Origin of the sequence: Azohydromonas sediminis, from assembly GCF_003574675.1 — a bacterium.
GTDB lineage: Bacteria > Pseudomonadota > Gammaproteobacteria > Burkholderiales > Burkholderiaceae_C > Calidifontimicrobium > Calidifontimicrobium sediminis.
In genome coordinates, this window is the sequence record NZ_QOAZ01000019.1 from 1 (window position 1) to 54399 (window position 54399).

Below are 54399 nucleotides of genomic sequence, written 5' to 3' on the forward strand. Positions count from 1 at the left end.
CAGTGCGGCTTGAGCGCGGCGGCGACCATCGGGCCGATCGTCAGGTTCGGCACGTAATGGTTGTCCATCACGTCGAAGTGGATCCAGTCGGCGCCGGCGGCGATCACCGCGCGCACCTCGTCGCCGAGGCGCGCGAAGTCGGCCGACAGGATCGACGGGGCAATGCGGTACATCGTCGTCGTCCTGCCGGGCCGCTCAGGCCGCGCCGTAGCGCTCGCCTTCGGGCTTCTCGGCGGCGTAGCCGCGGATCGTGTAGCGCATCTGGCGGCCGTCGACTTCCTGCCGCTCGAGCATGAAGCCGGGCTCGTTCTTCGGCCGGTTGACGATGAAGCTCATCGCGATCGACTCGACGCCGCGCGTGCTGTCGAACGCCATCAGGCGGATGTAGTGGTTCGGGAACGTCTTGCGGCAGTTGTTCAGTTCCATCATCACGCCGGCGGCGTCCTTCAGGTCGAACATCGGCATCCCGTACATCTCCCAGTAGGTGTTGCGCGGGTGCGGGTCGTCGGTGTACTCGACGCTCCAGGCGTAGCCTTTCTTCAGGCCGTACTCGATCTGCAGCGCGATCTCGGCGTCGGTCAGGTCGGGCAGGAAGCTGAACTGGCCCTGGGTCAGGCGGCCGGTGGGGTTGGTCATCATGGTGCGGTCTCCTTGGGGGCTCAGGCCACGGCCGGCGTGACGGCGTAGTCGCTGGTGTCGGTCGAGGCGTAGTTGAAGGTCACGTCCTTCCACGTGTCGAGCGCCTGCTTCAGCGGCGTGCAGAACTGCGCCGCTTTCTGCAGGATCTCGGGGCCTTCGTTGCGGATGTCGCGGCCCTCGTTGCGCGCCTTGACCATCGCCTCGAGCGCGACGCGGTTGGCCACGGCACCGGCCTGGATGCCCGCCGGGTGGCCGATCGTGCCGCCGCCGAACTGCAGCACGACGTCGTCACCGAAGAGATCCAGCAGCAGGTGCATCTGGCCGGCGTGGATGCCGCCGGAAGCCACCGGCATGACCTTCTTCAGGTCGCACCAGTCCTGGTCGAAAAACAGCCCGCGCGGCAGGTCCTGCTTCGTGTAGCTGTCGCGGCAGACGTTGTAGTAGCCCTGCACCGTCAGCGGGTCGCCCTCGAGCTTGCCGACCGCGGTGCCGGTGTGCAGGTGGTCGACGCCGGCCAGCCGCAGCCACTTGGCGATCACGCGGAAGCTCACGCCGTGGTTCTTCTGCCGCGTGTACGTGCCGTGGCCGGCGCGGTGCATGTGCAGGATCATGTCGTTGCGGCGGCACCACTCGCTCAGGCTCTGGATGCACGGCCAGCCGACGATCAGGTCGATCATGATCACGACACTGCCCAGGCTCTTCGCGAACTCGGCGCGCTCGTAGATCGCCTCCATCGTGCCGGCGGTGACGTTCAGGTACGAGCCCTTGACCTCGCCGGTGGCGGCACTCGCCTTGTTGACACCGTCCATCACGTAGAGGAAGCGGTCGCGCCAGTGCATGAAGGGCTGCGAGTTGATGTTCTCGTCGTCCTTCATGAAGTCCAGGCCGCCCTTGAGGCCCTCGTAGATCACGCGGCCGTAGTTGCGGCCGCTCAGACCCAGCTTGGGCTTGGTCGTCGCGCCGAGCAGCGGGCGGCCGAACTTGTCGAGGCGCTCGCGCTCGACGACGAGGCCGGTCGGCGGCCCCTTGAACGTCTTGACGTAGGCGACCGGGATGCGGATGTCTTCGAGACGCGCGGCCTTCAGCGGCTTGAAGCTGAACACGTTGCCGATCAGGCTCGCCGTCATGTTGGCGATCGAGCCCTCCTCGAACAGGATGATGTCGTACGCGACCCAGGCGAAGTACTCGCCCGGGCGGCCGGGCACCGGCTCGACCTTGTAGCACTTGGCGCGGTAGTTCTCGCACGCGGTCAGGCGGTCGGTCCACACCACCGTCCACGTCGCCGTGCTCGACTCGCCGGCGACGGCGGCGCCGGCCTCGACGGGGTCGACGCCGTCCTGCGGCGTGATGCGGAACAGGCAGATGGTGTCGGTGTCCTTCGGCACGTAGTCGGGCTGCCAGTAGCCCATCTGGCGGTACTTGAGGACGCCCGCGCTGTAGCGCTTCTTGGCGTCGGTGATCTGGGTCGGTTCGTTCATCTGGCCCACGGCGGTCTCCTGGTGGCTCGCCATCGCCCGTCGATGGCATGCGAGGCACTGTAGGCAGCGCGTGGCCTAAAGAGAACTCAGATTGAATAAGGCGAGGAATAAGCGGATACTGAGTGCATGAGTCGACGCTCATGAAGACCCCCGACAACCGCATCCGCAACGTCACGCTGCGCCAGCTGCAGATCTTCTCGGTCGCCGCGCGGCACCTGAACTTCGCGCGCGCGTCGGAGGAGCTGCACCTGACGCAGCCGGCGGTGTGGATGCAGGTCAAGCAGCTCGAGGACCTCGTCGGCCTGCCGCTGTTCGAGAAGATCGGCCGCAAGCTGTACCTGACCGCTGCCGGCGACGAGATGCGGCACACGGCCGCGACCGTACTGGCCGAGATCCGCCGCGCCGAGGAGCGCATCGCGCTGCTCGCCGGCGGGCGTGGCGGCACGATCGCGCTGGCGGTCGTGAGCACCGGCAAGTACTTCGTGCCGCGGCTGCTGGCGCTGTTTCGCGAGCAGCAACCCGAGGTGCAGGTCAACCTGACGGTGGCCAACCGCGACCAGCTCGTGCAGATGCTCGCGCGCAACGAGGTCGACCTGTGCGTGATGGGGCGCCCGCCGGCCGAGCTCGAGACGGTCGCGCAGCCGATCGCGCCGCACCCGCACGTCGTCATCGCGTCGCCCGCGCACCCGCTGGCGCGCGAGCGTGGCGTGACCGCGCAGCAGCTCGCGCGCGAGACGCTGCTGCTGCGCGAGCCGGGCTCGGGCTCGCGCGCCGTGATGGAGGGCTACTTCGCCGCCCACCGCATCGAGCCGCGGCACACCGTGATGCTCGGCAGCAGCGAGACGATCAAGCAGGCCGTGATGGCCAACATGGGCATCGCGTTCATCAGCCTGCACACGCTCGACCTCGAGCTGCGCACCGGCGAGCTCGTGCTGCTCGACGTGCCCGGCACGCCGCTGATGCGCGAGTGGCACGTCGTGCGACTGGCGAGCAAGCAGCTCGCGCCGTCGGCGCAGGCGCTGTGGGACTTCGTCGCGACGCGCGCGGCGTCGTGGCTCGACGCCACGTTCGGCCGTCACACCGCGGCGCTGGCACCACCATGAACAACGGGGCCCGCAGGCCCCGTTGCGTTCGCCGTCGTCGGGCGCTTCAGGTCAGCACGTCGGCCCAGATGTTCTTGGCCCAGGCCTGCGCGTAGACGCCCTCGAGCTCGTTGCGCGCGTCGGAGACACCGCCCGAGCCGCCGATCGTGCGGAACGTCTTCTCGGTGGTCACGTACTCGTGCACGCTGGCGACGTGGATCACGTGCGTCTCGTCGACGAAGCTCATGCACACGTTGGTGATCATCGGGTGCGGGTTGACCTCCCAGCCGTTGATCTGCGCGACGATCGCCGCGGCGCACACCTTGGCGTGCGAGTTGGCCATGTGCCCCGACTTCGGCATGCCCGGCGCGACCTGGATCGCGTCACCGATGACGTGGATGTCCTTCGCCGCGGTCGACTCGAAGGTCAGGAAGTGCGTGTGGCACCAGCGGTTGTTGGCGTTGGCCAGCCCGGTGTCGACGGCGATCTTGCCGGCGCGCATCACCGGCAGCACGTTGAGCACGTCGGCCTTGACGTCTTCCTGAACCTCGAACTTGACGGTGCGCGTGCGGCCGTCGACGGCCACCGCCTTGTGCAGCGGGCGGTACTCGACCATGCTGCCGTAGATGTCTTTCCACGCCGCCTTGAACAGCGGGCCCTTCGACGTGACGTCGTTGTTCGCGTCGAGGATCAGCACCTTGGACTTCGGCTTGGCGCGCTTGAAGTACGCGGCGACGACGCTGGCGCGCTCGTACGGGCCCGGCGGGCAGCGGTACGGTGCCTCGGGGATCACGATCGCGTAGACACCGCCGTCGCGCATCGACTCGAGCTGCTGGCGCAGCGCGACCGTCTCCGGGCCGGCCTTCCACGAGTGCAGCACCTGGCCCGCGGCGTTGGCCGCCTGCAGGCCCTCGATGCGCTCCCACATGAAGTCGATGCCCGGCGCGATGACGAGCTTGTCGTACTTCAGCGTCTGCCCGCCCGCGAGGCGCACCTCCTTCTTGGCCGGATCGACCGCGGTGGCGGTGTCGCGCACGATCTTGACGCCGTGGTTCTTCACCAGCCCGTCGTACGGGTTCGTGATGTCGGCCATCGTGCGCGTGCCGCCGATCACGAGGTTGCTGATCGGGCACGAGACGAACATCGGGTTCGGCTCGACGAGCGTGACGTCGATCGTGTAGTCCGAGAACTTGCGGATGTACTTCGACGCCGTCGCGCCGCCGTAGCCGCCGCCGACGACGACGACGCGGCCCTTGGCCGCGCTGCCGGTCGTCGCGCAGCCGCCGAGCGTGGCCACCGCGCCGAGCGCGGCCAGCGAGCCGAGGCCCTGGACGATCTGTCTGCGTTTCATCGTGCCTCCGTCACTTGACCTTGGAGAAGTACTCGGCGATCGCCTCGAGCTGCTCGGGGGAGTAGCCCTTGGTGATCTGGTGCATGATCGTCGCCGGCCGCTGGCCGCTGCGGAACGCCATCAGCTGCGTCAGCAGGTAGTTCTGGTCGCGTCCGGCCAGGCGGATCATCGCCTCGCCTTCGACCGCGCGGCCGTCGGGGCCGTGGCACTGGGCGCAGGTGGCGGCGAGCGCGCGGGTGCGCAGCCGCTGCTCCTCGGGCGTCGCGGCCGTGGCCGCCTGTGCCAGCAGCCCCAGCGCGATGGCGACGGCCACGCCAGCGGCGGGCAGCGTCGAGGGGGGTCGGGTCATTGCTTCTCCTCAGTGGCCGCCCGTGCCGTGCCGGGCGTACCGTTGACTTGCCATCGGGTCACCCGGTGCGCATGCCCCGGGTCATCTACAACACTACTTGAGCAAGCGCGCATATACAACCAGACTTACCCGTACGTCGCGCCGGGTTATCCGATCACGCCACGCGGATGTCAGTCGCGAGTCAGCACGCGCCCAGCACGTCGTGGGCCGATGATGCCCGTGGCCAGCGCGGTGCCGAGCAGGATCACGGCCCCACCGACGGCCATCGCCAGCGTGACGGTCTCGTCGAGCACGAGCCAGCCCCAGAACACGGCGAACAGCGGGATCAGGTACGTCACCGTCATCGCCTGCGCGGCGCCGACCTGCGCGATCAGGCGGAAGTACAGGATGTAGGCCAGCCCGGTGCACAGCACGCCCAGTGCGACGGCGGCACCCCAGGCCACGAGCGACGCTGTCGCGGCGGGCCACGCCCACGGCAGCGGCAGTGCGAGCAGCGCCGCCGCAGTGATCTGGCTGCCGGCGGCCACCGTCAGCGGTGCGACGCCGGCCAGCCGCCGCCGCGTGTAGTTGGCGCCGAAGCCATACATCGCGGTGGCCGCGAGGCAGGCCAGGATCGCCGCGCCGCTGCTGACGCCGCCGCCCGCGGCGGTGAAGCTCGCCTTGCCCGCACCGAGCCCGAGCACGCCGGCGAAGCCGATCGCCAGCCCGAGGGCGCGCAGCGCGCCCGGCCGCTCGCCGAGCCAGGCCCAGGCCACCAGCGCACCCCACAGCGGCGTCGTCGCGTTGAAGATCGACGACAGGCCGGCCGTGATCGCCAGCGCCGCGTAGCCGAAGGCGATGAACGGCAGCGCCGAGCTGACCAGGCCGACCACCGTGAGCGCGATCCAGTGGCGGCGCAGCTCGCCGAGCAGGCCGTGCCACGCCAGCAGCGACGCAAGCACCAGCGCGCCGATGGCCACGCGCACGGCCGTCAGCGCGACGGGGCCGAATTCGCCGGCGGCCAGCCGCATGAACAGGAACGACGCGCCCCACAGCGCGCTGAGCAGCAGCAGTTCGGCGCTCTGGCGCGGCGTCATGCGGCCTCGGCCGCCGCTTCGAGCGCGAGCAGCGCGCGCTTGCGCGCGAGTCCGCCGGCGTAGCCGGTCAGCGCGCCGTCGCGGCCGACGACGCGGTGGCAGGGCACGACGATGGCCAGCGGGTTGCGCCCGACCGCCGCCGCGACGGCGCGCACCGCGCTCGGGCGGCCGAGCGCCGCGGCCAGCGTGCCGTAGGTCGTCGTGCGACCCGGCGCGATGCCGCGCAGCGCGTGCCACACGCGCTGCTGGAACGGCGTGCCGTGCGCGTCGATCGGCGTGCGAAAGCGCGTGCGGCCGTCGCGCCAGTACGCGTCGAGTTCGGCCAGCGCCTGCGCGATGAACGGCTGCGTCGCGTCTTTCGGCGCGGCCAGCGGCCCGGGGTGGTGCGCCTGGCCGTCGAACCACAGCCCGGCCAGCCCCCGGGCCGTCGCAGCGAGCACGATCGGGCCCAGCGGCGTGTCGGCGTGGGCCTGGGCCACGAGGGTGGGCCGCCGGGGTGTGGTCATCGTGCGTGCTCCAGTGGCTGCCACAGGCGCACCGCGGCGTAGGCCCGCCACGGGCGCCATGGCCGGGCGAGCGCGTCGGCGTGCGCGGCGTCGCGCGTGCCCAGCGCCTTCATCAGCGCGGCGTCGCCGGCCGGCCACGCATCGGGCCAGCCGAGCACGCGCATCGCGATCGTCTGCACGGTCCATTCGTCGATGCCGGGCAGGGCGCGCAGCGCGGCCAGCGTGGGTGCCAGCGGCGCCGCGCGATCGAGGCCGAGGCCGCCGTCGGCTACGGCCGCGGCCAACGCCTGCAGCGCGCGCACGCGCGTGTCGACGAGGCCGAGCCGCGCGAGCGCGCCGGCATCCGCGGCGGCCAAGGTGTCGGGGGTCGGGAACAGGTGCGTCAGCCCGCTGAACGGGGTCGCTACCGGCACGCCGAAGCGGGCGACGAGGCGCCGCGCGAGCGTGCGCGCGGCCGCGACACCCACCTGCTGGCCGATCACACAGCGCACCGCGCCCTCGAAGCCGTCGAACGCGCCGGGCACGCGCACGCCTTGGCCGCGCGGCAGCGCCGATGCGGCCAGCACCGCATCGATCGCGGCCGGGTCGGCGTCGAGGTCGAAGCCCTGCCGCACGCGCGCGATCACGTCGCCGAGCACGGGCGCGAGCGTCGGCGCGATGCGCAGCTGCAGCTCGCAGTGCTCGGGCACGAAGTGCGCCGCGAGCCAGCCGGCGTGCCGCCGGTTGCCGCGGCTCACGGCGAGCGTGCGCCGCCACTCGAGCCCGTCGGCCTGCTCGAGCCCCGGCACCGCGCGGCGCGCGAGGAACGCCAGCATCCCATCGACGTCGTACGGCGGGCGCCACGCCAGGCGCACGACGGGCCCGTGCGAGGCCGTCGCGGCCGTGCCGTCGCGCCGCAGCCGCGACGGCGGCATGCGGTAGCGCTGCGCGAACGCGGCGTTGAAGCGGCGCAGGCTCGCAAAGCCGCTGGCCAGCGCGACCTGCGCGACGGGCTCGGCGGTGTCGGTCAGCAGCCGCTTGGCCAGCAGCAGGCGCTGCGTCGTCAGGTAGTCGTGCGGCGCGACGCCGTGCGCGGCGTGGAAGATGCGGCGCAGGTGGCGGTCGCTCACGCCCAGCCGTGCGGCGAGCTGCGCGAGCGAGACCTCGGCGCCGGCGGCCACCGCGTGCTCGAGCGCACGGGCGGCTGCCATCGCGAGCGCGTGCGACGAGTCCATCGCCGACAGGCCGGGCGCGATCTCGGGCCGGCACTTCAGGCACGGGCGGAACGCCGCGGCCTCGGCCTGCGCGGCGCTGGCGAAGAAGCGGCAGTGGGGCCGCCGGGGCGTGCGCACACGGCACACCGGCCGGCAGTAGATGCCGGTCGTCGTGACGCCGACGAACAGCCGCCCGTCGAAGCGCGCGTCGCGCGTCTTCAGCGCGAGGTAGGCGGCGTCGGCGTCGAGGACCATGCGGGCATCATAGGGGCGCATTACGCGGCGGCTCGCCGCTTTCGGACCTGTCGCTGCGCGGGCGGGGGTGGCAGTGCTTCCTACAATGCCGCGCATCGGTCCCCCGCGGGGCGGGGCAGGAGGGGTTTGCGTGCAGGTCAGTGCTTCGGCCTTCAAGGCCTACGACATCCGCGGCATCGTCGGCCAGACGATCGACGAGACGTTTGCCGAGCACCTCGGCCGTGCGTTCGGCACCGAGGCCGTCGCGGCGGGCGAGAAAGCCGTCGCGGTCGGGCGCGACGGCCGCCTGTCGGGGCCGGGGCTGGTGGCCGCGCTCGCGCGCGGCCTGGCGTCGACCGGCCTCGACGTCGTCGACCTCGGCGCGGTGACGACGCCGATGCTGTACTACGTCGCGGCCACGCGCGGCCGCTACGGCTGCCACTCGGGCATCCAGGTCACCGGCAGCCACAACCCAAAGGACTACAACGGCTTCAAGATGGTGCTCGTCGGCCGCGCGATCTACGGCGACGAGATCCAGGGGCTGCGCCGGCGCATCGAGGCCGAGGATTACGTGCGCGGGCGCGGGCGCATCGGCACGATGGACGTCGGCGCCGAGTACCGCCACCGCATCGCGAGCGACTGCCGGCTCGCGAGGCCGATGAAGATCGTCGTCGACTCGGGCAACGGCATCTGCGGCGCCTCGGCGCCGGCGATCCTGCGCGCGCTCGGCTGCGAGGTGATCGACCTGTACAGCAAGGTCGACGGCGACTTCCCGAACCACCACCCCGACCCGAGCAAGCCCGAGAACCTCGCCGACCTGATCAAGGTCGTGCACGCGACCGACGCCGAGCTCGGCCTGGCCTTCGACGGTGACGGCGACCGCCTCGGCGTCGTGACGAAGGACGGGCACAACATCTTCCCCGACCGGCAGCTGATGCTGTTCGCGCGCGACATCCTGCAGCGCCACCCGGGCGCGCCGATCATCTTCGACGTCAAGTGCAGCCAGCGGCTGCCGGTGGCGATCCGCGAGGCCGGCGGCGTGCCGCTGATGTGGAAGACGGGCCACTCGCTGATCAAGGCCAAGCTCAAGGAGACCGGCGCGCCGATCGCCGGTGAGATGAGCGGGCACATCTTCTTCAAGGAGCGCTGGTACGGCTTCGACGACGCCACCTACACCGCCGCGCGCCTGCTCGAGATCCTCAGCCGCCACGACGACCCGAGCGCGGTGCTCGACGCGCTGCCGACGAGCCACAGCACGCCTGAGCTCAACGTGGCCTGCGCCGAGGGCGAGCCGCACGCACTCGTCGCACGGCTGCAGGCCGAGGCGAAGTTCCCCGGCGCCGAGATCACGACGATCGACGGCCTGCGCGCCGACTACCCCGACGGCTTCGGCCTGATCCGCGCGTCGAACACGACACCGGTGCTCGTGATGCGCTTCGAGGGGCACACGCCCGAGGCGCTGCACCGCATCGAGGCCGACTTCATGGCCGCGCTGCGCGCCGTCAAGCTCGACGCGAAGATCTCGGCGGCGGCGCACTGAGGGGCCACGGCGGTCGAGACGCGATGCCGATGGTCCGCCGCGACGATGCCTGAGGCGCTGGCGCGCGCGCTGTATTCGCTCGCGCTGAGGCTGCTGACACCCGTCTACCTGCTGCGGCTGGTTTGGCGCGGCCGGCGCGAGCCCCGCTACCGCGAGCGCATCGGCGAGCGACTCGGCGTCTACCGCGACGCGGTAACGCCGGCCCCGACGCTGTGGCTGCACGCCGTGTCGCTGGGCGAGACGCGCGCGGCGGCGCCGCTGCTGGCGGCGTGGCGGCGGCAATGGCCCGGCGTGCGGGTGCTGCTGACCTGCAGCACCGCGACGGGCTGGGACGCGGGTGTCGAACTGCTCGCGCCGGGCGACCTGCACGCCTGGCTGCCGTACGACACGCCGGGGGCGGTGCGGCGCTTTCTGCGGCATCACCGGCCGCGGCTTGGCGTGCTGATGGAAACCGAGGTCTGGCCCAACCTGCTGCACGCGGCCGAGGCGGCCGGCGTGCCGGTCGTGCTCGCCAACGCAAGGCTGTCGGCGCGCAGCCTCGCGCGCGGGCAGCGCTTCGCTTCGCTGCTGCGGCCGGCCGTCGCGCGGCTGGCTGCTGCCTTGGCGCAGACCGACGACGACGCGCAGCGCCTGCGCGCAGCCGGCGCGCGCAAGGTGCACGTGTGCGGGAACCTCAAGTTCGACGTCACGCCCGCGCAAGACCTGGTGGCGCGCGGCCGCGCGTGGCGCGCCGGCCTCGCGCGGCCGGTGGTGCTCGCAGCGAGCACGCGCGAGGGCGAGGAGGCCGCGCTGCTGGCCGCATGGCAGCGCGTGCCGGCACCACGTCCGCTGCTGCTGATCGTGCCGCGGCATCCGCAGCGCTTCGACGAGGTCGCGCAGCTCGTGCAGCGCCGCGGGCTGACGCTGCGGCGACGCTCGCCATGGGGCCGGCAGCCGCCGCCCGAGGCGGCCGCGGCCGACGTGTGGCTCGGCGACACGGTCGGCGAGATGGCGCTGTACTACGGCTGCGCCGACGTCGCGCTGCTCGGCGGCAGCTTCGCCCCCCTGGGTGGGCAGAACCTGATCGAGGCGGCTGCGTGCGGCTGTCCGGTCGTGATGGGGCCGCACACGTTCAACTTCGCCGAGGCGGCGCAACGCAGCGTCGACGCTGGCGCCGCCATGCGCGCCGACGACATCGACGACGGCGTCCGCCGCGCCGCCGCGCTGGCCGTCGACGCCGCTCGCCCCGCGTGGGCCGAGCGGGCGCTGGCCTTCGCCGCGCAACACCGGGGGGCGGCAGCGTGCACCGTGCGGCACCTGGGCGCGTGGTGGCGGTGAGCTACAGTGCCGCGCCGATGAACGCGCCCATGAACGCCCCGACGCGCGAGGGTCGCGCGGTGACTGCCACGCAGGCCGTCGGCGACGCTGGGGCCTCCCTATGACCGCACGGGCGTCTTGGCGCCATGCGTGGGACGCGGTGCAGCTCGCGTTCTGGCGCGCCGCCGCCAGCGGCTGGGTGCCGGCGCGCTGGTTCAACGCCGGCCTGCCGCCGCCCGAAGCCCGCCAGGCGCGCACCGGGGTGCTCGACATCGAGATCGTCAGCCACTGCTGGCGCTACGCGCACCTGCTCGCATTCCAGCTCAACTCGCTGGTGCGTCACCCACCACGGCGAGCGCGCGTGACGATGACGGTGTTCCACGCGCCCGACGATGACGCCACGGTGGCGCTGCTGGCGCACTTCGGTGCGATCACGGTGCCCCACGTGCGCTGGAACTGGCAGCCGCGGCCGAAGGAGCGCCTGTTCCGCCGCGCGATCGGGCGCCACGAAGCCGCGGTGGCCACGCGTGCCGACTGGGTGTGGTTCACCGACTGTGACGTCGTCTTCGGCCCCGGCTGCCTCGACGCGCTGGCCGATGCGCTGCAGGGCCGCCGCGACGCGCTCGTCTACCCGCGTGTCGAGGCCTGCAGCGAACTGCTGGTCGACGACGACCCGCGGCTGCACCCGGCCGACGCCGCGGCGGCCGACATCGGCGCGATGCAGTTCGTGCCGCTCGCCGTCACGCGGGCCACCGGTCCACTGCAGATCACGCACGGCGACGTCGCGCGCGCGCTGGGCTACTGTGGCCCGATCGGCTTCTACCACCGTCCCGCCGAGCGCTGGCAGAAGGCGCACGAAGACCGCGCACACCGCTGGCTGCTGCAGACGCAGGGGGTGCCGATCGACGTGCCGCAGGTCCACCGCATCCGTCACGCGAGCAAGGGCCGCTACGCCGACGGTAGCGTCATGGCCCGCCTGCGCCGCTGGTGGCGGCAGCGGCTGACCGCAGCCCGCGACGCGCGCGAACGCGCTCGCTGAACGCGCGCCGTCTCAGGTGGTGCGCCGGGGGCGCAGGTGCGCCCAGGTGCGCTTGAGCCAGGCCACCAGCGGGTGTCGTTTGACACCGCGGGTGCGCCCGATGTCGCCCCAGTCCTCGGCCTTCAGACCATAGGCGGCGAAGCGCGCGACGAGCTCCTGCGCCGAGCCGCGGTCGATGTCGAACTCGACCAGCTGGCCGGGCCGTTCCGCCATGAAGGCGCGCACGTCGGCCAGGTGCCGGTCCCAGTCCTGGCGCCACTGCTCGGCAACGGCGTCGAGGCTGGTTAAACCTTTCTGCCGCATCACGCGCTGCGCGAACTCGCCGTGGCCGTGCCGAAGCCGCGAGCGGATCCAGTCCTCGCGGTCGCGCACGTTGAGCAGCAGGATCGTGTCCGGGTAGTCGCGCAGCATCTCGCGGAAGTGGAAGATCGGCTCGAAGCTATCGGTCTCGGTGTGGTAGTTGATGTCGGCGTAGAAAGTGTAGTCCTCGATGCCGGCGAAGATCTTGCGCCCGGCGCGCAGGTTGTCGCGCATCAGCCGCGCGGCATTGCGGCGCTGCCCGAACGGGCCGCGCACCTTGTGCTTGAGCACCCGGTGGCCGGCGCGCTCGAACAACTGCTCGAAGCTGCGAGAGCCGCACTTGTGGAAGCCGATCTGCACGACGCGCGGCAGCCGGGCGGGAGAGGCGGGAGGCGGATTCATCGCAATGTCAGGGGGTTGGCGTCTGAAGGATCCGGCCCACCAGTGCGCCGATGCCTGCGACTTCCGTGACCGGGATGCGCAGTTTGTCGTACAGCGCCCTGCGGTTGGCGGCCATGCCGGTGCCGGGCTGCATCGCGATCACCGGCAGGTCGGGGCGGATCCAGCGGCTCGTGAGCACGGTCGACGAGATGTCGCCGATGACGATGCAGCCGTCGGGCAGCATCGTCAGCAGGAATTCCATCCCGATGCCGGCGTCGACCTTCGACGAGCCCGGGAACAGTTGCTCCAGCGCGTCGAGACGGGTCGATTTGGGGTGCGCCTTGATGCCGATCTGTGCCGCGTCGAAGTGCATACGCAGCTGCTCCCACAGCCGCTGGTAGGTCAGCGGGTCGTCGTCGATGTAGTTGCGCTCCTTCGGCAGCGTGACGACCACGCGCAGGCCAGACAGCACGCGGCGCAGCTGGGCAGCGTCGTGCGTCAGTCCCTCGACGACGGCCTGGAAGCGCTCGCTGCGCAGCGGGCTGACGTCGACTTCGATCAGCTCCTTGCCACGAAGCAGCGGGTGGACCTCCGAGGGGAACGCGACGTACGCGGCCGTGGTCCACGCCGAACTGCCCTGTGTGACGGCGTGCTTGTGCCAGAAGCCGTGCTCGAGCTTGCGCAGCAGTGGCTTGATGTAGCGGTTGTGGAACCGGTGCATCGTGCGCTGTCCCATGTAGGTCGAGGCACCGTCGTCGATGTAGATGCCCTGTACGCGGGCGCCGGCCTTGGTCGCCACGTGCATCGCGTACTGGAAGTCGAACCGGCGGTCGTTGCCGGTGAACACGCGCATCTCGGTGGGTCGAGCGAACAGCGCCTCGAGCTGCCGGTAGACGACACGCTGTCGTGCCCAGCGGCCTCGCGCATTCTCGTCGCCGAGGATCACGATGCGCGAGAACACGTCGGGGCAGCGTTCGAGTGCGCGCGCATAAAGCGCCGACGTCTTCGGGTCCTTGTACGTGAAGACGGCGGTACGCTCGTGGCCGGGATGCTTCAGCGCGATGCTGGCCGCCAGGCACAAGTGCAGCGGCGACGAGATGAGAAAGTAGTCTTGCATCGGTGCATCGTGGGTTCGAGGGGCGTCGGCACGGCGCCTGCCGGGGATCGCCGCCGCCGGCCGGTCCGCTGCCGCGGCGCCTGACGGATGGTGGAGAGCTAAACTTCAGCGATCAAGTCCATAGCGTACGCCGAAGTTGGCACTGCCGTTGCGAGCGTGTCCGCGGCGTGATCTGGCCTGTGCCGCACGGCGTCGACAGGAGAGCGTGTTGATTCGGCTGTTCATCGGTTTTGACCAGCGGGAGGCCGTGGCCTTCCACACCTTTTGCCAGAGTGTGCTGGAGCAGACCAGCCAGCCGGTGAGCTTCACGCCGCTGGTGCTCAAGTCGCTGCCCGGCTACACCGAGACGCACACCGACGGCAGCAATGCATTCATCTACTCGCGATTCCTGACGCCGTACCTGTGCGGCTTCGAGGGCTGGGCCATCTTCGCCGACGGCGACATGATCTGCCGCGCCGACATCGCCGAACTGTGGGCGCTGCGCGACGAGTCGAAGGCCGTGATGGTCGTCCAGCACGACTACCAGACCAAGGCGACGATGAAGTACCTGGGCAACAAGAACCAGAACTACCCGCGCAAGAACTGGTCGAGCCTCGTGCTGTGGAACTGTGCGCACCCGAAGCACCGCATCCTGACGCCCGAGTTCCTGATGGGTCAGGCGGGCGCGTTCCTGCACCGCTTCACGTGGCTCGACGACAGCGAGATCGGCAGCCTGCCCAAGGAGTGGAACTGGCTGACGACGGAATACGAGGACAACTACGACGCCAAACTGCTGCACTACACGCTGGGTACGCCGTGCTTCAAGGATTACCACGATGCCGACATGGCCGATGTGTGGCACGCATGCCACGAGCGGGCTGAGCAGGGCATGGGCGTTTGACGCCTGACTCTACCGGCCGAAGTTGCCGCGTCGCGGCCATCGCTGCGTGTTCAGCGGTCCACCGCGATGGGTCGCAATAGAGTGCGATATGTCGTTCTTCTTTTTTGATCCTCCTGGTTGCGTCTTCATCCGCATCCGCAAGGCGGGCTCGACCTCCGTTATCCGCGGGCTGTTCGGCGATAAGAGTAATGCCCGACGGGAATCGTCGGACGGCACCTGGTACCCGGAATTCGATGGACGGTTCGTGTTCGCTTTTGTGCGCAATCCGTTCTCAAGGATGATCTCGTGCCTGCAGATGTTTCGTGGATACAAGACACGCACTTTGGAGGAGCAGCGGTTCAAGGAGTCGCTCACGCTCGACAGGCTGATGGACGTGATCGAGGATGAGAAACTGCCCATCGGCGGCGATGGCTACATGGCCAAGCTGCGGTTGCATGCTGTGCCGATGACGCATCCCTTCTACTGCATCGATCGCGCGGAGTACATCGGCAGGTTCGAGCGCTTCGAGCAGGACTACCGCGAAGTGGCGCGCCTCCTCGGGATTCGCGTCTGGTCGGTACCGCATGAGCGCAAATCCGCGCCCATGGACTACAGGCCGTGGTTCTCGGCGGCTCAGCGGCGGCGTGCCGAACGGCTGCTCGCTGCGGATCTCGACAGGTTCGGCTACCGGTTCGAGTGACAGTGACTGGACCGCGTTAGGGCCATCCCGCGGCCGGTTGCCGAACGATCGTTGGCCCGGCTGTTCGATCGGGCAACATCTGAGCTGAAAGCGGCGATGGACTACCGGCGCGAGATCGACGGCCTGCGCGCTGTCGCCGTGCTTCCCGTCATCCTCTTCCACGCCGGCATCGGCCCGTTCGCCGGCGGCTTCGTCGGCGTCGACGTCTTCTTCGTCATCAGCGGCTACCTGATCACGTCGATCATCGTCGCCGAGAGGCAGGCCGGGCGCTTCTCGCTGGTCGACTTCTACGAGCGCCGTGCACGGCGCATACTGCCGGCGCTGTTCGTCGTGATGGCGGCTTGCCTGCCGTTGGCGTGGCTGTGGCTGCTGCCGAACGACCTGCGCGACTTCGCACGAAGCGTCGTTGCGGTGTCGACCTTCTGGTCGAACATCCTGTTCCATCGCGAGGCCGGCTACTTCGATACGGCCGCCGAGCTAAAGCCGCTGCTGCACACGTGGAGCCTGGCCGTCGAGGAACAGTATTACCTGCTGTTTCCCTTGCTGCTGCTTGCCGTCTGGCGACAGGGGATGCGCCGAGTCGCCATCACGATCGGGATCCTGGCGCTGGCGAGTCTTGCGCTCGCGCAATGGGCGCTCGACCGCTACCCCGCCGCGGCGTTCTTTCTTCTGCCATCGCGGCTGTGGGAACTCGCGCTCGGCGCGCTCGTGGCGCTGTACCTGATCAGCGGCCCGCAGCGTGAGCCATCGGGCGGCTTGCGCAACGCGGCGTCAGCCGCGGGGCTGGCGATGATTGCCGCTGCAGTGTTCGTCTACGACGGCGACACGCCGTTCCCGGGCGCGGCGGCGCTGCTTCCAACGATCGGGACGGCGCTGGTGATCGTCTTCGCGACGCCGGCGACGCTGGCCGGGCGCCTGCTGGCTCATCGCGCGCTCGTCGGCATCGGCCTGTTGAGCTACAGCGCCTACCTCTGGCATCACCCGCTGTTCGCGTTCGCCCGCCACCGGCTGGCGGGCGAGGTGCCAATCTGGCTGGCGGGGACACTGGCCGCGGCATCGCTGGTGCTGGCCTATGTCACCTGGCGCTTCGTAGAGCAGCCGATGCGCCGGCGCGACCGTGTGCGTCGACCGGCAGTGTTTGCCCTGGCGGGGCTCGTGTCGCTGTCGTTCGTGGTGCTCGGGCTGGTCGGCATTCGCACCGACGGCTTCGAGTCCTACTACGTGCAGCACCGGCTGTCCGATGGCGAGCGCGAGCTGTACGTGCTGCTCCGCGAGCACACGGCCTCAGCGACCGAGCTGAAGCGCTTCGATGACGGCGCTTGCCGCTTCTCGTCCGAGGTCGTCGACGAGCACTTCGAGTCCCGCTTCGAGCGCTGCGCTGCGACGCACGGACGCGCGGTCGTGGTCCTCGGCGACTCCCACGGCATCAACGTCTACAACATCGTGGCCAAGGCGGGTGTCAGCGACTTCATCGTCGGTGTGGTTCAAGGCGGATGTCGACCCCACCGGCATCGTCCGCGCTGCCAGTACGAGGGCTTCGATCGCTTCGTCGACCGCTGGAGCTCGGCGATCGCCTCGGTGATCTTTCACCAGAGCGGCTCCTACTTTCTGCGCGACCGCGAGGGCCGGGTCGACAGCCCTGCCGCCTTCGCTCCGGATGCGGCGTTCGTCGTTGACGAGCCGAACGTCGCGAAGGTGATGGAGTACCTTGAGCGGCTCGGAGCTCAGGTGCCCACCGTCTGGCTCGGCCCGTTCGTCGAGGCGCGCGTCGACTTCCGCGACTTCCGCCTGCTCAAGGGCGGTCTGCTGATCAACGAGCGCAGCCTCGATCATTTCGGCCGCCTCGACCGGTGGCTGATCGCACGTGTCGACGAGCTGCCGCGCTCGTTTGCCTATGTCTCGCTGGTCGACATCATTGGCGCGCAGCGCGAGTTCCTGCGCGTGGGTTCGTGCATCACTTACCGCGATCGTGACCACTTCAGCGCCTGCGGCGAAGACCTCGTCGCCCGGCAGGTGAAGGTGGCGTACGACGCCGGCGCGTTCGTTGTCCCTCACTGAGATCGGTGGCGCCGCAGCGGACGGCGATGGATCAGGGCTGAAGCAGCCGGCTCACCGCCTGCAAGTCGGCGGCGCTCAGCGTCCCTGCCGCCTGCCGCAGCCGCAGCGTGCCGAGCAGCACGCTGTAGCGCGCGGCGGCCAAGTCGCGCTGGGTCGCGAAGAGCTGGCTCTGCGCGTTGAGCACGTCGAGGTTGACGCGCACGCCGACGCGGTAGCCGGTCTGCGTGGCTTCGAGCGCGAGCTTGCTCGACGCCTCGGCGGCTTCGAGCGCGCCCACCGCCGCCTCGCCCGACTTCAGCCCGGTGAAGGCCTGGCGCGTGGCCTGCGCGACGCCGCGGCGTGCGGCCTCGAGGTCGTTGCGCGCCTTGTCCTGCAGCGACAGCGTCTCGCGGATGCGGTTGTCGACGGCACCGCCGGTGTACAGCGGCCAGTTCAGCTGCACGCCGATCTGGCCGTTGTTGAAGCTGCCGCTGTAGGGGCCGAGCGACGTGCCCAGCCCCGAGGTGCCGCTGTTGTACGAGGTCTGCCACGAAGCGACGACGTCGACGGTGGGCAGCCGCCCGGCGCGGGCCTTGTCGATTTCGAGCGTTGCGACGTCGAACGCGAGCTGCGCGCGCCTGACCTGCGGGTGAGCGCTTTCGGCCAGGCCCACCCAGTCGTCGATGCCGGCGGGCACGGTGGGCGGCAGCGTCGCCGGCAGCGCCAGCGGCCGCGGCTGCACGCCGGTGCGTCCGACGAGCTGGTCGAGCGCGATGCGCTTGACGAGCAGGTCGTTCTCGGCCGAGATCTCCTGCGCGCGCGCGAGGTCGAAGCGCGCCTGCGCCTCGCGCGTGTCGGTGATCGTCGCGGTGCCGACCTCGAAGTTGCGCCGCGCCGCCGCCAGTTGCTCGGCGATCGCCGCCTTCGACGCCTTCGCGGTGGCCACTGTCTCGATGGCCACCAGCACGTCGAAGTAGGCCTGCGACAGGCGCACGATCAGGTCCTGCTCGGCCAGCGTCAGCTCGGCCTGCGCGACGGCGAGCGCGCGCTCGGCCTGCGCGATGCTCGCGTCGTTGGCGCGGTTGAATAGCGGATAGCGGCCGCTGAGTGCGGCCGAGGTCACGTTGCCGCTGCCGTCGTTGCCCGCCGCCGACGGGATCGCCGAAGGCTGGTCGCGGTAGGTCTGCGCCGTCTGCGCCTGCAGGCCCAGCGTCGGGCGCGCCAGCGCGTCGGCCTGCGCCTTGCGGTACTGCGCGGCGTCGGCCTGCGCGCGCGCCGCGAGGTAGGTCGCGTCGTAGGTGCGCGCGGCCTCGAACAGCTCGGCCAGGGTCTGCGCGTGCAGGGGGGCCGTCAGGCCGAAGCCCAGGCCGGCGGCCAACAGCAGCGCGGTGAGTCGGCGGGGGGTGGGGCGACGGGGCATGAGCGATTCCTCGTGGGTCCGATGCAGGCAGGGGACGGACGCGGGACAGTGGGTCGGTGCGCGCAAGGGCAGCACGAAGAGGGTTCAGAAGCGAAAGCGCGGCGGCTCGTCGAAACCGAGCAGCCGCGGCGCGACGGTGTCGAACACCTCGACGTGGCCGAACTCGCGCTCGCCGGTGCGGGTGTAGACGCTGGCGCGCATCACGGGCTGGTCGCCGACGATGGCGGCCAGGCGGCCGCCGACCTTGAGCTGGTCGAGCAGCGCCTGCGGCACCGCGGCGACCGAGCCCGACAGCACGATGACGTCGAACGGTTCCTGCCCCGGCAAGCCGCGCGCGCCATCGCCGTCGTGCACGGTGACGTTGCGCACGGCGGCACGCCGGAGGTTCTCGCGCGCCATCGCGGCCAGCTCGGGCACGATCTCGACGCTGTGCACCTGCTGCGCCTGGTGCGCCAGCAGCGCGGCCATGTAGCCCGAGCCGGTGCCGATCTCGAGCACCTTCTCGTGCTTGCGCACCTGCAGCTCCTGCAGCAGCCGCGCCTCGACCTTGGGCTCGAGCATGCACTGCCCGTCGCGTCCCTGCTCGCGCAGCGGCACCTGCATGTCGACGAAGGCCAGCGCGCGGTACGCTGGTGGCACGAAGTCCTCGCGGTGCACGACCGCGAGCAGGTCGAGCACGCCCTGATCCAGCACCTCCCACGGGCGGATCTGCTGCTCGATCATGTTGAAGCGGGCCTGTTCGACGTTCATTTCGATACCTTGTGGGGTATAAGTGTAGGGCAACTCCGGATTCTAGGCAGCGCGGGCTGACGCCGACCTGCCGCCGAGGCGGGTCTTGACCCAGGTCGCGAGGTCGTCGAGGTAGCCGTAGACCACCGGCACGACGACCAGCGTCAGCAGGCTCGACGTGATCACGCCGCCGATCACGGCCTGGCCCATCGGTGCGCGCTGCTCGCTGCCCTCGGTGAGCGCGAACGCCAGCGGCACCATGCCGAACACCATCGCCAGCGTCGTCATCAGGATCGGGCGCAGCCGCACGCGCGCGGCGTGCAGCAGCGCGTCGGCGCGCGCCATGCCGGCCTCGCGCGAGCGGATCGCGAAGTCCACCAGCAGGATCGCGTTCTTCGTCACCAGCCCCATCAGCATCACGACGCCGATGATCGAGAAGATGTTTAGCGTCGAGCCCCACAGCCACAGCGCGCCGACGACGCCGATCAGCGTCAGCGGCAGCGACGTCATCAGCGCCAGCGGCTGCACGAAGCTGCGGAACTGCGACGCGAGGATCATGTAGATGAAGACGATCGCCATCGCCAGCGCCTGCACCGCATAGGCGAACGACTCCTGCATGTCGCGCGTCGAGCCGCCGAAGCGGTAGGTGTAGCCCGGCGGCAGCGGCGTGGCGTCGAGCACGCGCTGGATGTCGGCCGAGACCTCGCCGAGCGTGCGCCCGCTGGTGTTGGCCGTCAGTTCGACCTCGCGGTTCAGGTCGCGGCGGTTGATCTGGTTCGCGCCGCTGGCCGGCAGCACGTCGGCCACCTGCGACAGCCGCACGATGCGCGCGCTGCCGTCGCTGTTCGTGCCCGCGACCAGCCCCAGCCGCGCGAGGTCGGCCGCCGACTGGCGCTCCTGCGGGTGCAGCTGCAGCCGCACGTCGTAGCTGTGGTCGTCGGGCGCGCGCCAGGTCGTCACCGCGTCGCCGGCCACGAGCAGGCGCAGCGTCTGCGTGATCACACCGACGCTCAGACCGGCGTCGGAGGCCGCGTCGCGGCGCACCTGCACCGCGACCGTCGGGCGGTCGGCCTTCAGGCTGCTGTCGAGGTCCACCAGCCCCGGCACCGCGGCCAGCCGCTCTCGCAGCTGCACGTTGATGCGGCGCAGCTCGGCGAGGTCCGGCCCCTGCACCGACAGCGAGATCGGCTTGCTGCCGGCCACCGGGTCGAGCAGGCCGACGTGCGTCACGGTGATGCCCGGCACGCGCGCCAGGCGCTCGCGCAGCGGCACCGACATCTGGTCGACGCTGCGGCTGCGCTCGTGGCGGTCGACCAGGCGCACGTACATCGTCGCGTAGATGCGCCCCTGCGCCTGGCCGGTGTTGATCGTCGTCAGCGTGTACTTGACCTCGGGCATCTCGCGCACGATCGCGTCGACCTGGCGTGCGCGCGCCTCCGTGAGCTCGATCGACGAGCCCACCGGCGTGTGGAAGGTGACGAAGGTCTCGGAGTAGTCGGCCTTGGGCACGAACTCGGTGCCCAGGTGCGGCAGCGCGGCCACCGCGCCGACCATCGTCGCGAGCGCGACGGCCAGCGTCTTGACGCGGTGCTTCAGCGACCAGCCCAGCAGCGCGACGTAGCCGTCGCCGAGCCTGTGCTGCGCGCGGTCGAACCAGTGCGTGAGGCGCCCGAGCGTGTGGTCGTACAGGCCCTTGGGTGCGAAGGGCCGGCCCTCGCGGTGGTCCTTCTCACGGTCGATGGCCGGGTCGTGCCACACCGACGACAGCATCGGGTCGAGCGTGAAGCTGACGAACATCGAGATCAGCACCGCGGCGACGATCGTGATGCCGAACTCGTGGAAGAACTTGCCGATGATGCCGCCCATGAAGCCGATCGGCAGGAACACCGCGACGATCGACAGCGTCGTGGCCAGCACCGCCAGCCCGATCTCGTTGGTGCCGTCCAGCGCCGCGTCGTGCGGCGTCTTGCCCATCTGCACGTGGCGCACGATGTTCTCGCGCACGACGATCGCGTCGTCGATCAGCAGGCCCACGCACAGCGACAGCGCCATCAGCGTGACCATGTTGATCGAGAAGCCGAACAGCTGCATGAAGGCGAACGTGCCGACGAGTGCGATCGGCAGCGTCAGCCCGGTGATGACGGTCGAGCGCCACGAGTTCAGGAACAGGAACACGATGCCCACCGTCAGCAGCGCGCCCTCGATCAGCGTGCGCTGCACGTTGGCCACCGAGACGCGGATCGGGCGCGAGTTGTCGCGCACGACGTCCAGCGCGATGCCCGGCGGCAGCTCGGCGCGCAGCGCCGCCACCGCGGCGTTCAGGCCGTCGACGACCTCGATCGTGTTCTCGCCCTGGCTCTTCTGCACGTCGAGCGCCAGCGTGCGCCGGCCGTCGAGCAGCGCCAGGCTCTCGACCTCCTGCGGCCCGTCGACGATGTCGGCCACCTGCGCCAGCCGCACCGGCTGGCCGCCGCGGCGCGCGACGATGATCTGCTCGAAGTCGGCCACGCGCTTGAGCCGCGCGTCGACCTGCACCGCGCGCTCGGCCTCGCGCGTGCGCAACGCCCCGGCGGGCAGCTCCTGCGTCTCGGTGCGCAGCGCGGCCACCACCTGGTCGACACCCACGCCCAGCGCCTCCATCGCCGCCGGGCGCATGTAGACGTGCACCTCGCGCTTGAGGCCGCCGACCAGCGTCACCGCGCCGACGCCGCGCACGTTCTCGAGGCGCTTCTTCAGCTCCTGGTCGGCCCAGGTCGTCAGCGACTGCACGTCGACGCTGCCGTCGGGCGAGGTCAGCGCCACGGTCCACACCGGCCGGCTCGCCGGGTCGAAGCGCGAGACCTTGGGCTCCTCGACCTCGGCGGGCAGCAGCGGGCGCACCTGCGACAGCTTCTCGCGCACGTCGTCGGCGGCGCGGCGGCCGTCGACGTCGAGGTTGAACTGCACGACGACGACCGACGCGCTCTCGTAGCTGCGCGAGAACAGCTGGTTGATGCCGGCGATCGTGTTGACGGCCTCCTCGACGCGGCGCGTGACCTCGTTCTCGACGATCTCGGGCGCCGCGCCGGGGTAGGTGATCTGCACGACGACGGTCGGGAACTCGATGTTCGGGAACTGGTCGACCTTCAGCCGCTGGATGCTGACCAGCCCGAACACGACGAAGGCCAGCATGACCATCGTCGCCAGCACCGGGTTGGCGATCGAGACGCGCGTGAACCACATGGCGGGCTCGCCCGGTCAGGGCTGGCGCGTGGCCGCCACCGGCGCGGCGGCGGGGCGCGTGAGCTTCAGCGGCGTGCCGTCGCGCACGAGGCCGACGGTGCCGGCCAGCAGCAGCGTGCCTTCGGCCGGGCCGTCGACGAGTTCGACCCAGTCGTCGCCGCCCTGGGCCGCACCCTCGCGCGCAGCGACGCGTCCGTGCGCCCCGGGCGTCACCGCGCGGTGCACGGCGCGCGCGGCGTCGGGTGGACCCTCGACGACGACGACATAGGGTCGCGCCTGGTCGATGCGCAGCGCCGACGCGGGCACCGCGGGCACCTCGCGGCGGTCGAGCTCGACGCTGCCGCGCGCGAAGAGGCCCGGGCGCAGGCCGGGCTGCGCCGGCAGCGCGAGATAGGCCAGCACCGCGCGCGAGCCGGCCTGCGCGGCCGGGTTGATGCGCGCGACGCGCGCGGCCACCGGCTCGGCGAGGCCGTCGACGCGCAGCCGCGCCGGCGCGCCGACGCGCAGCGCCGCGGCGTCGGCCGGCGGGATCGCCGCCTCGAGCTCGATGCGCGTCGGGTCGACGATCTCGAGCAGCCGCGCGTCGACCGGCACGCGCTCGCCGGGTTGCACGAGGCGCTGCGAGACGACGCCGTCGATCGGCGCGACCAGCGTCGCATCGGCGCGCGCCTTGCGCGCGATCTCGACGGCGGCCAGCGCCGCGTTCAGGTTGGCCTGCGCGGCGGCGTGGTTGGCCAGCGACGTGTCGAGCGCGGTCGGCGAGATGAAGCCCTGCGTGACGAGCGCGCGGTTGTTGTCGAGCGTGCGGCGGGCGATGTCGAGCTGCGCGCGCGCCGCGTCGGCCGTCTGCTCGGCCTGCCGCACGCGCCAGTCGTACTCGGTGGGGTCGATGCGCACCAGCACCTGGCCCTTGCGCACCGGCTCGCCTTCGCGCACCGTGACGGCGACGACCTCGCCCGCGACGCGCGCCTTGACCAGCGCGGTGTCGACGGCGCGCAGCCCGCCGGCGACGTCGACGCTGCGCGCGAGCTCGACGCGCGCGACGCGCACGACGTCGGGCTCGCCGAGCTCGAGCGCGGGCACCACCGCCGGCGCGGCGGTCACGGTCGCGGCCGCGCGCCGCGCGTCGATGCGCGTCTTGATCCACAGCGCGGCGCCGACGGCGACGGCGCCGACCACGGCGACGACCGCGCCGCGACGAAGCCACGCGTTCATCGCCGGCGCTCCGCGGCCGGCGGCGGCTGCACCAGCAGCCCCTGCAGCATCAGCTCGACGTGGTCGCGGATGAAGCGCGCCGGCTCGATGCCGCGCGGCGCGCAGCCGCAGGCGCTCAACGTGTGCTTGTGCAGGCACAGCATGATCATTGGCAGCACCAGCGAGTGCACCGCGGTGGGCACGTCGACGGCGCGGAACTCGCCGCGCGCGATGCCGCGCTCGAGGATGCGCGCGATCAGCCGCGTGCCCGGCTCGATGACCTCGCGCGCGTAGAACTCGGCGATGTCGGGGAAGTTGCGCACCTCGGTGATCACGAGCTTGAACACGCCCGAGGTCGGGCTGTCGAGCAGCCGCTGCCACCACGGGATCAGCACCTGGCGCATCAGCTCGGCGGTGGGGCCGGCGTAGCGCTCGAGCTGCTCGGCGCCGGCTTCGATCTCGGCCGACAGGCGCTCGCGGATCACCGCCTTGAGCAGTTCTTCCTTGCTCGCGTAGTACAGGTACAGCGTGCCCTTGGAGACGCCGGCGCGCGCGGCGACCTCCTCGGCGCGCGTCAGCGCGAACCCGTTCTCGACGAACAGCGCGAGCGCGGCGTCGAGCAGCTCGGCCGGACGCGCGTCCTTGCGGCGCTGGCGCGCCGGCGCGTGGGCGGCGGGGACGAGGGCTTCGCTGGAAGGCATGGATTTACTGACCGGCTGGTCAGTAATGTACCCGCGCGAGGCGGGCCGGGTCAATGCGCGTGCCGTGTGCCGCGCGCCGGCGCGGGCGCGCCGCTGGTTATCATCGCCCGCTTTGCCGAACTCGGGAGCGCACGTGGACTGGATGCTGCTGGCCAAGGCCGCCGTGATGGGGGTGGTCGAGGGGCTGACCGAGTTCCTGCCGATCTCGTCGACCGGCCACCTGATCCTGACCGCGTCGCTGATCGCCTTCCACGGCGAGTCGGCCAAGACGTTCGACATCGCGATCCAGACCGGCGCGATGCTGTCGGTCGTGTGGGAGTACCGCCGCCGCCTGATGGCGACGGTCACCGGCCTGACCCACGATCCGGTCGCGCAGCGCTTCGCGCTGAACGTGCTGGTCGCTTTCCTGCCCGCGGTGGTGTTCGGGCTCGCGTTCGGCGGCTGGATCAAGCAGCACCTGTTCCACCCGGTGCCGGTGGCGGCGGCGCTGGTCGCAGGCGGTTTCGTGATCCTGTGGGTCGAGGCGCGCCACAAGCGCCTGTACGGCGCGCGCGACCTCGAAGGCGGGCGCCGCGCGCGCGTCGAGACCGTCGACGACATGACGCCGCTGGACGCGCTGAAGGTCGGCCTGCTGCAGTGCCTGGCGCTGATCCCGGGCACCAGCCGCTCGGGCGCGACGATCATCGGCGCGCTGGTGCTCGGCTTCTCGCGCAAGGCGGCCACCGAGTTCAGCTTCTACCTCGGCATCCCGACGCTGATAGGCGCGGGCGCGTACTCGGTGTGGAAGCAGCGCGACCTGCTGCGCTGGCAAGACCTGCCGATGTTCGCGGTGGGCACGGTGGTGTCGTTCGTCGCCGCGCTCGTGTGCATCCGCTGGCTGATCCGCTACGTGTCGACGCACGACTTCGTGCCGTTCGCGTGGTACCGCATCGTGTTCGGCGGCATCGTGCTGCTGACGGCGTGGACCGGCTGGGTAGAGTGGACGGGGTGATCGTGCGGGAGGCGGCGATGAAGCTCGTGATCGGCAACAAGAACTACTCGTCGTGGTCGATGCGGCCGTGGGTGTTGATGCGCCACTTCGGCATCGCGTTCGACGAGGTGCTGCTGCGCTTCGACTTCGCGCCCGGCTCGGCGTTCTACCGCGAGCTCGCGCGCCACACGCCCACCGCGCAGGTGCCGGTGCTCGTCGACGACGACGGCTTCGCGGTGTGGGACACACTGGCCATCGTCGAGACGCTGGCCGAGCGCTTTCCGCAGCACGCGATCTGGCCCGCCGACGCGAAGGCACGCGCCCGCGCGCGCAGCCTGTGTGCCGAGATGCACGCAGGCTTCGGCGCGCTGCGCCAGCACTGCCCGCAGAACCTCGAGGCGTCGCTGCCGGCCGTCGGCGCGCGCGTGATGGCCGAGCAGCCCGCGGTGCGCGCCGACCTCGCGCGCCTCGTCGCGATGTGGACCGACGCCCTCGCCGCCAGTGGCGGGCCCTTCCTGTTCGGCGCGTTCGGCGCCGCCGACGCCTACTACGCGCCGGTGTGCGGGCGCATCCGCACCTACGCGCTGCCGGTGCCGCCGGTGGTCGGCGACTACGTCGAGCGCGTGTTCGCGAGCCCCGGTGTCGCCGCGTGGGGCGCCGACGCGCTGGCCGAACGCGACTTCCTCGACTTCGAGGAGCCGTACCGGACCTCGCGCGAGGGCTGATCCGTCGCTGACGCGACGTCAGTCCGCCCGCCGCCGGAACACCAGGTCCCACACGCCGTGGCCGAGCTTGAGGCCGCGCGCCTCGAACTTGGTCAGCGGGCGCCAGGCGGGGCGCGGCGCGTAGCCGTCGGCGGTGTTGACGAGCCGCGGCTCGGCCGTGAGCACGTCGAGCATCTGCTCGGCGTAGGGCTGCCAGTCGGTTGCGCAGTGCAGGTAGCCGCCGGGTGCCAGCCGCTCGGCGAGCAGCGCGACGAACGGCGGCTGGATCAGCCGCCGCTTGTGGTGGCGCTTCTTCGGCCACGGGTCGGGGAAGAACACGTGCACGCCGGCCAGCATGGCCGGCGCGATCATCGTGCGCAGCACCTCGACGGCGTCGTGCTGCACGATGCGCACGTTGGGCAGGCCCCGTTCGCCGATGCGCTTGAGCAGCGCACCGACGCCGGCCACGTGCACCTCGATGCCGAGGAAGTCGTGGTCGGGCATCGCGGCGGCGATCTGCGCCGTCGCGTCGCCCATGCCGAAGCCGATCTCGACGACCAGCGGCGCGCGGCGGCCGAACACGGCCGCGGTGTCGAGCGGCGCGGCCGTGTACGGCAGCACGAAGCGCGGTCCCAGCTCGGCCAGCGCGCGCTGCTGGCCGCTGCCGATGCGCCCGCCGCGCAGCACGAAGCTGCGCACCGCGCGCGGCGGGGTGGGGCGGGGCGGGGGGGCGTCGTCGGGCGTCGTCATCGGGGCTGGCTGCTACGGTCGCGGGTAGGGAGCGCGCGGGGCGCGCATTGTCGCCGCGCCGCGCCGGCGAAGCCGCGCGTCAGCGCCCGAGCAGCGAGGCCGGCAGTTCGATCTCGGCGGTCGACTCGAACGGCGCGCCGCCGATTCCTGGGCCGTGCATGCGCCCGCGCAGGCGCACGTCGAAGCGACGCCGCTCGCCGCTGGCCAGGCCGATGACCTGGCGCACCACGGCCCAGGCCGACACCGAGGCCGGCACCATCAGCACCGTCTCGCCGAAGGCGGGCACCTGACCGCGCTCGGGGCTCACGCCGAACGCGAACGACTGGCCGCCGACGTCGAGGTCGAGCGACACGCCCTGGAACTCGAGCGGCACCTCGTTCGGGTTCTGTACGCGCAGCTTGACCGCAAGGCGCATCTCCAGCCCCTCGCCGGGCAGCGGCTCGACGCCGACCAGGTTCACGCGCAGCGGCTCGCGGCCGAGCACGCCGGCACAGCCGCCGAGGCCCGCCAGCGCGAACGCGGCCACGGCGGCCATGCTGCGACGACACCAGCTGCGCCTGTCCATCGACGGTCTCCGGGGGTGATCCACGCTGCAGTCTAGCGCCCGGCCGCGCTACACTTGCACGGCTTGCGGGTGTAGTTCAATGGCAGAACGGAAGCTTCCCAAGCTTCATACGAGGGTTCGATTCCCTTCACCCGCTCCAGATGTCGAGGGCCGCCGCGTGCGGCCCTCATCGTTGCGGTGCCACCGTGGCGCCGGCCGCGGGGAGCGCGCATGAACACCACACCGTACCAACTGCTGCGCGTCGGCCACACGGCCGACCTGTCGTCGTCGCCGTGGGGGCCGTTCGAGGTGCACGCCTGCGCCGACCTCGACGCCGCCGCGGCCGCGCTGCGCGAGCGCCACGTCGACGCGCTGTGCCTGGCGCCGGCCACCGACGGCGACGCGCAGCGGCTGCTGCACTGGAGCGCGCTGTCGCACGCGACGCTCGGCGCCGCCGTCGTCGTCGCGGTGCCAGTCGTGACGCCGTCGCTGGCGGTGCCGCTGCTCGAGCGCGGCGTGCAGGACGTGCTGGCCCACGCCGAGGCCAGCGCGCTGACGCTGGCGCGCTCGCTGCGCCTGGGCATCGAGCGCAAGGCGATCGAGCGTGCGGCGCGCAAGGCCTACGCGACCGACCTCGCCAGCGGCCTGCCGAACCACGCGCAGCTGCTCGAGCACATGACGCACCTGCTCGCGCTGCGCGAGCGCGAACCGGCGCCGATGGCGCTGCTGGTGCTGCGCATCGAGGGACTCGCGACGGTCGCGGGCAACCTTGGCGTCGAGGCGGCCAACGTGCTGCGGCGCAAGGCCGCGGTGCGGCTGCGCGCGGGCCTGCGCGCGAGCGACGTCGTCGCGGCGCTGGGCAGCGACACGTTTGCGGTGCTGCTGGCGTGGATCGACGAGCACGCGTCGAGCCGGCTGGTGGCCGACAAGCTCGTCACCGCGCTGCAGCAGCCGTTCACGGTGGCCGGCACGACGGCGACGCTGGCCGTCAGCGTCGGCATCGGCGACTACCCCGAGCACGGGCGCGACGCCGACTCGCTGCTGCGCCGCGCGATCGGCCAGGCCACCGCGGCGGCGAGCGTCGGGCGCGCCGGTTTCGCGAACCGCGTCGAGCGCGGTGCCGCGACGGCGGCCAACGACGAGCTGCCGCCGGCCTTTTGAGTGGCGGGCGGCCGCGCGATCAGCGCAGGTCGAACGCGACGAAGCGCCCGTCGTCGTGCACTGCGCGCGGCCCCGCGGCGCGCAGCCGCTGCGCGAAGCGCGGGTACAGCTGCAGCCACCAGTCGCACGCGGCGGCGACGACGACGAACTGCAGCCCCTGCGCGCGCTGGCGCTCGAGCTCGGCCAGCGCCGCGGCGTCGTCGGCCGGCGCGCCGCCGTATTCGCAGTCGAGTTCGACGAAGGGCACGCGCGTGCGCCGCGGCAGCACCTGCAGGCTGCCCCACGCGTCGTCGTCGATCAGCGCGTAGCGGCTGCCGGGCGGCACGACGGCCATCAGCTCGTCGAAGCACTCGGCGGCCCAGTGGTCGCCGAGCCGCCACGCGCTGTCGAACACCTCGTCGAGCGCGACGTGGCGTGCGGGGTCCTCGTCGCCGGTGCGCTCGAGGCAGACGACCTCCCACGCCGACAGGTCGCGCCGGATGCGAAAGCCCGCGGCGTACAGCCGCTCGACCAGCGCGCGCGTGCGCTCGCGGCCGAGCTGGCGCTCGTGCAGCTCGGTGACGATGCGCGTGAACGGCCGCAGGTCCATGATCGGCAGCAGCGCGTGCTCGCCGCCCTCGACGTCCATCACGAGCAGGGTCGGGTGCAGGCGCTCGATCACGGCGTTGAGCGGGCGCACCGGCACCTCGACGACGCGCGTCGCGCCGGCACCGGGCTCGGCCGACGAGGCCCAGAACGCGTCGTGCAGGTAGAACGGGCGCACGCCCTCGCGTTCACCGAGCATGCACATCTGCAGCTGCGGCGCGACGCCGTTGAGGCGGTACGTCGTGCGGATGCGCGGCTCGAGCTCGGGGTTGGCCTCGAAGGTGTGCACGCGGTCGCTGCCGATGCGCTGCGCGCAGAACGTCGACAGCAGCCCGACGCCGGTGCCCAGCTCGAGCACGACGTCGTCGGGCTGCAAGGTGGCCGCCAGCGCGCGCAGCTCGGGCGCCTCGTAGGTGCCGGCGCGCATCGCCTCGCGCACCGCGGGATCGAGGTCGTCGCCGACCTCGAGCTTGACGCCGGCGATCTCGACGATGTCGGGCGCGCTCAACGGTTCAGGTCGCCGAGGCAGAGGTACTTGATCTCGACGTAATCGTCGATGCCGTGGTGCGAGCCCTCGCGTCCGAGGCCCGACTGCTTGACGCCGCCGAACGGCACCTCGGCGGTCGAGATCAGCCCGGTGTTGATGCCGACCATGCCGTACTCGAGCGCTTCGGCGACGCGGAAGATGCGCCCGATGTCGCGGCTGTAGAAGTAGCTCGCCAGCCCGAACTCGGTCGCGTTCGCGAGCGCGATCGCCTCGGCCTCGGTCTCGAAGCGGAACACCGGCGCGACCGGGCCGAAGGTCTCCTCCTTCGCGCACAGCATTTCGCTGGTGACGTCGGCGAGCACGGTGGGGGTGTAGAAGCGCTCGCCGATGCGCGTGCCGCCGACGACGACCTTCGCGCCCTTCGCGACGGCGTCGGCCACGTGCGCCTCGACCTTCGCGATCGCCTGGTCGTCGATCAGCGGGCCCTGCGTGACGCCGGCCTCGAAGCCGCTGCCGACCTTGATCGACTTCGATCGCTCGGCGAGCTTGGCGACGAAGGCGTCGTAGACGCCGGCTTGCACGTACAGCCGGTTCGCGCACACGCAGGTCTGGCCGGCGTTGCGGTACTTGCTGATCATCGCACCTTCGACGGCGCTGTCGAGGTCGGCGTCGTCGAACACGATGAACGGCGCGTTGCCGCCGAGCTCGAGGCTGATCTTCTTGATCGTCGGCGCGCACTGCGCAGCGAGGATGCGGCCGACCTCGGTCGAGCCGGTGAAGCTCAGGTGGCGCACCACGTCGCTCGCGCACAGCACCTTGCCGATGGCAATCGAGTTCGCGCTGTCGGCGCTCAGCACGTTGAGCACGCCGGCCGGCATGCCGGCGCGCTGCGCGAGTTCGGCCGCCGCGAGCGCCGACAGCGGCGTCTGCTCGGCCGGCTTGATGACGACGGGGCAGCCGGCGGCCAGTGCCGGTGCCACCTTGCGCGTGATCATCGCGATCGGGAAGTTCCACGGCGTGATCGCCGCGCACACGCCGATCGGCTGCTTGATGACGAGGTAGCGCTTGCTGGGGTCGGTGGTCGGGATCGTCTCGCCGTAGACGCGCTTGGCCTCCTCGGCGAACCACTCGACGAAGCTCGCACCGTAGACGACCTCGCCCTTGGCCTCGGCCAGCGGCTTGCCCTGCTCGGCGGTCATGATGCGTGCGAGGTCGTCGGCGTACTGGTGCAGCAGGCGGAACCACTGCATCAGGATCGCCGCGCGCTCCTTGGCCGTCTTCGCGCGCCACGCCGGCCAGGCGCGGTGGGCGGCGGCGATCGCCGCGTCGGCGTCGGCCGGCCTACAGTTGGCGACGTCGGCGAGCTTCAGCCCGGTGGCCGGGTCGGTGACGGCAAAGCGCCCGCCGCCGCCGACCCACGCGCCGTCGATCAGCGCGTCGGTCCTCAGCAGGGTGGCGTCGGCGAGCGTCGACAGCGGGGAAGTCTTCATGTCCATCGGGGTCTCCTGGATTCCGTTCAGCGCAGATCGGTCAGCGCAACTCGTACTCGAAGGTGCTGACCACGCGCAGCCGCTTCGTGCGCGAGCTGCCGTCGTCGAAGCCCTGGCCGTCGCTGCCGCTGATCGTGATCACGCCCTGGTTGGCGTTCTTCAGCTTGCCGAGCTGCGCACCGGCCTCGGCGGCGAACTTGAGCGCCTGCTCGCGCGCGTTGCGCGTGGCCTCGGCGAGCAGCGGCGCCTTGACGTCGTTGAAGCCGCGCAGCTGGTAGCGCGGGCCGGGGCCGCCGGGGCCGTCGTCGTTGCCGGTCAGTTGCACGCCGGCCTGGATCAGCGGGTCGACGGCGAGCGCCGCGGCTTCGACGGCGGCCACGCGCGCGGTCTTGACGACGACGCGGCCGACGCCGTTGAAGCGCAGCGGCTGGTTGCCCTGCGCGTACTCGCGCGCGAACAGGTCCTGCACCTGCAGCGGGCGCACCTCGATCTCGGCGTCGGCGAAGCCCTGCGCGCGCAGGAACTCGACGACGCGGTCGCGGTCGTCGGCGAGCGCCTTCTGCACCGCGCCGAACTCGTTGCCGCCGCGGCGGAACGTCAGCGTCCATGTCGCGAAGTCGCTCTCGACGTCTTTCTCGGCCAGCCCCTTGACGGTGACCGAGCGGTCGGCCATGCGGAAGCGCTCGAGCCCGGTGCCGACGAGGAAGCCGGCGAGCACCAGCCCCGCCGCCAGCAGCAGCGCGGCGACCATGCGGGCGAGCGGCGCGTCGTTCATCGGGTGGGACACAGGTCGTCGAGACGGAACCCGATTACACCGCAGCCACCTGACTCGCCGATGGCAGGCTAGAATTTGGTTGATTCAACCAACAGCGTGACATGCAATCGGCTGGAAAACGAGCGATGGAAACGGTGGGGCTGTTCGAGGCCAAGACGCACCTGTCGGAACTGATCGCGCGCGCCGAGCGCGGCGAGGAGGTCGTGATCACGCGTCACAACAAGCCTGTGGCCAAGCTGGTGCCGGTCGGCAGTACGGAGCCCGACGCGGCCGCGCGGCGCGCTGCGGTCGACGCGCTGCTGCGCTCGGCGCGCGGCCGTCGGCTCGGCCTCGACTGGAAGGCGCTGCGCGACGAGGGCCGCCGGTGAGCATGCTGGCGGGTGGGTTCGTGCTCGACAGTTCGGTTGCGCTCGGCGCCTTCTTCGAGGACGAGCAGGACGCGTACTCGATTGCCGTGTGGCAGTCGCTCGACGAGGCACAAGCCTTCGTGCCGGCACTGTGGCACCTCGAGATGGGCAACATTCTGTCGCGCGCGCTGCGTGCAGGGCGGATCACGCCCGATGCGATCGACGACAGCTGGGACCGCATCCGCGTCGTCGGTCTGCGGGTGCTGCCGCTTGTCGCCGACGCGCGCCACTGGGCGCAGCGCGCGGCCGACTGGGGCCTTTGCGCCTACGATGCCTGCTACCTCGACGCGGCGCTGCAGCAGCGCCTGCCGCTGGCGACCAAGGACCGCCAGCTCGCCGACACCGCGCGCCGCATCGGCGTGCCGATCTACCTCGCTCACCTTCAATTCGAACCTTCGATCCGCTGACCGACGATGAAAGCCGCCGAGATCCGCTCCATGTTCCTCAAGTTCTTCGAGTCCAAGGGCCACACCATCGTGCCGTCGAGCCCGGTGGTGCCCGGCGACGACCCGACGCTGCTGTTCACCAACGCCGGGATGAACCAGTTCAAGGACGTGTTCCTCGGCTTCGACAAGCGGCCGTACACGCGCGCCGCCACCGCGCAGAAGTGCATCCGTGCCGGCGGCAAGCACAACGACCTCGAAAACGTCGGCTACACCGCGCGTCACCACACGTTCTTCGAGATGCTCGGCAACTTCAGCTTCGGCGACTACTTCAAGCGCGACGCGCTCGTCTACGCGTGGGAGCTGCTGACCGAGCACTTCAAGCTGCCGGCCGACCGCCTGTGGGCGACCGTCTACGCCGAGGACGACGAGGCCTACGACATCTGGGTCAAGGTCATCGGCCTGCCCGCCGAACGCGTCGTGCGCATCGGCGACAACAAGGGCGGCCGCTACCAGAGCGACAACTTCTGGATGATGGGCGACACCGGCCCGTGCGGCCCGTGCTCCGAGATCTTCTACGACCACGGTCCCGAGGTCACCGGCGGTCCGCCGGGTTCGCCCGACGCCGACGGTGACCGCTACATCGAGATCTGGAACAACGTCTTCATGCAGTTCAACCGCACCGAAGACGGCCAGATGCACCGGCTGCCCAAGCCGAGCGTGGACACCGGCATGGGCCTCGAGCGGCTGGCCGCGGTGCTGCAGCACGTGCACAGCAACTACGAGATCGACCTGTTCGCGAACCTGCTCGCGGCCACACGCGAGGCCGTGCAGGCTGCCGGCGGCCCGAAGGTGCCCGACCTGCAGACGCCGAGCCTGAAGGTCATCGCCGACCACATCCGCGCGTGCAGCTTCACGGTCGCCGACGGCGTGATCCCCGGCAACGAGGGCCGCGGCTACGTGCTGCGCCGCATTGCGCGGCGCGCGATCCGCCACGGCTACAAGCTCGGCGCGCGCAAGCCCTTTTTCCACACGCTGGTGGCGCCGCTGGCCGCCGAGATGGGCGACGCCTACCCCGAGCTGCGGCGCGACCTCGTGCGCATCACCGACGTGCTCAAGCAGGAGGAGGAGCGCTTCTTCCAGACGATCGCCAACGGGATGGAGATCCTCGAAGGCGCGCTGTCCGACATGGCGACGCAGGGCACGAGGCAGCTCGATGGCGAGCTCGCATTCAAGCTGCACGACACCTACGGCTTCCCGCTCGACCTCACGGCCGACGTGTGCCGCGAGCGCGGCGTGACGGTCGACGAGGCGGGCTTCCATGCCGCGATGAACCGCCAGCGCGAGCAGGCGAGGGCAGCGGCCAAGTTCAAGATGGCGCAGGGGCTCGAATACACCGGCGACGCGACCGCGTTCCACGGCTACGAGCACCTGGTGTGCGAGCACAGCAAGGTCGTCGCGCTGTACGTCGACGGCACGCCGGTCGTGAAGGCGCGCGCCGGCGACGACGTCGTCGTCGTGCTCGACCACACGCCGTTCTACGCCGAAAGCGGCGGCCAGGTCGGCGACCGCGGCGAGCTGCGCAACGCGCGCTCGCGCGTCGTCGTCGACGACACCGTCAAGGTGCAGGCCAGCGTGCACGGTCACCAGGGCCGCGTCGTCGAGGGCGAGGTCGAGCTCGGCGACGTGTTCGTCGCGCGCGTGGACGCCGAGCGGCGCGCGCGCACGATGCGCCACCACAGCGTCACGCACCTGATGCACAAGGCGCTGCGCGAGGTGCTCGGCGGCCACGTGCAGCAGAAGGGCTCGCTCGTCAACGACGAGCACACGCGCTTCGACTTCAGCCATCCGGCGCCGATGACGCCGCAGCAGATCGCGCAGGTCGAGGCGCTGGTCAACGCCGAGATCCTCGCCAACGCGGCGACGCAGGCGCGCGTCGTGCCGCTGGACGAGGCGCAGAAGATGGGCGCGGTGATGCTGTTCGGCGAGAAGTACGGCGAGACGGTGCGCGTGCTCGACATCGGCTCGAGCCGCGAGCTGTGTGGTGGCACGCACGTCGCGCGCACCGGCGACATCGGCCTGTTCAAGATCGTGATGGAAACCGGCGTCGCCGCCGGCGTGCGCCGCGTCGAGGCCGTCGCGGGCGACCGCGCGCTCGCGTACCTGCAGCGGCTCGAAGCAACGCTCGACGGCGTGGCCGCCGCGCTGAAGGTCGCGCCGGCCGAGGCGCCGCAGCGCGTCGCGGCCGTGCTCGAGCACGTGCGTGCGCTCGAGAAGGAGGTCGCGGCGCTCAAGGGCCGGCTTGCCAGCGCGCAGGGCGACGAACTCGTTGCGCAGGCCGTCGACGTCAAGGGCGTCAAGGTGCTCGCCGCGACGCTCGAAGGCGCCGATGCGAAGACGCTGCGCGAGACGCTCGACAAGCTCAAGGACAAGCTCAAGACCGCGGCGATCGTGCTGGCGACGGTGGACGGCGGCAAGGTGCAGCTCGCCGCCGGCGTGACGGCCGACAGCACGGGCAAGGTCAAGGCCGGCGAGCTCGTCAACTTCGTCGCGCAGCAAGTCGGCGGCAAGGGCGGCGGCAAGCCCGACCTGGCGATGGCCGGCGGGACCGATGCCGCGGCGCTGCCGCGCGCGCTCGCGTCGGTCGCGGGCTGGGTCGGCGAGCGCGTGTAGGGCGGCCGGCCACGCCGTCACGCGGCCGACGCGGCGCGGTCATCGCGCCGTCATCGGCCGTGCCGAGCATCGCCGCCATCTCCGACGGGCGGCGGCAATGACGACGAAGGCGACGGTCGATCTGGTGTACTTCAACGCCGGCGGCGGCCACCGCGCCGCGGCGCAGGCGCTCGAGGCCGTGATCCGTACGCAGCGCCGGCCGTGGACGGTGCGGCTGGTCAACCTGACGCAGGTGCTCGACCCGCAGGGGCTGTTTCGCAAGCTCACCGGCTTCGACCCCGAGGACCTGTACAACAAGCGCCTGCAGCGTGGCTGGACGCTCGGCCTCGCGCACGAGCTCAAGCTGCTGCAGGCCGGCATCCGCCTCGCCCACCCGACGCTGGTGCGCACGCTGCAGCAGCACTGGCTGCGCACCGAGCCCGACCTCGTCGTCTCGCTGGTGCCCAACTTCAACCGCGCGCTGTACGACAGCGTCGCCAGCGCCTTGCCCGGCGTGCCGTTCGTGACCGTGATGACCGACCTCGCCGACCACCCGCCGCGGTTCTGGATCGAGGCCGGGCAGCGCCAGCACCTGGTGTGCGGCACGCCGCAGGCACTGGCGCAGGCGCGCGCGGCCGGCTACGCGCCGCCGCAGCTGCACCTGACGTCGGGGATGATCCTGCGCCCCGACTTCTACGCGCCGCCCGCGGTCGACCGCGACGCCGAGCGCCGCCGCCTGGGCCTGGACGGCCACGGGCCGGTGGGCGTCGTGCTGTTCGGTGGCCACGGCTCGCGCGCGATGCTCGGCATCGCGCGGCGGCTCGCCGACCGGCCGCTGATCCTGATGTGCGGCCACAACCGCGAGCTCGCGCAGCGGCTGCGCGAGATGCCAGCCGCGGCACCGCGCGTCGTCGTCGAGTTCACACCCGACGTCGCGCACTGGATGCGGCTGGGCGACTACTTCGTCGGCAAGCCGGGGCCGGGCAGCGTCAGCGAGGCGGTGCACTGCGGGCTGCCCGTCGTCGTCACGCTCAACCGCTGGACGATGCCGCAGGAGCGCTACAACGCGCAGTGGGTGCGCGAGCAGGGCGTCGGCGTCGTGCACCGCAGCTTCGCGACGGTGCGCGAGGCGGTCGACGAAGTCGTCGCGCGTCTGCCCGCGCTGCAGGCGGCGGTGCGCCGCATCGACAACCGCGCCGTGTTCGAGGTGCCCGAGATCCTGCACGACGTGATGGCCGGCGCGCAGGTGCTGCGCCGCGCGTGCGCCGCCGCGCCGTCGACGGCGGTCAGCGAGACGCTCAGCGCGGCGTGACGGCGCGCCGGCGGCGCGGGCGCGCGCGGTAGAAGACCCGCTTGGCCAGCTCGGTGCTCGCCGCATAGCCGGCGACGATCGCCAGCGCCGCGACGAGCAGCGTCGGCGGCAGCGCCTGCAGCCCGAACAGCGCCGCCACCGGCCCGGCGTACGGCAGCAGCACAGCGGCCAGCCCGACGGCCACCGTCGTCGTCCACAGCAGCCGGCTCGGCGCGCTGCGCCACGCCGCGGCGCGCGTGCGCAGCACCAGCACGACGACCAGCTCGGTCAGCACCGAGACGACGAACCAGGCGGTCTGGAACTCGCGCTCGCCGGCGTCGAACACCTTCAGCAGCAGCGCGAACGTGATCAGGTCGAACACGCTGCTGACCAGCCCGAACACGATCATGAAGCGGCGCGTGTCGTCGATGCTCCAGCGCGTCGGGCGCGCGAGCTGGTCGGCGTCGACGCGGTCGGTCGAGATCGCGATCGACGGCAGGTCCGACAGGAAGTTGTTGAGCAGAATCTGCTTGGCCAGCAGCGGCAGGAACGGCAGCAGCGGCGTGGCCAGCGCCATGCTGACCATGTTGCCGAAGTTGGCGCTCGTCGTGATGCCGATGTACTTCAGCGTGTTGGCCATCGTGCGGCGGCCGGCCTGCACGCCGCGCGCGAGCACGCCGAGGTCGCTGTGCAGCAGCACGACGTCGGCGCTCTCGCGCGCGACGTCGACGGCGCCCTCGACCGAGATGCCGACGTCGGCCGCGTGCAGCGGCGGCGCGTCGTTGATGCCGTCGCCGAGGTAGCCCACCGCGTGGCCGGTGCGCTGCAGCGCGCGCACGATGCGCTCCTTCTGCTGCGGGTCGAGCTCGACGAACAGCACGGTGCGCGGCGCCATGTGCCACAGCGCCTCGTCGCGCATCGCCGCGACCTGTTCGCCGGTCAGCAGCGCCTGCGCGTCGAGGCCGACCGCGCGCGCGACGTGCGCGGCGACGTGGCGGTTGTCGCCGGTCAGCACCTTCACGTCGACGTGCAGCGCCGTCAGCGCGCGCAGCGTCGCCGCCGCGTCGGGCTTGGGCGGGTCGACGAAGGCGAGGAAGCCGGCGAACGCGAGCCCGGTCTCGTCGTCGCGGTCGTAGTCGGCCTGCGCCGGCAGCCGCCGCAGTGCCAGCGCCAGCACGCGCAGGCCGCGCTGGCCGAGCCCGGCGGCCTGCGCGTCGAGGCGCTCGCGCGTCGCATCGTCGAGCGGCTGCGCGGTGCCGTCGCGCCAGACGCCGGTGCACTGCGCGAGCACCTGCGCGACCGCGCCCTTCGTGATCAGCAGGTGCGTCGCCGCGTCGGCACCGTCGCGCTCGTCGGCGACGACGATCGTCAGCCGCCGGCGCTCGAAGTCGTACGGGATCTCGTCGACCTTGCGCCAGCCGGCCGTGGTGATCCCGCGCCGTTCGGCCTCGGCCACCAGCGCCGCGTCGAGCGGGTTGTCGATGCCGGTCTCGAACGCGGCGTTCAGGCAGGCCCAGTGCAGCGCGTCGGCGCTGTCGCGGCCGTCGGCGTCGAGCGCGGCGTCGAGCGTCATCCGGCCGACGGTCAGCGTGCCGGTCTTGTCGGTGCACAGCACGTCGATGCTGCCCAGGTTCTCGATCGCCTCGAGGCGGCGCACGATGACGCCTTCGCGCGCCATCTGCCGCGCGCCGGCCGACAGCGTGACGCTCAGGATCGCCGGCAGCAGCTCGGGCGACAGCCCCACCGCGAGCGCGACGGCGAACAGCAGCGAGTCGATCGCCGGGCGGCCGAGCGTGTAGTTGACGGTGAGCACGAACAGCACCATCACGACCATCACGCGCACCAGCAGCCGCCCGAAGCGCTGGATGCCGCGCGCGAACTCGGTCTCGGGCTCGCGCGCGCGCACGCGCTCGGCGATCGCGCCGTACGCGGTGTCGGCGCCGGTGCGCTCGACGAGCACGCGCGCGGTGCCGCTGCGCACCGAGGTGCCGAGGAACACGGCGTTGCCGCGCTGCGCCAGCGCGGCGTCGGCCGGCACGTCGTCGGCCGGTCGCTTCTCGACCGGGAACGACTCGCCGGTCAGGCTCGCCTCGGCGACGAGGAAGTCGGTGGCGGCGAGCACACGCCCGTCGGCCGGGATCAGGTGGCCGGCGGCGAGCTCGATGACGTCGCCCGGCACCAGCTCGCGCGCCGGCACCGTGGCGAGCTGGCCGTCGCGCCACACGCGGGTGGTCAGTGCCAGCCGCGCGCGCAGCGCGGCCACCGCGTTCGACGCGCGGTACTCCTGCGCGAAGCCGAGCGCCGTGCTGCCGAACACGACGGCGAGGATGATCGCCGCGTCGAGCCAGTCGCCGAGGGCCATCGACACCACGGCGCCGAACACGAGGATCAGCACCAGCGGGCTCTGGAACTGGCGCAGCGCGAGGCGCCACGGGCCGGCGGCGTCGGCCTCGGCGACCGCGTTCGGGCCGTGCGCCGCGAGGCGCTGCGCGGCGTCGGCGGCGTCCAGGCCCTCGGGACGCGAGCGCAGCGCCTGCAGGCGCGCGGCGGTCGGGCCGGCCCAGAAGGCAGTCTCGGCCGGCTGTCCCGCCGTGGCCGCTGCGGCGGGCGCGGCGACGGGCGGCGGGCGGGGGCTCGACACGGGAACGCGCAGCGTCGCGTCGGGTCAGCGCGGCGCGGCCGGACGCCGCTGCAGCTGTTCGCGCAGCTGCTCGCAGGCGTCGGGCTGCGGCGTCACGGCGGCGGCCCGCCACTCGTCGGCGACGAGGCCCGCGAGCGGCGCGCCGAACATCACGATGCGCACCGGCAGCGCCGGCGGCAGGTGCAGCGGCACGCCGCGGTCGCGCGACGCGTGCTGCGCGCCGGTGAGCAGCAGCACGTCGCGGCCGCCGGCGTCGGCGGCCAGCGCGGCGACGGTGTCTGCCATCGCGCGGTCGCGCGCGATCTGGATGCGCACCATGCCCGGTTCCTGGCTCGCCGGCAGCAGCCCGCAGTGGCCGTCGCGCACCTCGCGCGCGAGCAGCGCGCGCACGCCGTCGGCGACCTGCGCGTCGAGCGTCTCGTCGCGCATCGCGTCGCGCATCGCGCCGCGCGGCAGGTTGCCGCCGTGCACCGGCACGCGCGCGCGCACCGCGTTCATCACGACGGGGGCGTAGGCCTCCCACGGCCAGCCGTTCCACGCGAGCGCCTCGCGCACCTGCGCCTCGCCCGCGTCGGGCGGCAGGCCGCGCGTGTCGCGGCCGCGGTCCGCCATCTCGAGCACGACGGCGGCCAGCGTGCCGGCCGCGGCGCGGTCGCGCACCTCGTCGGCCACCTGGCGCTGCTGGTCGGGCTGGTCGTGCTGCTCGCCGAAGATCAGCACGGCGGCCGGGGCGCCGGCAGCGGCGGTGGTGAGGATCCCCGCGAGCGCGGTGGCGATCGCAAGATGCGTCGGACGCAGCGGTGGACGGCGTGGGGTCGGGCGGTGCATGCAGCCAGCATACCTGCGACACTGTCGACCATGTCGACGCCCCCGCCACCGACCAGTTCCGACGCCGAGATCGACGCGCTCGAGGCCGTGTGCGAGCGGCTCGCGGGCTTCAACCGCGACGTCTCGCTCGAGTGGGTCGATGGCTTCATGACGGCGCTGCTCGCCGGCCCGCGCACCGTGATGCCCAGCGAGTGGCTGCCGGCGATGTTCGGCGACGCGTTCGAGCGCACCTTCGCCGATCCCGACGACGTGCGCCAGGCGATGGCTGCGCTGATGGGCCGCTGGAACGTGATCGCGCGCCAGCTCGACCCCGAGGCGCTGCTCGACGAGCCCGACCGCCTGCGGCTCGCGCCGCTGATGTCCGACCTCGGCGACGAGTCGCGCGCGCGCCTGCTCGCCGAAGGCGCGTTGAGCGAGGCCGACATCGCGCGGCTGCCGCCCACCGGCGCCATCTGGGCCGAGGGCTTCCTCGATGCGACACAGGCTTTCGCGCAGGACTGGCCCGAGCCCGACGTGTCGACCGACGACGGCCGCTTCTACGGCGACGCGCTGATGGGCGTCGTCGCGCTGACGCTCGGCGAGGCCGAACTCGCGCAGTACCTCGCCGAGCACTACCCCGGCCAGACGCTCGACCGCGACGACCTGATCGACGAGGCCTGCTACGCGGTGCAGGACCTGCGCGTGTACTGGCTGGACCACGCGCCGCGGCCCGAGACGGTGCGCGTCGCGCCGAAGCCAGGCCGCAACGACCCGTGCCCCTGCGGCAGCGGCAAGAAGTACAAGAAGTGCTGTGGCGCCGCGACGCTGCCCTGAGCGCCCGGCCACGGTGTCGCGCCGGCGTCAGCCGTACGACAGCGGCTGCGCCTTGCCCCAGAACACGCGGTACGAGAACACGGTGTAGCCGACGATCGCCGGCACCGTGACGGCGCAGCCGATCAGGATCACGGCGAGCGACTCGGGCGCGCTGGCGGCCTGCCAGATCGTCAGCCGGTCCATCACGACGTACGGGAACAGGCTGTAGGCGAGCCCGACGCCGCCGAGCACGAACACCGCGACGGTGCCGACGAACGGTGCCCAGCACCAGCGGCCGAGCACGCGCGGCGAGTCGAGCACCCAGCGCACGCCGGCCAGCGCGACGAGCGTGGCCAGCGGGATCGGCATCAGCGCGATGAAGGCCGGCAGTGCGAACCACTTCGCGCGTACCGTGTCGCTGACCCATGGCGTCGCGACCGAGATCAGGCCGATGCCGAGCACCAGTGGCGGCCACGCGATCTTGGCCCAGCGCACCGCGCGCTTCTGCAGCGCGCCGTCGGTCTTTATGATCAGCCAGCCGGCACCGAGCAGCACGTAGGCCGCCGGCAGCAGCAGCGCGATGACGGCGGCGAACAGCGTGTATTCCCAGCCCGGTGCGAAGCCCGTGATGTAGCGCCCGAGCATCCAGCCCTGCGACGCTGCGGCGAGTCCCGAGCCGGCGAAGAACGCGAAGTTCCACAGCGGCTTGTGCTCGTCGTGCGCCTTGACGCGGAAGTCGAACGCGACGCCGCGCAGGATCAGGCCGACGAGCATCAGCGCCACCGGCAGGTACAGCGCGGTCAGCACCATGCCGTGTGCCTTCGGGAACGCGATCAGCAGGATACCCACGCCGAGCACGAGCCAGGTCTCGTTGGCGTCCCAGAACGGGCCGATGCTGGCGATCATCGTGTCTTTCTCGACGTCGGTCGCGCGGTGCAGCAGCAGGCCCACGCCGAGGTCGTAGCCGTCGAGCACGACGTAGGCCAGCATCGCCAGTCCCATCAGCGCGAGGAAGACGACCGGCAGCGACTCGGCCCAGCTCATGCGGCGCTCCCGGCGGGCACGGCCTTCGATGCCGGCGGCGCCGGCAGGTCCAGCGGCTTGGCCGCCATGTGCCGGATCACGGCGACGTAGGCGACGACGAGCGCCAGGTAGACCGTGACGTACAGCGCCAGCGTCAGCGCGATCATCGGCGCCGGCACGCGCGAGGCGACCTCGTCGATGCGCAGCAGGCCGTAGACCATGTACGGCTGGCGGCCGATCTCGGTGACGTACCAGCCGGCAACGGTGGCCACCCAGCCCGAGAAGCTCATCAACGCCAGTGCGCCCAGCAGCGGCCGCGGCAGCCGCTCGGCGACCCAGCCGCGGCGGCGGTACCACCACAGCCCGGCCCAGCTCGCCGCGAGCATCAGCAGCCCGGTGCCGACCATGATGCGAAAGCCGAAGAACACCGGCGCCACCGGGGGGTGCGAGCCGACGAATTCGTCGAGCCCGCGGATCTCGCCGTCGAGCTCGTGCGTGAGGATCAGGCTCGCGCCCTTCGGGATGCCGATCTCGAAGCGGTTCTCGCGCGCGGCCTCGTCGGGCCAGGCGAAGAGCAGCAGCGGCGCGCCGCGCTCGGTCTGCCACACGGCTTCCATCGCCGCGACCTTCTGCGGCTGGTGCTCGAACGTGTTCAGGCCGTGCAGGTCGCCGACGAGGATCTGCACCGGGATCAGCACCGCGCCGAGCGTGAGTCCGGCGCGCAGCACCTTCGGCGTCGCGGCGTTGGCCTTGCCCTTGAGCACCTGCCACGCGCTGACGCCGGCGATCAGGAACGCCACCGTCAGCCCCGAGGCGAGCAGCATGTGCGCGAGCCGGTACGGGAACGACGGGTTGAACACCACCTCGAGCCACGAGCGCACGAAGAACTCGCCGTCGCGGATCTCGAAGCCGGCCGGGGTGTGCATCCACGAGTTGAGGCTCAGGATCCAGAACGCGCTCAGCGTGGTGCCGAGGGCGACGAGGAACGTGGCCAGCAGGTGCACGCGCTCGCTGACGCGGCCGTGGCCGAACAGCATCACGCCGAGGAACGTCGCCTCGAGGAAGAACGCGGTCAGCACCTCGTAGCCGAGCAGCGGGCCGGCGATGTTGCCCACGCGCTCCATGAAGCCCGGCCAGTTGGTGCCGAACTGGAAGCTCATCACGATGCCGCTGACGACGCCGAGCGCGAAGCTCAGCGCAAACACCTTGGTCCAGAAGCGGTAGGCGCCGAGCCACGCGTCGTCGCGCGTCGCGATCCAGCGCCAGCGGAAGAACAGCAGCGTCCAGCCGAGCGCGATCGTGATCGTCGGGAACAGGATGTGGAACGTGATGTTGGCGGCGAACTGCATGCGCGCCAGGATCAGGGCGTCCATCGTCATCGTCCTCTCAGGGTTTGAGCGCGACCGCGCCCTTGACCTTGCCGCTGAACTCGAGCAGGCGCTGCACCTTGGCGCCCATCGCCATCAGCTGCTCGAGCGTGCGGCGGTCGAGCCGCTGCACGTCGTCGAACCAGGTCATCATCAGCTCGATCAGCTCGTGCATGCCGCGCATGCGCTCCTGCGCGATGCGGTCGGCCTCGTCGGTGGGCTCCTCGAGCAGCGCGTTGCGCAGCATCGACAACGTCGGCTCGATCTCGCGCCGGCGGCGCTCCTCGGCGAGCGTGCGGAAGACCTCCCACGCGTCGTGCGGGGCCTCGAAGTATTCGCGGCGGTCGCCGGGCAAGTGGCGCAGCGTCACGAGCCGCCACGCCTGCAGTTCCTTGAGCCCCATGCTGACGTTGCTGCGGCTGAACTCCAGCTTCGTCGCGATGTCGTCGGCGTTCAGCGGCGTCGGCGACACGAAGATCAGCGCGTAGATCTGGCCCACGGTGCGGTTGATGCCCCAGCGACTGCCCATCTCGCCGAAGTGGGCGACGAAGCTGCGCACGAGTGGGGTCAGGTGGGTCACGGCGTGCTCCGGGGCAGGTGTCGAGCGACGACTCGGCGATTGTTGCGAGTTTCAGAAAATTCTGAAAATTGTGGTCTTTGCAGCGTCGTGGTCGGCGGGCCGCCGGCGGCACGGCCGCGCCGGGCCGGCCGCCGTGGCGGCCTGGGGTACATTGCGCGCCACCATGAGCGACTCGCCGGGCGCCACCCCTGCCGACGCCGCCGGCGACCTCGCCGGCCGCCACTTCGTCCTCGGCCTGACCGGCGGCGTGGCCTGCTACAAGGCCGCCGAGCTCACGCGCGAGCTCGTGAAGGCCGGCGCGACGGTGCAGGTCGTGATGACCGAGGCCGCCGAGCAGTTCATCACCGCGGTGACGATGCAGGCGCTGAGCAACCGCGCCGTCTACACGAGCCCCTGGGACGCGCGCGCGCCGAACAACATGGCGCACATCAACCTGACGCGCGAGGCCGACGCGGTGCTCGTCGCACCGGCCAGCGCCGACTTCATCGCGAAGCTCGCGCAGGGCCGCGCCGACGACTTGCTGAGCCTCGCCTGCCTCGCACGGCCGATCGGGCGCTGCGCGCTGCTGGTGGCGCCGGCGATGAACCGCGAGATGTGGGCGCATCCGGCGACGCAGCGCAACGTCGCGCAGGTCGTCGCCGACGGCGCCGTCGTGCTCGGCCCCGCGAGCGGCGACCAGGCCTGCGGTGAAGTCGGCGACGGGCGCATGCTCGAGCCCGACGAGATCCGCGACGACGTGATCGCGTTCTTCCAGCCGAAGGTGCTCGCCGGGCGCAAGGTGCTCGTGACCGCCGGGCCCACCTACGAACCGATCGATCCGGTGCGCGGCGTGACGAACCTCTCCAGCGGCAAGATGGGCTTTGCGATCGCCCGCGCGGCGGCCGAGGCGGGCGCCGAGGTCACGCTGGTGGCTGGGCCGGTCGCGTTGCCCACGCCGCGCGGCGTCGCGCGCCTCGACGTGCGCACCGCGCAGCAGATGCACGACGCGGTGCTGCCGCTCGCGCCGGGGCACGACGTGTTCGTCGCCACCGCGGCGGTGGCCGACTGGCGCCCGGCGCAGGCCGCCGAGCGCAAGCTGAAGAAGGCCGACGGCCACGACGCGCCGACGATCGCGATGGCCGCCAACCCCGACATCCTCGCCGCCGTCGCGCGGCTGCCGAACGCGCCTTACTGCGTCGGCTTCGCCGCCGAGAGCCACGACCTCGCGAAGCACGCGCGCGACAAGCGCGTGCGCAAGGGCGTGCCGCTCGTCGTCGGCAACCTGGGCCCGGCAACGTTCGGCCGCGACGACAACACGCTGCTGCTCGTCGACGCGCAGGGCGAACGCGAGATGGGCCCGGGCACCAAGCTCGCGCTGGCGCGCGCACTCGTGCGCGAGATCGCGCAACGCCTGCCGGTCAAGGACACCGCATGACGACGATCGACCTGAAAGTGCTCGACGAGCGCGTCGCCGACGCGCTGCCCGCCTACGCGACGCCCGGCAGCGCCGGGCTGGACCTGCGCGCGTGCCTCGACGCACCGCTGAAGCTCGACCCCGGGCAGACGGCGCTGATTCCCACCGGCATCGCGATCCACATCGGCGACCCGGGACTCGCTGCACTGATCCTGCCGCGCTCGGGGCTGGGCCACAAGCACGGCATCGTGCTCGGCAACCTCGTGGGCCTGATCGACAGCGACTACCAGGGACCGCTGATGGTCAGCTGCTGGAACCGCGGCCACGCGCCGTTCGTCGTCGAGCCGCTCGAGCGCATCGCGCAGCTCGTGATCGTGCCGGTGGTGCAGGCGCGGTTCCGCCGCGTCGAGTCGTTCGAGGCGTCGCACCGCGGCGAGGGCGGGTTCGGCTCGACCGGCAAGGCCTGAGCGCCGCTACTTCGGCGCGAGCAGCAGCCGCGCGCCGAGCACGACCATCAGCGTGCCGCTGGTGCGAAACAGCGCCCGCACCGCGCGGTCGCTGCGGCGCAGCGCGTCGCTGAGGTGGCCGGCGGCGAGGCCCGCGAGCGCCTGCACGCCGATGCCGAGCACCGAGAACGCGAGGCCGAGCGCGACCGCGTCGGCCACCGGCGTCGTGCTGGCGGCCGGCACGAACTGCGGCAGGAAGGCGAGGAAGAACAGCGCCAGCTTCGGATTCAGCAGCGCCGACAGCGACCCCTGCCAGAACAGCCGCGCCGCGTCGAGCCGGTCGCGCGCGGCGTGCACGTCCAGGTGCGGCGCGGCGCGCCACATCTGCACGCCGATCCACAGCAGGTACAGCGCGCCAGCCACCTTCAGCGCAACGAACGCCGTCTCGGAGGCGCGCAGCAGCACCGACACGCCGAACGCGGCCAGCAGCGTGTGCGCCGCCAGCCCGACCGACAGTCCTGCGGCCGACACCAGGCCGGCACGCGGCCCCTGGGCGAGCGCGCGCGAGACGACGTAGACCATGTCGGGGCCGGGCGTCATCGCCAGCGCGAGCGACGCAGCGAGGAACAGCCCCCAGGCGATGTCGGTCGACATCGGCGGCCGCGCGTCAGTGCCGCGTTGCGCTCGACGGCGCCACCGGCAGCACGCTGACGTCGGGTGTGCCGACGCTGCGCGCCTCGATCTCGTCGGCGGTGGCCTCGCGCACGTCGCGCACCTTGATGTGCAGCCGCAGCGCCATGCCGGCCAGCGGGTGGTTGCCGTCGAGCACGACGTGCTCGGGGTAGACCTCGGTGACGGTGTAGACGCGGTCGCGCGGCATGCCCTGCGTCGTTGCGCCCTCGGGCAGGCCCTCGAAAGCCATGCCGGGCGTGACGTTGTCGGGGAACAGCGCGCGGTCCTCGAAGCACACCAGCGCGGGGTCGTAGTCGCCGAACGCGTGCTGGGGTTCGAGCTGCAGGCGGACCTCGTCGCCGACGGCGTGGCCGGCCAGCGCTTCTTCGACTTGGGGCAGCAGGTCGTCGCCGCCGAAGAAGAACTCGACCGGGGAGGTCAGTTCGTCAATGGGCTGGTTCTGCGCGTTCGACAGCCTCCACGTGAGGCTGACGACGCAAGGAGCGGTGATGCGCATGAAGGCATGATGGCACAAGCCGCGCGAGCGCCGACAATGGTTGCGTGACGCCCCCGATCGACGCCCCGACCCCGCTGCTCGGCGGGCTGAGCCCCGCCGCCTTCATGCGCCGCCACTGGCAGAGGAAGCCGCTGCTGGTGCGTCAGGCGCTGCCTGGCGTCACGCCGCCGCTGCCGCGCGCGGCGCTGTTCGCACTGGCCGCGCGCGACGACGTCGAGTCGCGCCTCGTCGTGCGCGACGGCGCGCGCTGGACGCTGCGCCACGGGCCGCTGCCGCGGCGCGCGCTGCCGCCGCTCGCGCAGCCGCGGTGGACGCTGCTCGTGCAGGGGCTGGACACGCACGTCGACGCCGCGCACGCGCTGCTCGCGCGCTTTCGCTTCGTGCCGCAGGCGCGGCTCGACGACGTGATGATCTCGTACGCGACCGACGGTGGCGGCGTCGGGCCGCACGTCGACTCGTACGACGTGTTCCTCGTGCAGGTGTACGGGCGGCGGCGCTGGCGCTGGGGTCCGGTGGCCGACGCGTCGCTCGTGCCCGGCGTGCCGCTGAAGATCCTGCGCCGCTTCACGCCCGAACAAGACGAGGTGCTCGAGCCCGGCGACCTGCTGTACCTGCCACCCGGCTGGGGCCACGACGGCGTCGCGGTGGGCGAGTGCATGACCTGCTCGGTCGGCTTTCGTGCGCCGCGGCACGACGAGCTGCTGCGCGAGCTGCTGCAGCGGCTGGCCGACCACGTCGACGACGACGCGCGGCTGTATCGCGACCCCGGTCAGCGCGCGACGCCGACGCCCGGCGAGGTGCCCGCCGCGCTGTCGGTGCACGCGCGCGCGCGGCTGCAGACGCTGCTGCGCGAGCCGCAGCGGCTCGACGCCGCGTTGGGCGAGTGGCTCAGCGAGCCGAAGCCGCACGTGTGGTTCGCGCCGGCTGGCGCCTGGCGGCCGGGGCAAGCTCTGCGGCTGGACCGCCGCACGCGCATGCTTTACGACGCGCGGCACCTGTTCGTCAATGGCGAGTCGTTTCGCGCCGGCGGCCGCGACGCCAGGCTGCTGCGCCGGCTCGCCGACGTCGGGCGTCTCGACGCCGAACACACGGCGCGCCTCTCGCCCGAGGCCGCCGCACTCGTCGCCGACTGGGTCGCGGCCGGCTGGCTGCACCCCGACGACGCACAAGCTGCAGGAGGGGCACGATGACCGAGACCCCGCGCGCACCGATCGACAGCCGGCAGGCGTTTCGCGCCGCCGTGATTGCGCTCGCGTCGGCCGCCGACGGCGAGCGCGCGCCGGTCGAGTGGTGGTGGTGCGACGCCGACTTCGCCGACTGGCCGCTCGACGACCCGGCGCTGATCGCCGCGCTCGGCGCGTGGCTCGCGCGCCCGGGCCGGCAGCTCACGCTGCTGGCCTGCGGCTTCGACGAACTCGTGCGCCGGCACCCGCGCTTCGTCGCATGGCGCCGCCACCAGGCGCATCGCGTGCTCGGGCGCGAGGTCGCCGTCGACGCGTCGCAGATGCCGACGCTGTTCGTCGCGCGTGCGCCGCAGGGCTTCGAAGTGCTCGACCGCGTGCGCTGGCGCGGCGTGTGGTTCGAGGGGGCCGAGGACTGGCGGCAGCGGCGCGAAATCGTCGATGCACTGCAGCAGCAGTCGGTGCCTTCGTTCGCGGCGACGACGCTGGGGCTGTAGGAAGTTTCTAAGGAATTTCCCGAATCTGGATAGAATCGCAGGTTGACCACGTTGGTGCACGTCTGCCGTGCCCTGCCGCGGCTATCCCCAACCTGCCACAACACTCGAGGATGAAGATGAACAAGTCGCTCCTGCTGGCCTCGCTGTTCGCGGCCGTCGCGCTGACCGCGTGCGGCAAGAAGGAAGAAGCCCCCGCGCCGGCCCCGGCGCCGGTGGCCGCTCCGGCTCCGGCCCCGGCGCCGGTGGCCGAAGCGGCGTCGGAAGCCGCCTCGGCGGTCGGCGCCGCTGCCGACGCCGCCGCGTCGGCCGTCGGCGCGGCTGCCGACGCCGCGGCCTCGGCCGTCGGCGCGGCTGCTTCGGCCGTCGGCAAGTAAGCGGCGCGCGGTGCCGGCGCTCGCGTCGGCACGGTGCACGACGGGCCGCCCTGCGGGGCGGCTTTTTCATGTCCGGGTGTCGGGCGACGTGCGGGTGGCGCGATCACGCCAAGCTGCGCCAGCCGCAGCCGTCGTCGGCATCGGCGACGGTGATCTCCGTCGGATCGGCACCGAGCGCATCGGCCAAGGCCTGGGCCGCCAGTTCCGGGCGGTTGTTGTGCACGCTCAGGTGCGCTGCGACGACGTGCCGCAGCGCGCGGTGGGCGCAGCGCCGCAGCAGCGCCGCGGCCTGGTCGTTGGCGAGGTGACCGCGATCGCCGCCGATGCGCCGCTTCAGGAACGCCGGGTACGGGCCGTCGGCGAGCAGGCGGCGGTCGTGGTTGCATTCGAGCAGCATCGCGTCGCAGCCGGCGACCTGCGCCTCGATCCCGTCGTCGAACGAACCGAGGTCGGTCAGCAGTGCGAGGCGGCGTGCGCCGTCGCCGACCGTCAGCTGCAGCGGCTCGCGCGCGTCGTGCGGCACCGCGAACGGGCGCAGTTCCAGCGCGCCGACGGCGATCGCGTCCCCGTGACGCGCCACGCGCAGCGACGGCGGCACGTCGGCGTCGCCGAGTGCAGCGGCGATCGCGTCGCGCGTGCCCGCACTCATCCACAGCGGCGTGCCGTGGCGGCGCGCCAGCGCGAGCGCGCAGCCCACGTGGTCGCCGTGCTCGTGCGTGACGAACACCGCGTCGATCGTCGCCACTTCGACGCCGCGGCGCGCCGCGCGGCGGCCGAGCTCGCGCAGCGGCAAGCCGCAGTCGACGAGCACGCGCGTGACGCGCGTGCCATCACGGGCCTCGATCAGCGTCGCGTTGCCGCGGCTGCCGCTGCCGAGGCTGCAAAAGCGCATCGCGGCGCAGCGCCGCCTACTTGAGGTCTTGCACGAGCGCGGCGACGATGCGCCGACCGACGTCGTCGGCCACCGGCGCGCCTTGCGCGTCGAGCACCGCGACCGTCGTGCGCGCGTCGCCGTCGGCGCGCACCGCGATGCGGTAGCGCACCGGCGCGGCCGCCGTCTCGCGGCGGCCGGTCAGCGGCGACAGCAGACGCCCGAAGAAGCCCGGCTGCGACGACTCGCGCGCTTCGACGCCGGGGTCGACGTAGCGCACGAAGTACAGGCCGCCGGCACGGTCGCGGTCCTCGACGGTGAAACCGGCGCGGTCGAGCGCGAGGCCCACGCGCCGCCACGCGCGGTCGAACGGCTCGTCGACCTGCAGCGCCGCGCCGGGCCCGCCGGTGAGTGCGCGTGCGCGCTCGGGGCGCTGCGGCGCCTCGGCCACCGCAGCGCGCGCCTGCGCCTCGGGGGCGCCGAGCGACGTCATCAGCCGCGTCAGGAACTCGGCCTCGAGCTGCGGATCGCTCGGGCGCGTCGTCCACTTCGTTTCGGCCTGCTGCGGCGCGACGTAGACCTCGACCAGGCCGCGGTGGCTGATGTAGATCTCGCTGCCGCCGTCGGCGGTGCGCTCGATGCGCGTGCGGAACTTGTCGCGTTCGCCCGTCGACCACAGGCCGTCGAGCACGCGCCCGATCGTGTTGCGGATGAAGTCCTGCGGGATCTTGGCGCGGTTTTCGGCCCAGTCGGTCTCCATCACGCCGGCGTCGGGGTTCTCGTAGACGATCGTGAAGCCGCGCTCCTGCCAGAAGCTCTTGACCCGAGCCCACAGCGCCTCGGGCGGCAGCGACGTGACGAGCCAGCGCTCGTTGCCGCTGCGCTCGATGCGGAACTCGCCGCGCGCGCCGACGGCCACCGTCGGCGCGCCGGCGGCGGCCGGGGCGGTCGGTGCGGCAGCCGCCTGATAGGCCGTCGCCGAGACGCTGCCGGCCTGCGGCACGTAGCGGGCTTCGCGCGACAGCTGCGACAGGTCGGGCGGCACTTCGAGCGGCGAGGTCTTCGCGGCCCTGCTGCGGTAGTCGATCTTGTCGCCGCTGAAGAAGTCCGTCGACGAACAGGCCGTCAGCGCCGCAGTGGCGGCGACGAGGCCGGTGAGCTGCAAGGCGCGGGCGAGGCGGGAAGGGGTGGCGGGCATCGGGTCGGGGCGGCCGTGCGTGCGGCCTGCAGGGCAGGGGGCGGAAAGCGCCGTCGTGGCGCGCGAGGCCAGCGGGCGGCGGTGGCGGCTCACAACAGGCCGCTGTCGCGCAGCGCGCGCTCGACCACCGGCTGTGCGGCGTCGCTGAGCGGCACCAGCGGCAGGCGCAGCGCGCCGCCGCAGCGGCCCAGCCGTGCCAGCGCCCACTTGACGGGTACCGGGTTCGGCTCGACGAACAGCTGCTTGTGCAGCGGCAGCAGGCGCAGGTGGATCTCGGTGGCGCGCTTCGCGTCGCCGGCCATCGCGGCGACGCACAGCTCGTGCATCGCGCGCGGCGCGACGTTGGCGGTGACGCTGACGTTGCCGTGGCCGCCGAGCAGCATCAGCGCGACCGCGGTCGGGTCGTCGCCGGAGTAGACGGCGAAGCCGGCGGGCGCCTCGCGGATCAGCCACGCTGCGCGCGCGATGTCGCCGGTGGCTTCCTTGATGCCGACGATGCCCGGCACCTGCGCGAGGCGCAGCACCGTGTCGTGCTGCAGGTCGGCTACGGTGCGGCCGGGCACGTTGTAGAGCACCAGCGGCAGGTCGACCGCCTCGGCCACCGCGCGGAAGTGGCGGTAGATGCCTTCCTGCGTCGGCTTGTTGTAGTACGGCACGACCTGCAGCGTGCAGTCGGCGCCGACCTTCTTCGCGAAGCGCGTCAGCTCGATCGCCTCGGCGGTCGAATTCGCGCCGGCGCCGGCCATCACCGGCACGCGCTTGGCGGCGTGCTCGACCGCGACGCGGATCACCTCGCAGTGCTCCTCGACGCTGAGCGTCGGCGACTCGCCCGTGGTGCCGACGACCCCGATGCAGTCGGTGCCTTCGGCGACGTGCCAGTCGATCAGGCGACGCAGCGCGTCGTAGTCGACGCGGCCGTCGTCGTGCATCGGCGTGACGAGCGCGACGATGCTTCCGGTGATCGGTCTCATGGTGGATCCTCGCAGTGCCGCGATTCTACCGGGCGGGGTCCAGGCCGACCGGCGCGGCGGCCCTACAGCGGATAGCGCACCGGCGCGGCCGCCGCCGCAACGGCACGCACCGCGCACAGGCGCTGCACGAAACGCGGCGGCGGCTCGACGAAGCCGTCCTCGTAGGCCACGACGCGCAGACCCTGTGCCGCGGTGAGCAGCTCGCCCGGGCGCAGCAGGAAGTCGGGATTCGACGGCCGGCCGACCGTCTCGTTGCCGACCGCGAAGGTCTCGTAGACCAGCACGCCGCCTGTGGCGACGCTGGCCACGATCGTCGGCAGCAGCGGGCGCCACAGGTAGTTCGTGACGACGACGGCGTCGAAGGTCTCGCCGGGCAGCGGCCACGCGCCGGCCTCGAGGTCGGCGACGACGACGCGGGCGATCGCGCGCAGCGGCTCGACCGCCGCCGCGTCGCGGTCGACGGCGGTCACGGCGCAGCCGCGCTCGGCGAACCAGCGCACGTGGCGCCCGCCGCCGCAGGCCACGTCGAGCACGCGCGCGCCGACGGGCACGAGGGGGCTCCAGCGCCGCACCCACGGCGAGGCGGCGTCATGCGGGCCCGAACCGGCGTGCATCAGAAGCAAGACCAGAGGAAGTCGGCCATGTCGCGCATCAGCTGCGGGCGCAGGTACGCGGCGAACACCATCGCGAGCACCGCGAGCGCCGCGACCCACAGCAGCACGCGCCGCAGCGGCATCGCTCAGGCCCCCGCCGGCGCCGGCCGCGCGATCGGGTGCTCGCGGATCGGCAGGTTGACCGCCGCGGCCGCGACGCCGAGCGCGATCGCGATCCACCAGACGATGTCGTAGCTGCCGGTGCGGTCGTACAGCAGCCCGCCGAGCCACACGCCGAGGAACGAGCCGACCTGGTGGCTGAGGAACACGAAGCCGCCGAGCATCGACAGGTACTGCACGCCGAAGATCTGCGCAACCACCGCATTCGTCGGCGGCACCGTCGACAGCCACAGCAGCCCCATCACGGCCGAGAAGACGTAGACGCTCCACGGCGAGACCGGCACCGCGAGGAACGTGACGATCGCCACCGAACGCAGGAAGTAGATCGCCGCGAGGATGTGCCGCTTGGCCAGGCGCTGGCCCAGCGCGCCGGCGGCGTAGGTGCCGAACACGTTGAACAGTCCGATCAGCGCGAGCGCGACGGTGGCCACCTGCGGCGTCAGGCCCTGGTCTTTCAGGTAGCTCGGCAGGTGCACGCCGATGAACACGACCTGGAAGCCGCAGACGAAATAGCCCGCCATCAGCAGGCGGAAGCTCGGGTACGCGAAGGCCTCGCGCACCGCGGCGCCGACCGTCTGCGTCGGCCCGGTGTGCGCGGCGGCCTTCGGCTCGCGCAGGCCCAGTGCCAGCGGCGCGATCGCCAGCGCCGCGCAGCCGAGGATGAACAGCGCCGACTGCCAGCCGAAGCTGGCGATCAGCCAGTTCTCGACCGGCACCATCAGGAACTGGCCGAACGAGCCGGCCGCCGCCGCGACACCCATCGCCCACGAGCGCCTGACCGGGTCGACCTGGCGGCCGATCACGCCGTAGATCACCGCGTACGTCGTGCCGGCCTGCGCCATGCCAAGCAGCACACCGGCGCTGCCGGTGAACGCGAGCCCCGACGTGGCCAGCGCCATCAGCACGAGTCCGACCGCGTACAGCACGCCGCCGGCGAACAGCACGCGGAAGGCGCCGAAGCGGTCGGCGAGCATGCCGGCGAACGGACCCGCCAGCCCCCACGCGAGGTTCTGCACTGCGAGTGCGAACGCAAACGTCTCGCGCGTCCAGCCGCGCTCCATCGTGATCGGCTGCAGCCACAGCCCGAAGCCGTGGCGGATGCCCATGCTCAGCGTGACGATGGCGGCGCCGCACAGCAGCACCTGCGTCATCGACAGCCTCGGTGACGAGGTCGAAGGGGTCATCGGCGCGATTCTGGCCGAGACCGCGGCGGGCCGTGTGGCGCGGGCGGCGGCGGCCCCGCGGCGCAGGCTGCTATCGTGATGTGATGAACCTGCGCCACCGCCTGTCGACCGCGATGAGGGTCGCTCTGCTCGCGGCCCTGCCGGCCGGCTTCGCGTCCGGCGCGCCGTTCGCGTACGTCACGAACCAGGGCAGCCACGATGTCACCGTCGTCGACCTCGCGACGCGTGAGGCGGTGGCCACCGTGCCGGTGCGTCGCGCGCCGGCGGGCGTCGTCGCGGTCGGGGCGACGGGCCGGGTCTACGTCGGCCACCCCGAAGCGCAGGCGATCAGCGTCATCGACATGCGCAGCCAGCGCGTCGTCGAGACGATCGAGCCCGGTTTCGGCCCGATGGGGCTCGACGCGACGCGCGACGGGCGCCTCGTCGTCGGCACCGACTGGGCCGGCCAC

53 protein-coding genes, 1 tRNA gene and 1 pseudogene (1 of these 55 only partly in view) are annotated in these 54399 nt (G+C 72.0%); 22 read left to right on the forward strand and 33 right to left on the reverse strand.

The features are described 5' to 3' along the window. The 3 genes and pseudogenes from DRV96_RS11055 to DRV96_RS11065 form a co-directional block, all read right to left on the reverse strand. Positions 1-173: pseudogene (locus tag DRV96_RS11055) on the reverse strand (ribulose-phosphate 3-epimerase); the annotation flags it as partial. A gap of 22 nt (positions 174-195) precedes the next feature. Further along, positions 196-639: a ribulose bisphosphate carboxylase small subunit gene (locus DRV96_RS11060; protein WP_119290963.1), complete on the reverse strand. Its 444-nt coding sequence runs from the start codon at positions 637-639 to the stop codon at positions 196-198. Positions 640-659: 20 nt separating this feature from the next. Continuing rightward, positions 660-2117: a form I ribulose bisphosphate carboxylase large subunit gene (locus tag DRV96_RS11065; protein WP_419187049.1), complete on the reverse strand. Its 1458-nt coding sequence runs from the start codon at positions 2115-2117 to the stop codon at positions 660-662. Between the two features lie 140 nt (positions 2118-2257). On the opposite strand from DRV96_RS11065, the gene DRV96_RS11070 reads away from it, so the two are divergent. Next, positions 2258-3220: a LysR family transcriptional regulator gene (locus tag DRV96_RS11070; protein ID WP_119290965.1), complete on the forward strand. Its 963-nt coding sequence runs from the start codon at positions 2258-2260 to the stop codon at positions 3218-3220. Positions 3221-3266: 46 nt separating this feature from the next. Here DRV96_RS11070 and DRV96_RS11075 read toward each other — a convergent pair whose 3' ends face one another. The 5 genes from DRV96_RS11075 to DRV96_RS11095 form a co-directional block, all read right to left on the reverse strand. Continuing rightward, positions 3267-4550, reverse strand: a complete 1284-nt coding sequence (locus DRV96_RS11075) for an NAD(P)/FAD-dependent oxidoreductase (RefSeq protein ID WP_119290967.1) — start codon at positions 4548-4550, stop codon at positions 3267-3269. A 10-nt stretch (positions 4551-4560) separates the two neighbouring features. Further along, positions 4561-4899, reverse strand: coding sequence for a c-type cytochrome (locus DRV96_RS11080; protein ID WP_119290969.1), 339 nt, complete (start codon positions 4897-4899; stop codon positions 4561-4563). Positions 4900-5069: 170 nt separating this feature from the next. Next, a complete protein-coding gene (locus DRV96_RS11085; RefSeq protein WP_119290972.1) occupies positions 5070-5975 on the reverse strand; it encodes a DMT family transporter in 906 nt (301 codons plus the stop codon). Continuing rightward, positions 5972-6481 carry a methylated-DNA--[protein]-cysteine S-methyltransferase gene (locus tag DRV96_RS11090; protein WP_119290974.1) on the reverse strand — a complete coding sequence of 170 codons (510 nt, stop codon included), beginning with the start codon at positions 6479-6481 and terminating at the stop codon, positions 5972-5974. Before DRV96_RS11090 ends, DRV96_RS11085 begins: the two co-directional genes overlap by 4 nt. After that, a complete protein-coding gene (locus DRV96_RS11095; protein ID WP_119290976.1) occupies positions 6478-7929 on the reverse strand; it encodes a bifunctional transcriptional activator/DNA repair enzyme AdaA in 1452 nt (483 codons plus the stop codon). Before DRV96_RS11095 ends, DRV96_RS11090 begins: the two co-directional genes overlap by 4 nt. Before the next feature lie 130 nt (positions 7930-8059). Between DRV96_RS11095 and DRV96_RS11100 the strand changes: the two genes are divergently transcribed. From DRV96_RS11100 to DRV96_RS11110, 3 genes are all read left to right on the forward strand, one after another. Next, positions 8060-9448, forward strand: a complete 1389-nt coding sequence (locus DRV96_RS11100; protein ID WP_119290978.1) for a phosphomannomutase/phosphoglucomutase — start codon at positions 8060-8062, stop codon at positions 9446-9448. A gap of 45 nt (positions 9449-9493) precedes the next feature. Beyond that, on the forward strand, positions 9494-10765 hold the full coding sequence (gene waaA / locus DRV96_RS11105; protein ID WP_119290980.1) for a lipid IV(A) 3-deoxy-D-manno-octulosonic acid transferase: 1272 nt from the start codon (positions 9494-9496) through the stop codon (positions 10763-10765). Between the two features lie 100 nt (positions 10766-10865). Then, positions 10866-11783 (forward strand): glycosyltransferase family 2 protein, encoded by a 918-nt coding sequence (locus tag DRV96_RS11110; RefSeq protein WP_119290982.1) that lies wholly within the window; start codon positions 10866-10868, stop codon positions 11781-11783. 12 nt (positions 11784-11795) lie between these two features. Here DRV96_RS11110 and DRV96_RS11115 read toward each other — a convergent pair whose 3' ends face one another. Next, complete coding sequence (locus DRV96_RS11115) at positions 11796-12485, reverse strand: sulfotransferase (protein ID WP_162911020.1); 690 nt, start codon at positions 12483-12485, stop codon at positions 11796-11798. A 7-nt stretch (positions 12486-12492) separates the two neighbouring features. Beyond that, positions 12493-13581: a hypothetical protein gene (locus tag DRV96_RS11120; RefSeq protein WP_119290986.1), complete on the reverse strand. Its 1089-nt coding sequence runs from the start codon at positions 13579-13581 to the stop codon at positions 12493-12495. Positions 13582-13828: 247 nt separating this feature from the next. Between DRV96_RS11120 and DRV96_RS11125 the strand changes: the two genes are divergently transcribed. The 3 genes from DRV96_RS11125 (at position 13829) to DRV96_RS11135 (ending at position 17198) form a co-directional block, all read left to right on the forward strand. Continuing rightward, the gene (locus DRV96_RS11125) at positions 13829-14461 is read left to right on the forward strand and encodes a glycosyltransferase family protein (RefSeq protein ID WP_235823370.1); all 633 of its coding nucleotides are present in this window, start codon (positions 13829-13831) and stop codon (positions 14459-14461) included. An 88-nt stretch (positions 14462-14549) separates the two neighbouring features. Continuing rightward, a complete protein-coding gene (locus DRV96_RS11130) occupies positions 14550-15140 on the forward strand; it encodes a sulfotransferase family 2 domain-containing protein (protein ID WP_119290990.1) in 591 nt (196 codons plus the stop codon). Between the two features lie 96 nt (positions 15141-15236). Next, positions 15237-17198: an acyltransferase family protein gene (locus DRV96_RS11135; RefSeq protein ID WP_119290992.1), complete on the forward strand. Its 1962-nt coding sequence runs from the start codon at positions 15237-15239 to the stop codon at positions 17196-17198. Between the two features lie 31 nt (positions 17199-17229). Here the strand turns inward: DRV96_RS11135 and DRV96_RS11140 are convergent, their stop codons facing one another. From DRV96_RS11140 to DRV96_RS11160, 5 genes are all read right to left on the reverse strand, one after another. Then, positions 17230-18597, reverse strand: coding sequence for a TolC family outer membrane protein (locus DRV96_RS11140; RefSeq protein WP_119290994.1), 1368 nt, complete (start codon positions 18595-18597; stop codon positions 17230-17232). An 84-nt stretch (positions 18598-18681) separates the two neighbouring features. Next, on the reverse strand, positions 18682-19347 hold the full coding sequence (locus tag DRV96_RS11145; RefSeq protein WP_119290996.1) for a protein-L-isoaspartate O-methyltransferase family protein: 666 nt from the start codon (positions 19345-19347) through the stop codon (positions 18682-18684). A 42-nt stretch (positions 19348-19389) separates the two neighbouring features. Further along, entirely contained in the window at positions 19390-22548 is a 3159-nt protein-coding gene (locus DRV96_RS11150; protein ID WP_119290998.1) for an efflux RND transporter permease subunit, read from the reverse strand. Between the two features lie 15 nt (positions 22549-22563). Continuing rightward, complete coding sequence (locus tag DRV96_RS11155) at positions 22564-23763, reverse strand: efflux RND transporter periplasmic adaptor subunit (RefSeq protein ID WP_119291000.1); 1200 nt, start codon at positions 23761-23763, stop codon at positions 22564-22566. Continuing rightward, on the reverse strand, positions 23760-24443 hold the full coding sequence (locus tag DRV96_RS11160; protein WP_119291003.1) for a TetR/AcrR family transcriptional regulator: 684 nt from the start codon (positions 24441-24443) through the stop codon (positions 23760-23762). Before DRV96_RS11160 ends, DRV96_RS11155 begins: the two co-directional genes overlap by 4 nt. A gap of 133 nt (positions 24444-24576) precedes the next feature. On the opposite strand from DRV96_RS11160, the gene DRV96_RS11165 reads away from it, so the two are divergent. Together DRV96_RS11165 and DRV96_RS11170 are read left to right on the forward strand one after the other, a co-directional pair. Continuing rightward, the gene (locus DRV96_RS11165) at positions 24577-25434 is read left to right on the forward strand and encodes an undecaprenyl-diphosphate phosphatase (RefSeq protein ID WP_119291005.1); all 858 of its coding nucleotides are present in this window, start codon (positions 24577-24579) and stop codon (positions 25432-25434) included. 17 nt (positions 25435-25451) lie between these two features. Further along, positions 25452-26138, forward strand: a complete 687-nt coding sequence (locus DRV96_RS11170) for a glutathione S-transferase family protein (protein ID WP_119291076.1) — start codon at positions 25452-25454, stop codon at positions 26136-26138. 18 nt (positions 26139-26156) lie between these two features. On the opposite strand, the gene trmB is transcribed toward DRV96_RS11170, so the two are convergent. Together trmB and DRV96_RS11180 are read right to left on the reverse strand one after the other, a co-directional pair. Next, entirely contained in the window at positions 26157-26867 is a 711-nt protein-coding gene (gene trmB / locus DRV96_RS11175; RefSeq protein WP_119291007.1) for a tRNA (guanosine(46)-N7)-methyltransferase TrmB, read from the reverse strand. A gap of 79 nt (positions 26868-26946) precedes the next feature. Then, a complete protein-coding gene (locus tag DRV96_RS11180) occupies positions 26947-27432 on the reverse strand; it encodes an LEA/WHy family protein (protein WP_119291010.1) in 486 nt (161 codons plus the stop codon). A gap of 65 nt (positions 27433-27497) precedes the next feature. Here DRV96_RS11180 and DRV96_RS11185 point away from each other — a divergent pair. Together DRV96_RS11185 and DRV96_RS11190 are read left to right on the forward strand one after the other, a co-directional pair. Next, a tRNA-Gly gene (locus DRV96_RS11185) sits at positions 27498-27571 on the forward strand. Positions 27572-27642: 71 nt separating this feature from the next. Further along, on the forward strand, positions 27643-28572 hold the full coding sequence (locus tag DRV96_RS11190) for a GGDEF domain-containing protein (protein WP_235823371.1): 930 nt from the start codon (positions 27643-27645) through the stop codon (positions 28570-28572). Positions 28573-28591: 19 nt separating this feature from the next. Here DRV96_RS11190 and DRV96_RS11195 read toward each other — a convergent pair whose 3' ends face one another. Genes DRV96_RS11195 through DRV96_RS11205 form a run of 3 tightly spaced genes read right to left on the reverse strand, consistent with a single transcriptional unit; the run spans position 28592 to position 31909 of the window. Further along, positions 28592-29665 (reverse strand): FkbM family methyltransferase, encoded by a 1074-nt coding sequence (locus DRV96_RS11195; RefSeq protein ID WP_119291012.1) that lies wholly within the window; start codon positions 29663-29665, stop codon positions 28592-28594. Beyond that, on the reverse strand, positions 29662-31140 hold the full coding sequence (locus DRV96_RS11200) for an NAD-dependent succinate-semialdehyde dehydrogenase (RefSeq protein ID WP_119291014.1): 1479 nt from the start codon (positions 31138-31140) through the stop codon (positions 29662-29664). The genes DRV96_RS11195 and DRV96_RS11200 overlap by 4 nt, the downstream gene beginning before the upstream one ends. A gap of 34 nt (positions 31141-31174) precedes the next feature. Continuing rightward, positions 31175-31909 (reverse strand): SIMPL domain-containing protein, encoded by a 735-nt coding sequence (locus DRV96_RS11205; protein WP_210757027.1) that lies wholly within the window; start codon positions 31907-31909, stop codon positions 31175-31177. A 125-nt stretch (positions 31910-32034) separates the two neighbouring features. Here DRV96_RS11205 and DRV96_RS11210 point away from each other — a divergent pair, with 125 nt between their 5' ends. The 4 genes from DRV96_RS11210 to DRV96_RS11225 all read left to right on the forward strand — a co-directional run bounded on the left by DRV96_RS11210 (position 32035) and on the right by DRV96_RS11225 (position 36663). Continuing rightward, a complete protein-coding gene (locus tag DRV96_RS11210) occupies positions 32035-32277 on the forward strand; it encodes a type II toxin-antitoxin system Phd/YefM family antitoxin (protein ID WP_119291016.1) in 243 nt (80 codons plus the stop codon). A 2-nt stretch (positions 32278-32279) separates the two neighbouring features. Then, on the forward strand, positions 32280-32723 hold the full coding sequence (locus tag DRV96_RS11215) for a type II toxin-antitoxin system VapC family toxin (RefSeq protein WP_119291018.1): 444 nt from the start codon (positions 32280-32282) through the stop codon (positions 32721-32723). A gap of 6 nt (positions 32724-32729) precedes the next feature. Next, entirely contained in the window at positions 32730-35372 is a 2643-nt protein-coding gene (gene alaS / locus DRV96_RS11220; RefSeq protein WP_119291020.1) for an alanine--tRNA ligase, read from the forward strand. 97 nt (positions 35373-35469) lie between these two features. Beyond that, positions 35470-36663 carry a glycosyltransferase gene (locus DRV96_RS11225; RefSeq protein WP_119291022.1) on the forward strand — a complete coding sequence of 398 codons (1194 nt, stop codon included), beginning with the start codon at positions 35470-35472 and terminating at the stop codon, positions 36661-36663. Here the strand turns inward: DRV96_RS11225 and mgtA are convergent. Continuing rightward, positions 36650-39283 carry a magnesium-translocating P-type ATPase gene (gene mgtA, locus DRV96_RS11230; protein ID WP_119291024.1) on the reverse strand — a complete coding sequence of 878 codons (2634 nt, stop codon included), beginning with the start codon at positions 39281-39283 and terminating at the stop codon, positions 36650-36652. The genes DRV96_RS11225 and mgtA overlap by 14 nt on opposite strands. A 24-nt stretch (positions 39284-39307) precedes the next feature. Then, on the reverse strand, positions 39308-40111 hold the full coding sequence (locus DRV96_RS11235) for a ChaN family lipoprotein (RefSeq protein ID WP_119291026.1): 804 nt from the start codon (positions 40109-40111) through the stop codon (positions 39308-39310). 30 nt (positions 40112-40141) lie between these two features. On the opposite strand from DRV96_RS11235, the gene DRV96_RS11240 reads away from it, so the two are divergent. Beyond that, entirely contained in the window at positions 40142-40924 is a 783-nt protein-coding gene (locus DRV96_RS11240; protein WP_119291029.1) for a UPF0149 family protein, read from the forward strand. 27 nt (positions 40925-40951) lie between these two features. Here DRV96_RS11240 and DRV96_RS11245 read toward each other — a convergent pair whose 3' ends face one another. The 3 genes from DRV96_RS11245 to DRV96_RS11255 are packed head-to-tail and all read right to left on the reverse strand — an operon-like array spanning position 40952 to position 43822. Next, the gene (locus DRV96_RS11245; RefSeq protein WP_119291032.1) at positions 40952-41947 is read right to left on the reverse strand and encodes a cytochrome d ubiquinol oxidase subunit II; all 996 of its coding nucleotides are present in this window, start codon (positions 41945-41947) and stop codon (positions 40952-40954) included. Then, complete coding sequence (locus DRV96_RS11250; RefSeq protein WP_210757028.1) at positions 41944-43299, reverse strand: cytochrome ubiquinol oxidase subunit I; 1356 nt, start codon at positions 43297-43299, stop codon at positions 41944-41946. Before DRV96_RS11250 ends, DRV96_RS11245 begins: the two co-directional genes overlap by 4 nt. Before the next feature lie 13 nt (positions 43300-43312). After that, entirely contained in the window at positions 43313-43822 is a 510-nt protein-coding gene (locus tag DRV96_RS11255) for a GbsR/MarR family transcriptional regulator (protein WP_210757029.1), read from the reverse strand. 214 nt (positions 43823-44036) lie between these two features. Here DRV96_RS11255 and coaBC point away from each other — a divergent pair, with 214 nt between their 5' ends. Beyond that, positions 44037-45287: a bifunctional phosphopantothenoylcysteine decarboxylase/phosphopantothenate--cysteine ligase CoaBC gene (gene coaBC, locus DRV96_RS11260; protein ID WP_119291036.1), complete on the forward strand. Its 1251-nt coding sequence runs from the start codon at positions 44037-44039 to the stop codon at positions 45285-45287. After that, a complete protein-coding gene (gene dut, locus DRV96_RS11265; protein ID WP_119291038.1) occupies positions 45284-45733 on the forward strand; it encodes a dUTP diphosphatase in 450 nt (149 codons plus the stop codon). The genes coaBC and dut overlap by 4 nt, the downstream gene beginning before the upstream one ends. A gap of 6 nt (positions 45734-45739) precedes the next feature. Here dut and DRV96_RS11270 read toward each other — a convergent pair whose 3' ends face one another. Both DRV96_RS11270 and DRV96_RS11275 read right to left on the reverse strand, forming a co-directional pair. After that, positions 45740-46366, reverse strand: a complete 627-nt coding sequence (locus DRV96_RS11270; protein WP_119291040.1) for a LysE family translocator — start codon at positions 46364-46366, stop codon at positions 45740-45742. 13 nt (positions 46367-46379) lie between these two features. Beyond that, a complete protein-coding gene (locus DRV96_RS11275) occupies positions 46380-46901 on the reverse strand; it encodes an FKBP-type peptidyl-prolyl cis-trans isomerase (RefSeq protein ID WP_119291043.1) in 522 nt (173 codons plus the stop codon). Between the two features lie 104 nt (positions 46902-47005). On the opposite strand from DRV96_RS11275, the gene DRV96_RS11280 reads away from it, so the two are divergent. The 3 genes from DRV96_RS11280 (at position 47006) to DRV96_RS11290 (ending at position 48953) form a co-directional block, all read left to right on the forward strand. Continuing rightward, complete coding sequence (locus DRV96_RS11280; protein ID WP_119291084.1) at positions 47006-48091, forward strand: cupin domain-containing protein; 1086 nt, start codon at positions 47006-47008, stop codon at positions 48089-48091. Further along, positions 48088-48579, forward strand: coding sequence for a hypothetical protein (locus DRV96_RS11285; RefSeq protein ID WP_119291045.1), 492 nt, complete (start codon positions 48088-48090; stop codon positions 48577-48579). The genes DRV96_RS11280 and DRV96_RS11285 overlap by 4 nt, the downstream gene beginning before the upstream one ends. Before the next feature lie 116 nt (positions 48580-48695). Then, a complete protein-coding gene (locus tag DRV96_RS11290) occupies positions 48696-48953 on the forward strand; it encodes a hypothetical protein (RefSeq protein ID WP_119291087.1) in 258 nt (85 codons plus the stop codon). 103 nt (positions 48954-49056) lie between these two features. Here the strand turns inward: DRV96_RS11290 and DRV96_RS11295 are convergent, their stop codons facing one another. From DRV96_RS11295 to DRV96_RS11315, 6 genes are all read right to left on the reverse strand, one after another. Beyond that, positions 49057-49845 (reverse strand): MBL fold metallo-hydrolase, encoded by a 789-nt coding sequence (locus tag DRV96_RS11295; RefSeq protein ID WP_119291048.1) that lies wholly within the window; start codon positions 49843-49845, stop codon positions 49057-49059. A gap of 16 nt (positions 49846-49861) precedes the next feature. Further along, on the reverse strand, positions 49862-51022 hold the full coding sequence (gene bamC / locus DRV96_RS11300; protein ID WP_119291050.1) for an outer membrane protein assembly factor BamC: 1161 nt from the start codon (positions 51020-51022) through the stop codon (positions 49862-49864). An 89-nt stretch (positions 51023-51111) separates the two neighbouring features. Further along, complete coding sequence (gene dapA, locus DRV96_RS11305; protein ID WP_119291052.1) at positions 51112-51993, reverse strand: 4-hydroxy-tetrahydrodipicolinate synthase; 882 nt, start codon at positions 51991-51993, stop codon at positions 51112-51114. 62 nt (positions 51994-52055) lie between these two features. Next, on the reverse strand, positions 52056-52607 hold the full coding sequence (locus DRV96_RS11310) for a class I SAM-dependent methyltransferase (RefSeq protein WP_119291054.1): 552 nt from the start codon (positions 52605-52607) through the stop codon (positions 52056-52058). After that, positions 52607-52729 carry a hypothetical protein gene (locus DRV96_RS18715; protein ID WP_259371663.1) on the reverse strand — a complete coding sequence of 41 codons (123 nt, stop codon included), beginning with the start codon at positions 52727-52729 and terminating at the stop codon, positions 52607-52609. Before DRV96_RS18715 ends, DRV96_RS11310 begins: the two co-directional genes overlap by 1 nt. Positions 52730-52732: 3 nt before the next feature. After that, positions 52733-53950, reverse strand: coding sequence for an MFS transporter (locus DRV96_RS11315; RefSeq protein WP_119291057.1), 1218 nt, complete (start codon positions 53948-53950; stop codon positions 52733-52735). 113 nt (positions 53951-54063) lie between these two features. Here DRV96_RS11315 and DRV96_RS11320 point away from each other — a divergent pair, with 113 nt between their 5' ends. After that, on the forward strand, positions 54064-54399 hold the 5' end (the start) of the coding sequence (locus DRV96_RS11320; protein WP_119291089.1) for a YncE family protein. 609 nt of this gene lie beyond the right edge of the window; 336 of the gene's 945 nt are visible here — the first part of the coding sequence; the start codon lies at positions 54064-54066; its stop codon lies beyond the right edge, outside the window.

Excerpts from the sequence above, each read along its gene's own strand:
- DRV96_RS11060 (WP_119290963.1), bottom strand. The coding sequence starts at position 639 with ATGATGACCAACCCCACCGGCCGCCTGACCCAGGGCCAGTTCAGCTTC.
- DRV96_RS11200 (WP_119291014.1), bottom strand. The coding sequence starts at position 31,140 with ATGGACATGAAGACTTCCCCGCTGTCGACGCTCGCCGACGCCACCCTG.
- DRV96_RS11290 (WP_119291087.1), top strand. The coding sequence starts at position 48,696 with ATGAACAAGTCGCTCCTGCTGGCCTCGCTGTTCGCGGCCGTCGCGCTG.
- DRV96_RS11135 (WP_119290992.1), top strand. The coding sequence starts at position 15,237 with ATGGACTACCGGCGCGAGATCGACGGCCTGCGCGCTGTCGCCGTGCTT.
- DRV96_RS11090 (WP_119290974.1), bottom strand. The coding sequence starts at position 6,481 with ATGACCACACCCCGGCGGCCCACCCTCGTGGCCCAGGCCCACGCCGAC.
- DRV96_RS11160 (WP_119291003.1), bottom strand. The coding sequence starts at position 24,443 with ATGCCTTCCAGCGAAGCCCTCGTCCCCGCCGCCCACGCGCCGGCGCGC.
- DRV96_RS11150 (WP_119290998.1), bottom strand. The coding sequence starts at position 22,548 with ATGTGGTTCACGCGCGTCTCGATCGCCAACCCGGTGCTGGCGACGATG.
- DRV96_RS11310 (WP_119291054.1), bottom strand. The coding sequence starts at position 52,607 with ATGCACGCCGGTTCGGGCCCGCATGACGCCGCCTCGCCGTGGGTGCGG.
- DRV96_RS11120 (WP_119290986.1), bottom strand. The coding sequence starts at position 13,581 with ATGCAAGACTACTTTCTCATCTCGTCGCCGCTGCACTTGTGCCTGGCG.
- DRV96_RS11315 (WP_119291057.1), bottom strand. The coding sequence starts at position 53,950 with ATGACCCCTTCGACCTCGTCACCGAGGCTGTCGATGACGCAGGTGCTG.
- DRV96_RS11140 (WP_119290994.1), bottom strand. The coding sequence starts at position 18,597 with ATGCCCCGTCGCCCCACCCCCCGCCGACTCACCGCGCTGCTGTTGGCC.
- DRV96_RS11115 (WP_162911020.1), bottom strand. The coding sequence starts at position 12,485 with ATGAATCCGCCTCCCGCCTCTCCCGCCCGGCTGCCGCGCGTCGTGCAG.
- DRV96_RS11215 (WP_119291018.1), top strand. The coding sequence starts at position 32,280 with ATGCTGGCGGGTGGGTTCGTGCTCGACAGTTCGGTTGCGCTCGGCGCC.
- alaS (WP_119291020.1), top strand. The coding sequence starts at position 32,730 with ATGAAAGCCGCCGAGATCCGCTCCATGTTCCTCAAGTTCTTCGAGTCC.
- DRV96_RS18715 (WP_259371663.1), bottom strand. The coding sequence starts at position 52,729 with ATGCCGCTGCGGCGCGTGCTGCTGTGGGTCGCGGCGCTCGCGGTGCTC.
- DRV96_RS11240 (WP_119291029.1), top strand. The coding sequence starts at position 40,142 with ATGTCGACGCCCCCGCCACCGACCAGTTCCGACGCCGAGATCGACGCG.
- DRV96_RS11130 (WP_119290990.1), top strand. The coding sequence starts at position 14,550 with ATGTCGTTCTTCTTTTTTGATCCTCCTGGTTGCGTCTTCATCCGCATC.
- DRV96_RS11070 (WP_119290965.1), top strand. The coding sequence starts at position 2,258 with ATGAAGACCCCCGACAACCGCATCCGCAACGTCACGCTGCGCCAGCTG.
- DRV96_RS11065 (WP_419187049.1), bottom strand. The coding sequence starts at position 2,117 with ATGAACGAACCGACCCAGATCACCGACGCCAAGAAGCGCTACAGCGCG.
- DRV96_RS11080 (WP_119290969.1), bottom strand. The coding sequence starts at position 4,899 with ATGACCCGACCCCCCTCGACGCTGCCCGCCGCTGGCGTGGCCGTCGCC.
- DRV96_RS11295 (WP_119291048.1), bottom strand. The coding sequence starts at position 49,845 with ATGCGCTTTTGCAGCCTCGGCAGCGGCAGCCGCGGCAACGCGACGCTG.
- DRV96_RS11085 (WP_119290972.1), bottom strand. The coding sequence starts at position 5,975 with ATGACGCCGCGCCAGAGCGCCGAACTGCTGCTGCTCAGCGCGCTGTGG.
- DRV96_RS11250 (WP_210757028.1), bottom strand. The coding sequence starts at position 43,299 with ATGGACGCCCTGATCCTGGCGCGCATGCAGTTCGCCGCCAACATCACG.
- coaBC (WP_119291036.1), top strand. The coding sequence starts at position 44,037 with ATGAGCGACTCGCCGGGCGCCACCCCTGCCGACGCCGCCGGCGACCTC.
- DRV96_RS11170 (WP_119291076.1), top strand. The coding sequence starts at position 25,452 with ATGAAGCTCGTGATCGGCAACAAGAACTACTCGTCGTGGTCGATGCGG.
- DRV96_RS11275 (WP_119291043.1), bottom strand. The coding sequence starts at position 46,901 with ATGCGCATCACCGCTCCTTGCGTCGTCAGCCTCACGTGGAGGCTGTCG.
- DRV96_RS11255 (WP_210757029.1), bottom strand. The coding sequence starts at position 43,822 with ATGGGCAGTCGCTGGGGCATCAACCGCACCGTGGGCCAGATCTACGCG.
- DRV96_RS11155 (WP_119291000.1), bottom strand. The coding sequence starts at position 23,763 with ATGAACGCGTGGCTTCGTCGCGGCGCGGTCGTCGCCGTGGTCGGCGCC.
- DRV96_RS11285 (WP_119291045.1), top strand. The coding sequence starts at position 48,088 with ATGACCGAGACCCCGCGCGCACCGATCGACAGCCGGCAGGCGTTTCGC.
- DRV96_RS11075 (WP_119290967.1), bottom strand. The coding sequence starts at position 4,550 with ATGAAACGCAGACAGATCGTCCAGGGCCTCGGCTCGCTGGCCGCGCTC.
- DRV96_RS11210 (WP_119291016.1), top strand. The coding sequence starts at position 32,035 with ATGGAAACGGTGGGGCTGTTCGAGGCCAAGACGCACCTGTCGGAACTG.
- trmB (WP_119291007.1), bottom strand. The coding sequence starts at position 26,867 with ATGACGACGCCCGACGACGCCCCCCCGCCCCGCCCCACCCCGCCGCGC.
- DRV96_RS11190 (WP_235823371.1), top strand. The coding sequence starts at position 27,643 with ATGAACACCACACCGTACCAACTGCTGCGCGTCGGCCACACGGCCGAC.
- DRV96_RS11280 (WP_119291084.1), top strand. The coding sequence starts at position 47,006 with ATGCGCCGCCACTGGCAGAGGAAGCCGCTGCTGGTGCGTCAGGCGCTG.
- DRV96_RS11110 (WP_119290982.1), top strand. The coding sequence starts at position 10,866 with ATGACCGCACGGGCGTCTTGGCGCCATGCGTGGGACGCGGTGCAGCTC.
- DRV96_RS11270 (WP_119291040.1), bottom strand. The coding sequence starts at position 46,366 with ATGTCGACCGACATCGCCTGGGGGCTGTTCCTCGCTGCGTCGCTCGCG.
- DRV96_RS11095 (WP_119290976.1), bottom strand. The coding sequence starts at position 7,929 with ATGGTCCTCGACGCCGACGCCGCCTACCTCGCGCTGAAGACGCGCGAC.
- waaA (WP_119290980.1), top strand. The coding sequence starts at position 9,494 with ATGCCTGAGGCGCTGGCGCGCGCGCTGTATTCGCTCGCGCTGAGGCTG.
- DRV96_RS11145 (WP_119290996.1), bottom strand. The coding sequence starts at position 19,347 with ATGAACGTCGAACAGGCCCGCTTCAACATGATCGAGCAGCAGATCCGC.
- bamC (WP_119291050.1), bottom strand. The coding sequence starts at position 51,022 with ATGCCCGCCACCCCTTCCCGCCTCGCCCGCGCCTTGCAGCTCACCGGC.
- DRV96_RS11245 (WP_119291032.1), bottom strand. The coding sequence starts at position 41,947 with ATGAGCTGGGCCGAGTCGCTGCCGGTCGTCTTCCTCGCGCTGATGGGA.
- dut (WP_119291038.1), top strand. The coding sequence starts at position 45,284 with ATGACGACGATCGACCTGAAAGTGCTCGACGAGCGCGTCGCCGACGCG.
- DRV96_RS11225 (WP_119291022.1), top strand. The coding sequence starts at position 35,470 with ATGACGACGAAGGCGACGGTCGATCTGGTGTACTTCAACGCCGGCGGC.
- DRV96_RS11205 (WP_210757027.1), bottom strand. The coding sequence starts at position 31,909 with ATGAACGACGCGCCGCTCGCCCGCATGGTCGCCGCGCTGCTGCTGGCG.
- DRV96_RS11180 (WP_119291010.1), bottom strand. The coding sequence starts at position 27,432 with ATGGACAGGCGCAGCTGGTGTCGTCGCAGCATGGCCGCCGTGGCCGCG.
- dapA (WP_119291052.1), bottom strand. The coding sequence starts at position 51,993 with ATGAGACCGATCACCGGAAGCATCGTCGCGCTCGTCACGCCGATGCAC.
- DRV96_RS11235 (WP_119291026.1), bottom strand. The coding sequence starts at position 40,111 with ATGCACCGCCCGACCCCACGCCGTCCACCGCTGCGTCCGACGCATCTT.